The organism is Terriglobia bacterium, assembly GCA_020072845.1.
In the GTDB taxonomy this organism is placed as follows: Bacteria; Acidobacteriota; Terriglobia; order Terriglobales; family Acidobacteriaceae; genus JAIQGF01.
On sequence record JAIQGF010000009.1, the window covers coordinates 288,358 to 346,028 of the forward strand.

50 protein-coding genes and 1 other RNA gene (2 of these 51 only partly in view) are annotated in these 57,671 nt (G+C 62.0%); 23 read left to right on the forward strand and 28 right to left on the reverse strand.

What is annotated here, in order from left to right:
• The 6 genes from LAN70_10380 to LAN70_10405 all read right to left on the reverse strand — a co-directional run.
• Positions 1 to 1,107 carry the 5' portion of a TonB-dependent receptor gene (locus tag LAN70_10380; protein ID MBZ5511562.1) on the reverse strand. The gene continues 885 nt to the left of window position 1, outside the view, so only the first 1,107 of its 1,992 coding nucleotides appear in the window; it begins with the start codon at positions 1,105 to 1,107; the stop codon falls past the left edge of the window.
• Between the two features lie 246 nt (positions 1,108 to 1,353).
• Entirely contained in the window at positions 1,354 to 1,944 is a 591-nt protein-coding gene (locus LAN70_10385) for a hypothetical protein (protein ID MBZ5511563.1), read from the reverse strand.
• A 98-nt stretch (positions 1,945 to 2,042) separates the two neighbouring features.
• The gene (gene polX / locus LAN70_10390) at positions 2,043 to 3,845 is read right to left on the reverse strand and encodes a DNA polymerase/3'-5' exonuclease PolX (protein MBZ5511564.1); all 1,803 of its coding nucleotides are present in this window, start codon (positions 3,843 to 3,845) and stop codon (positions 2,043 to 2,045) included.
• A 38-nt stretch (positions 3,846 to 3,883) separates the two neighbouring features.
• Positions 3,884 to 4,030, reverse strand: coding sequence for a hypothetical protein (locus LAN70_10395; protein ID MBZ5511565.1), 147 nt, complete (start codon positions 4,028 to 4,030; stop codon positions 3,884 to 3,886).
• A 12-nt stretch (positions 4,031 to 4,042) separates the two neighbouring features.
• Positions 4,043 to 4,246 carry a cold shock domain-containing protein gene (locus LAN70_10400; GenBank protein ID MBZ5511566.1) on the reverse strand — a complete coding sequence of 68 codons (204 nt, stop codon included), beginning with the start codon at positions 4,244 to 4,246 and terminating at the stop codon, positions 4,043 to 4,045.
• Between the two features lie 308 nt (positions 4,247 to 4,554).
• Complete coding sequence (locus LAN70_10405; protein MBZ5511567.1) at positions 4,555 to 5,118, reverse strand: NUDIX hydrolase; 564 nt, start codon at positions 5,116 to 5,118, stop codon at positions 4,555 to 4,557.
• Between the two features lie 83 nt (positions 5,119 to 5,201).
• On the opposite strand from LAN70_10405, the gene LAN70_10410 reads away from it, so the two are divergent.
• A complete protein-coding gene (locus LAN70_10410; protein MBZ5511568.1) occupies positions 5,202 to 6,056 on the forward strand; it encodes a DUF2520 domain-containing protein in 855 nt (284 codons plus the stop codon).
• A 390-nt stretch (positions 6,057 to 6,446) separates the two neighbouring features.
• Here LAN70_10410 and LAN70_10415 read toward each other — a convergent pair whose 3' ends face one another.
• The 7 genes from LAN70_10415 to LAN70_10445 form a co-directional block, all read right to left on the reverse strand.
• A complete protein-coding gene (locus LAN70_10415) occupies positions 6,447 to 7,175 on the reverse strand; it encodes an energy transducer TonB (GenBank protein MBZ5511569.1) in 729 nt (242 codons plus the stop codon).
• Between the two features lie 133 nt (positions 7,176 to 7,308).
• Entirely contained in the window at positions 7,309 to 9,135 is a 1,827-nt protein-coding gene (locus LAN70_10420; GenBank protein ID MBZ5511570.1) for a 2-dehydropantoate 2-reductase, read from the reverse strand.
• Positions 9,132 to 10,649: an acyl--CoA ligase gene (locus LAN70_10425; protein ID MBZ5511571.1), complete on the reverse strand. Its 1,518-nt coding sequence runs from the start codon at positions 10,647 to 10,649 to the stop codon at positions 9,132 to 9,134. The genes LAN70_10420 and LAN70_10425 overlap by 4 nt, the downstream gene beginning before the upstream one ends.
• A 152-nt stretch (positions 10,650 to 10,801) precedes the next feature.
• Complete coding sequence (locus LAN70_10430; protein ID MBZ5511572.1) at positions 10,802 to 13,066, reverse strand: carboxypeptidase-like regulatory domain-containing protein; 2,265 nt, start codon at positions 13,064 to 13,066, stop codon at positions 10,802 to 10,804.
• Positions 13,063 to 13,899 carry a hypothetical protein gene (locus LAN70_10435; GenBank protein MBZ5511573.1) on the reverse strand — a complete coding sequence of 279 codons (837 nt, stop codon included), beginning with the start codon at positions 13,897 to 13,899 and terminating at the stop codon, positions 13,063 to 13,065. The genes LAN70_10430 and LAN70_10435 overlap by 4 nt, the downstream gene beginning before the upstream one ends.
• Entirely contained in the window at positions 13,860 to 14,318 is a 459-nt protein-coding gene (locus LAN70_10440; GenBank protein ID MBZ5511574.1) for a hypothetical protein, read from the reverse strand. Before LAN70_10440 ends, LAN70_10435 begins: the two co-directional genes overlap by 40 nt.
• Before the next feature lie 114 nt (positions 14,319 to 14,432).
• The gene (locus tag LAN70_10445) at positions 14,433 to 14,972 is read right to left on the reverse strand and encodes a hypothetical protein (protein ID MBZ5511575.1); all 540 of its coding nucleotides are present in this window, start codon (positions 14,970 to 14,972) and stop codon (positions 14,433 to 14,435) included.
• A gap of 101 nt (positions 14,973 to 15,073) precedes the next feature.
• Here LAN70_10445 and LAN70_10450 point away from each other — a divergent pair, with 101 nt between their 5' ends.
• Positions 15,074 to 15,346 carry a hypothetical protein gene (locus LAN70_10450; GenBank protein ID MBZ5511576.1) on the forward strand — a complete coding sequence of 91 codons (273 nt, stop codon included), beginning with the start codon at positions 15,074 to 15,076 and terminating at the stop codon, positions 15,344 to 15,346.
• A 580-nt stretch (positions 15,347 to 15,926) separates the two neighbouring features.
• On the opposite strand, the gene LAN70_10455 is transcribed toward LAN70_10450, so the two are convergent.
• Positions 15,927 to 17,870: a CocE/NonD family hydrolase gene (locus LAN70_10455; protein ID MBZ5511577.1), complete on the reverse strand. Its 1,944-nt coding sequence runs from the start codon at positions 17,868 to 17,870 to the stop codon at positions 15,927 to 15,929.
• A 176-nt stretch (positions 17,871 to 18,046) separates the two neighbouring features.
• On the opposite strand from LAN70_10455, the gene LAN70_10460 reads away from it, so the two are divergent.
• Positions 18,047 to 18,406, forward strand: coding sequence for a hypothetical protein (locus LAN70_10460; GenBank protein ID MBZ5511578.1), 360 nt, complete (start codon positions 18,047 to 18,049; stop codon positions 18,404 to 18,406).
• Positions 18,407 to 18,456: 50 nt separating this feature from the next.
• Positions 18,457 to 19,458, forward strand: coding sequence for a radical SAM protein (locus LAN70_10465; protein MBZ5511579.1), 1,002 nt, complete (start codon positions 18,457 to 18,459; stop codon positions 19,456 to 19,458).
• A 99-nt stretch (positions 19,459 to 19,557) separates the two neighbouring features.
• Here the strand turns inward: LAN70_10465 and ssrA are convergent.
• Positions 19,558 to 19,923, reverse strand: a transfer-messenger RNA (tmRNA) gene (ssrA, locus tag LAN70_10470).
• Positions 19,924 to 20,149: 226 nt separating this feature from the next.
• On the opposite strand from ssrA, the gene bshC reads away from it, so the two are divergent.
• Complete coding sequence (bshC, locus tag LAN70_10475; protein ID MBZ5511580.1) at positions 20,150 to 21,832, forward strand: bacillithiol biosynthesis cysteine-adding enzyme BshC; 1,683 nt, start codon at positions 20,150 to 20,152, stop codon at positions 21,830 to 21,832.
• A 29-nt stretch (positions 21,833 to 21,861) separates the two neighbouring features.
• On the opposite strand, the gene LAN70_10480 is transcribed toward bshC, so the two are convergent.
• The 3 genes from LAN70_10480 to LAN70_10490 form a co-directional block, all read right to left on the reverse strand.
• Positions 21,862 to 22,644, reverse strand: a complete 783-nt coding sequence (locus tag LAN70_10480) for a response regulator (GenBank protein MBZ5511581.1) — start codon at positions 22,642 to 22,644, stop codon at positions 21,862 to 21,864.
• A gap of 82 nt (positions 22,645 to 22,726) precedes the next feature.
• On the reverse strand, positions 22,727 to 23,755 hold the full coding sequence (gene lpxD, locus LAN70_10485) for a UDP-3-O-(3-hydroxymyristoyl)glucosamine N-acyltransferase (GenBank protein ID MBZ5511582.1): 1,029 nt from the start codon (positions 23,753 to 23,755) through the stop codon (positions 22,727 to 22,729).
• Positions 23,756 to 23,806: 51 nt separating this feature from the next.
• The gene (locus LAN70_10490; protein MBZ5511583.1) at positions 23,807 to 24,283 is read right to left on the reverse strand and encodes a hypothetical protein; all 477 of its coding nucleotides are present in this window, start codon (positions 24,281 to 24,283) and stop codon (positions 23,807 to 23,809) included.
• A gap of 298 nt (positions 24,284 to 24,581) precedes the next feature.
• Here LAN70_10490 and LAN70_10495 point away from each other — a divergent pair, with 298 nt between their 5' ends.
• The 6 genes from LAN70_10495 (at position 24,582) to LAN70_10520 (ending at position 34,293) form a co-directional block, all read left to right on the forward strand.
• Complete coding sequence (locus LAN70_10495) at positions 24,582 to 26,141, forward strand: CCA tRNA nucleotidyltransferase (protein ID MBZ5511584.1); 1,560 nt, start codon at positions 24,582 to 24,584, stop codon at positions 26,139 to 26,141.
• 171 nt (positions 26,142 to 26,312) lie between these two features.
• Positions 26,313 to 29,792, forward strand: coding sequence for a DNA polymerase III subunit alpha (gene dnaE / locus LAN70_10500; GenBank protein ID MBZ5511585.1), 3,480 nt, complete (start codon positions 26,313 to 26,315; stop codon positions 29,790 to 29,792).
• Positions 29,793 to 29,913: 121 nt separating this feature from the next.
• Positions 29,914 to 30,864, forward strand: a complete 951-nt coding sequence (locus tag LAN70_10505) for an acetyl-CoA carboxylase carboxyltransferase subunit alpha (protein MBZ5511586.1) — start codon at positions 29,914 to 29,916, stop codon at positions 30,862 to 30,864.
• Positions 30,865 to 31,022: 158 nt separating this feature from the next.
• Complete coding sequence (locus LAN70_10510) at positions 31,023 to 32,861, forward strand: 2-oxoacid:acceptor oxidoreductase subunit alpha (protein ID MBZ5511587.1); 1,839 nt, start codon at positions 31,023 to 31,025, stop codon at positions 32,859 to 32,861.
• A 1-nt stretch (position 32,862) separates the two neighbouring features.
• Positions 32,863 to 33,909: a 2-oxoacid:ferredoxin oxidoreductase subunit beta gene (locus LAN70_10515; GenBank protein MBZ5511588.1), complete on the forward strand. Its 1,047-nt coding sequence runs from the start codon at positions 32,863 to 32,865 to the stop codon at positions 33,907 to 33,909.
• A 72-nt stretch (positions 33,910 to 33,981) separates the two neighbouring features.
• On the forward strand, positions 33,982 to 34,293 hold the full coding sequence (locus LAN70_10520) for a (2Fe-2S)-binding protein (protein ID MBZ5511589.1): 312 nt from the start codon (positions 33,982 to 33,984) through the stop codon (positions 34,291 to 34,293).
• 83 nt (positions 34,294 to 34,376) lie between these two features.
• On the opposite strand, the gene ybgF is transcribed toward LAN70_10520, so the two are convergent.
• The 6 genes from ybgF to LAN70_10550 all read right to left on the reverse strand — a co-directional run bounded on the left by ybgF (position 34,377) and on the right by LAN70_10550 (position 39,665).
• Positions 34,377 to 35,234 (reverse strand): tol-pal system protein YbgF, encoded by an 858-nt coding sequence (gene ybgF, locus LAN70_10525; GenBank protein MBZ5511590.1) that lies wholly within the window; start codon positions 35,232 to 35,234, stop codon positions 34,377 to 34,379.
• 174 nt (positions 35,235 to 35,408) lie between these two features.
• Positions 35,409 to 36,122, reverse strand: a complete 714-nt coding sequence (pal, locus tag LAN70_10530) for a peptidoglycan-associated lipoprotein Pal (GenBank protein ID MBZ5511591.1) — start codon at positions 36,120 to 36,122, stop codon at positions 35,409 to 35,411.
• A gap of 197 nt (positions 36,123 to 36,319) precedes the next feature.
• Positions 36,320 to 37,651, reverse strand: a complete 1,332-nt coding sequence (tolB, locus tag LAN70_10535; GenBank protein ID MBZ5511592.1) for a Tol-Pal system beta propeller repeat protein TolB — start codon at positions 37,649 to 37,651, stop codon at positions 36,320 to 36,322.
• Positions 37,652 to 37,748: 97 nt separating this feature from the next.
• Entirely contained in the window at positions 37,749 to 38,543 is a 795-nt protein-coding gene (locus LAN70_10540) for a TonB family protein (protein ID MBZ5511593.1), read from the reverse strand.
• Positions 38,527 to 38,955, reverse strand: coding sequence for a biopolymer transporter ExbD (locus LAN70_10545; protein ID MBZ5511594.1), 429 nt, complete (start codon positions 38,953 to 38,955; stop codon positions 38,527 to 38,529). Before LAN70_10545 ends, LAN70_10540 begins: the two co-directional genes overlap by 17 nt.
• Positions 38,955 to 39,665: a MotA/TolQ/ExbB proton channel family protein gene (locus LAN70_10550; GenBank protein MBZ5511595.1), complete on the reverse strand. Its 711-nt coding sequence runs from the start codon at positions 39,663 to 39,665 to the stop codon at positions 38,955 to 38,957. Before LAN70_10550 ends, LAN70_10545 begins: the two co-directional genes overlap by 1 nt.
• 245 nt (positions 39,666 to 39,910) lie before the next feature.
• Here LAN70_10550 and recN point away from each other — a divergent pair, with 245 nt between their 5' ends.
• From recN to hpnE, 12 genes are all read left to right on the forward strand, one after another.
• A complete protein-coding gene (gene recN / locus LAN70_10555; protein ID MBZ5511596.1) occupies positions 39,911 to 41,596 on the forward strand; it encodes a DNA repair protein RecN in 1,686 nt (561 codons plus the stop codon).
• A 195-nt stretch (positions 41,597 to 41,791) separates the two neighbouring features.
• Positions 41,792 to 42,769 carry a 4-hydroxy-3-methylbut-2-enyl diphosphate reductase gene (ispH, locus tag LAN70_10560; GenBank protein MBZ5511597.1) on the forward strand — a complete coding sequence of 326 codons (978 nt, stop codon included), beginning with the start codon at positions 41,792 to 41,794 and terminating at the stop codon, positions 42,767 to 42,769.
• Positions 42,770 to 42,816: 47 nt separating this feature from the next.
• A complete protein-coding gene (gene shc / locus LAN70_10565; GenBank protein ID MBZ5511598.1) occupies positions 42,817 to 44,796 on the forward strand; it encodes a squalene--hopene cyclase in 1,980 nt (659 codons plus the stop codon).
• Positions 44,796 to 45,917 carry an adenosyl-hopene transferase HpnH gene (gene hpnH / locus LAN70_10570; GenBank protein MBZ5511599.1) on the forward strand — a complete coding sequence of 374 codons (1,122 nt, stop codon included), beginning with the start codon at positions 44,796 to 44,798 and terminating at the stop codon, positions 45,915 to 45,917. Before shc ends, hpnH begins: the two co-directional genes overlap by 1 nt.
• Positions 45,918 to 45,970: 53 nt before the next feature.
• Positions 45,971 to 46,354, forward strand: a complete 384-nt coding sequence (locus LAN70_10575; GenBank protein MBZ5511600.1) for a hypothetical protein — start codon at positions 45,971 to 45,973, stop codon at positions 46,352 to 46,354.
• A gap of 13 nt (positions 46,355 to 46,367) precedes the next feature.
• Positions 46,368 to 47,366 carry an NAD-dependent epimerase/dehydratase family protein gene (locus LAN70_10580; protein ID MBZ5511601.1) on the forward strand — a complete coding sequence of 333 codons (999 nt, stop codon included), beginning with the start codon at positions 46,368 to 46,370 and terminating at the stop codon, positions 47,364 to 47,366.
• A complete protein-coding gene (locus LAN70_10585) occupies positions 47,356 to 48,072 on the forward strand; it encodes a hypothetical protein (protein ID MBZ5511602.1) in 717 nt (238 codons plus the stop codon). The genes LAN70_10580 and LAN70_10585 overlap by 11 nt, the downstream gene beginning before the upstream one ends.
• Positions 48,072 to 49,199 carry a zinc-dependent dehydrogenase gene (locus tag LAN70_10590; protein ID MBZ5511603.1) on the forward strand — a complete coding sequence of 376 codons (1,128 nt, stop codon included), beginning with the start codon at positions 48,072 to 48,074 and terminating at the stop codon, positions 49,197 to 49,199. The genes LAN70_10585 and LAN70_10590 overlap by 1 nt, the downstream gene beginning before the upstream one ends.
• Positions 49,200 to 49,250: 51 nt before the next feature.
• Positions 49,251 to 50,288, forward strand: coding sequence for a zinc-binding dehydrogenase (locus LAN70_10595; protein ID MBZ5511604.1), 1,038 nt, complete (start codon positions 49,251 to 49,253; stop codon positions 50,286 to 50,288).
• Between the two features lie 86 nt (positions 50,289 to 50,374).
• Positions 50,375 to 51,373, forward strand: a complete 999-nt coding sequence (gene hpnC / locus LAN70_10600) for a squalene synthase HpnC (GenBank protein ID MBZ5511605.1) — start codon at positions 50,375 to 50,377, stop codon at positions 51,371 to 51,373.
• A gap of 100 nt (positions 51,374 to 51,473) precedes the next feature.
• Complete coding sequence (locus LAN70_10605) at positions 51,474 to 52,418, forward strand: phytoene/squalene synthase family protein (protein MBZ5511606.1); 945 nt, start codon at positions 51,474 to 51,476, stop codon at positions 52,416 to 52,418.
• Positions 52,415 to 53,929 carry a hydroxysqualene dehydroxylase HpnE gene (gene hpnE / locus LAN70_10610; GenBank protein MBZ5511607.1) on the forward strand — a complete coding sequence of 505 codons (1,515 nt, stop codon included), beginning with the start codon at positions 52,415 to 52,417 and terminating at the stop codon, positions 53,927 to 53,929. The genes LAN70_10605 and hpnE overlap by 4 nt, the downstream gene beginning before the upstream one ends.
• 112 nt (positions 53,930 to 54,041) lie before the next feature.
• Here the strand turns inward: hpnE and LAN70_10615 are convergent, their stop codons facing one another.
• The 4 genes from LAN70_10615 to LAN70_10630 all read right to left on the reverse strand — a co-directional run.
• A complete protein-coding gene (locus tag LAN70_10615; GenBank protein MBZ5511608.1) occupies positions 54,042 to 54,425 on the reverse strand; it encodes a hypothetical protein in 384 nt (127 codons plus the stop codon).
• Complete coding sequence (locus LAN70_10620; protein ID MBZ5511609.1) at positions 54,422 to 54,835, reverse strand: EamA family transporter; 414 nt, start codon at positions 54,833 to 54,835, stop codon at positions 54,422 to 54,424. The genes LAN70_10615 and LAN70_10620 overlap by 4 nt, the downstream gene beginning before the upstream one ends.
• Positions 54,836 to 54,856: 21 nt before the next feature.
• Positions 54,857 to 56,377: a hopanoid biosynthesis associated radical SAM protein HpnJ gene (gene hpnJ, locus LAN70_10625; protein MBZ5511610.1), complete on the reverse strand. Its 1,521-nt coding sequence runs from the start codon at positions 56,375 to 56,377 to the stop codon at positions 54,857 to 54,859.
• Between the two features lie 273 nt (positions 56,378 to 56,650).
• On the reverse strand, positions 56,651 to 57,671 hold the 3' portion of the coding sequence (locus LAN70_10630) for a TolC family protein (protein MBZ5511611.1). The gene runs 323 nt beyond the window's last position; the window shows 1,021 of its 1,344 coding nt (coding positions 324–1,344); the start codon falls outside the window, past its right edge; it ends in the stop codon at positions 56,651 to 56,653.

Sequence of the window (57,671 nt, forward strand, 5' to 3'; positions counted from 1 at the left end):
GATTTGCCGCAGGTTGTACCGAAATTCCGTCCCGGCGGTAACGATGTTCCGCTGTCCTAAAGGGCGCGACAGGTTGATTTCGCTGCCGACCAAGTCGTCCCGCATGTTGAAGTCCCCCACGACGGTCACATCGGGAAAATCGAAGGCGTAAGTGCCATGGAAGGCATAGGCGTCGTAATACCACCTCGCCATCAACTGCATTCCGGATGCGAACTGGCGTTTGTAGGCCAGGTCCACGAATCCGCGTGAGTCAATCGTCTGGTCGATGGAATCGTTGAAAGACCCACCGTAGGGGGCCGTCGGCACTTGTTTCCGGCGCGAACCCACCAGCGCCTGCAACTCAAAGTGTTCTTTCAGTTGCACCACAGCGAAAGCGTTGCCATAGCGGTCGCCGTCCCGTCCGGAGACAATTCCATGGTTGGTTGGCGGCGAGTCGAATTCGGGAAAATACAGCGATTCCGCCCCGTCGGATTGGTAAAGCGAGGCCGAAAACAGCGCCCCCTTCAGCAGCTGCGGCAACCCGATCGTCACCCGCCCCCGGCGGGCGTACTGGCTGCCAACATCGCTGGAAACCTCGACCTTGGTGGCAATCGGCGCTTGGCGCGTCAGGATGTTGATCACTCCGAAGAAGGCGTTGGTGCCGTACAGCGATGAACTCGGGCCGCGGACGATCTCGATCCGCTCAATCAGATCCAGATCCAGCGGGAAGTCGGTTCCGATCATCCCTCCATCCACGATATCGTCATTGAGCCGGTGCCCGTTGACCAGCAGTAGGATGCGCGTGTTGTAGTTTCCCGGACGTGAGAAACCGCGCACTCCCAAGTAGCTGTAATTGCGGTCGTAGTTCACCCATAATCCGCGAACCCCATCCAAGACCTCCGCCAGCGTTCGGTAGCCGAAGGTGCGAATGTCGTCGGCGGTCACCACCGTCACCGATGCCGGTGTGTCGCTGGCCTTCTGCGCTCGTTTCGACGCCGTGTAGAACTGCACGTTCATGAGCTGCTCGAGGTTGAGCGTTTTTAAGTCACCGCCCGCATCCTGTTGTCCTGCCGCGACCGGCGCAACCAGCCCGAGCACTACCAGAAAAGCCAAAATGCGCACCGTCATAGTCGCTCCATTCCTCCGCGCTCTGCGCGTTGCCTTCGATTGCTTGGTTGTCCAATTCTCCGTTAGCGGGCAGGGAAGCAAGGTGCAATTCCTGTGCTATCGGCGATGCCGAAGTTTCACTTCGGAGTCATTCCCGATTTGCAGAGGCGTCGACGCGACAGTCTGCCGGTGCTGGCAGACGCGGGATACGTGATCGAGGGCTATGGGCGGGCGAGAGGCAGGCGAGTTGGGCGCGAACGATGGGCGTTATTTCGTCAGCACCACCGCTTTTTGATCGTACGGCTGGATGGTGACGGTCAGCGACTTGCGCTTGTCGAACTGGTCCTTGGTGACCGGAAAACTGAAGACCATAGTGCCCGCTTGCTGGCCGCCGGGAGCAATTTTGGCCTCGGGGAGCAGCGCGGGCAAGGTGTTCTGTTTGAGATCGGGGAAGGCCTGGTAGTAGCGCTCCACGTCCACGGCGGGCGCGGCCTCGTCGGAGAAGTTGCCCTTATCGGTCGCCACTTGCGCCTTGATGTCGTGGATCCAGAGCGGCTTCTTGCCGGTGTTGTTGAGGGTGGCATTGATCGCGACCAGCACGTTGCTGCCGTCCTGCAGTTGGACCACGTTGATGTTGTCGATGGTCGCCTTGCCTTGCGGCTTGACCTTGGTAACCCAGGAAAAAATTGCGACCACAATGCCGACCACGACCAGCGCGATGACGACCGGCTGCCAGGGCGGAAGCGTCCATTTGGCCTTGTCGAACTCTTCTCCCATGGGGACGTGGGCGCGATCGTAGCTGTCGGCGTCCTTCTTGGGCGCCGGCGTTGGTTTCAGTTTCTCGTTATCTTCCGGCATAAAAGGACCTCCCGACTGATATTGGATTCGTTCAGCCGTCCCTACAGGACTGGCGCGATCACGCTATTCTTTCCCGGCACTAAAGTGCCGGGCTATTTTCATTCGCCGCTATGCGGCTGGTGGTCCTGACCACTGACCACCGGCCATTGCTTCTTCATCGCCTTAGCGAATTTTTCTGTAGTCAAGGTGTTGAGCACGTCTTCTTTCGTCAGCCAGGCGCGGCGGGCCTGCACGACGCCGTACTTGATTAGTTCCAGGTGCGTGGTGTGGTGGGAGTCAGTGTTGATGACGATCTTCACACCACGGTCCTTGGCCATGCGCAGATGGCGATCGCAGAGGTCGAGGCGATCGGGATACGCGTTCAACTCCATAGCGACCAGGTTGCGCGCGGCGGCGGCGAGCACGGCTTCCATGTCGAACGGATAGGCATCGCGCCGCAGCAGGATACGTCCCGTGGGATGGCCGATGACGGAGACGTGCTTGTTCGCGATAGCTTTCAGCAGGCGGTCGGTCATCTGCTGCGGTTCCTGGTTGAAGGCCGAGTGGACGCTGGCGATGACGATATCCATTTCTTCCAGCACGGAGTCGGAGAGGTCGAGCGAGCCGTCAGCGAGGATGTCCAATTCAATGCCGGCAAAGATGCGAATGCCGGCGGCCTTCTCGCTCGCCTTGCGGATTTTCTTGACGTGCGCCAGCGCTCGCTTGTCGTCGAGGCCGTTGGCCATCGCCAGATTTTTGGAATGGTCGGTGATGGCCATGTACTTGTAACCGCGAGCGCGGGCGGCGTCGGCCATCTCCTCGATGGTGCACTTGCCGTCGGTTTCCACGGTGTGCATGTGCACGTCGCCCTGGAGGTCGCGCTGCTCGATGAGCTTGGGCAAGCGGTGCTCGATGGCGGCTTCGATTTCGCCGCTGTTTTCGCGCAGCTCAGGAGGAGGGCAATCCATGCCGAGCTTGGCGTAGATTTCCTCTTCCGTCTTGCCGGCGACGCGCTTCTCGCCTTCGAGCTTGACCAAGCCGTATTCGTTGAGCGTGTAGCCGAGCTTGAGCGCGCGCTGGCGCAGGGCGACGTTGTGCGATTTCGAGCCGGTGAAATACTGCATGGCGGCGCCGAAGGATTCCGGCGGGAGCAGGCGCACGTCCACCTGCATGCCGCTGCTCAGCTTGAAGCTGACCTTGTTTTCCCCGCGGGCGATGACCTCGAGAATGCCGGGGAAGCCCACGATCTGCTCGATGACGGCGTTGCGCTGCTCCTCGTGCAGGCAGCACTTGCCGGTAATGAGGATGTCGAGGTCGCCGACGGTTTCGCGTCCGCGGCGCAGCGAGCCGGCAGGCGTGACCTTGTCCACGCCCGGCAAATGCGCCACGTGATCGCTGAGTTTCTGCGCGATCTCGTCGGCGTGGTCGAGGCAGAAGCGGCCGGAGATGCGGCGGTAACTCTCGATTGCCTTGAGGATTTTCTGTTCCTGCTTCTCGCCCATGCGCGGCAGCTCGCGCAGCTTGCCGGCGCGTGCCAGCTTTTCCACGCCTTCCAGATCGCTGACCTGGTGCGCGCTCCACAGCAGAGCGATGGTCTTGGGGCCGAGGCCCTGGATCTTCAGCAGCTCAAGCATGGAAGGGTGGTACTTCTTGAGAAGTTCGGCGTGCGTTGTGACCCGGCCGGTCTCGTAGAGGTCTTTCAGGTGGGCGCTCATGCCTTTGCCGATGCCGGGAATTTCGAGCAGCTTCTTGGGTTCGGGTATCAGCGCCCAGATGGGCTGGTCGAGCGCTTCGATGGCTTCGGCGGCGCGGCGATAAGAACGGATACGGAAGGGATCGTCGCCGTTGATCTCCATCAAGTCGGCCGTTTCATTGAGGATGGAGGCGATGGCTTTGTTGTCGAGCGGGCGTTGTTCGGGCATACGCGTTGAGGATTCTATGCCTGAGAAGCGGCTGTCGGCTATCGGCGGTCGGCCGTGAAGGTTTGAAAGCAGCGGCCGTGATGCAGGATTTCGCGGGTGATTGGAAGACCCGAGAGCCGGGCGCCGAGGGCCGATTCGCCAAAAAGCGCAGCCCAGCCGCGGTAGCCGGGCTCGATGACGGTCAAACCTGGTGCTGCTCAGGCCGTCAGCTTGGTAACATTTCCGGCTTGCGGCCCCTTCTGGCCTTGGACGATCTCGAACTCGACATCGTCGCCTTCCTGCAGGCTCTTATAGCCCTCCGAAGTAATGGCGCTGTAATGGACGAAGACGTCCGGACCATCCTCGCGGCCGATGAAGCCGAATCCCTTTGCGTTGTTGAACCACTTCACTTTGCCTTGAATACGTGCCACCGTTCTCTTCCTCCGTGCTTTGAACGCCACCGCGCCCCCACGACGCGCGCGGCCCTGTCGGCCCTTCGAGATTGCGGCCAATTACGACGGCGAGTCTCGGCTTGCCGGCGCCTCGCCTAGTTTGGCAGAAGGGGACCTTGCGAATGGTTTGATGTCATTCTGATGCGGTTGGGATGTGTGGTCAAGAGCGCATAGAGGTAAAGCTCTCCGTTCATGCGCGTGCGCCTCGTCCCTAAGTGCAGGAAGGTGCTTGAGTAACAGCGCTGGCTGATAGCCGGCGGCTAGGCCCCAGGCCACGATTATTTTTTTCGAGATGTCTCGGAGAGCCAAAGGACGGCCGCAATGGTTTTGCCGTCGCGGATGGCGCCGCTCATGACCATGCGAACCAGTTGCGCAAGCGGGAACATGCGTTTCTGGATGACCTCATCTTCTTCGGGCTGCGCCTTGCCGCGCTTCAACCCGGTAGCGAGATAGACGGCCATGGTTTCGTCGAGGAAGCCGGGGCTGGAATAGAAGAAGAGGGCGCGGCGCCAGTGCGCGGCGGTGTAGCCGGTTTCCTCGATCAGCTCGCGCTTGGCGCCCTCGAGCTCGGATTCGCCGGGGTCAATGCGTCCAGCAGGAAGCTCCCACAGGTAGTCGTTGGCGGCGTGGCGGTACTGGCGCGCGAGCAGGACGCGCGGCTCGGAGCGGGTATCGTCCACCGCCATGATGACGATAGAGCCGCTGTGGCGGACGACGTCGCGGCGGACCACGATACTTCCGGGCTCGTGGACGCGGTCGGTAGTGACAAAGAAAACCGGTCCGCGATAGACGGCGCGGGAGGAGATGATCTTGGCTCGCTTGCGCTTGCGGGTTCGTGGCATGGGTTCAATATACGCGAGTGGAACTGATGGGCGATTTGTGATTGGCGAGTGGCGATTGACAACTGTTATGCTTCGGCGACTTCATGCCACGCAAGCCAGCGATCACGATGGTCGGGCCGGGGAACCTGGGCAGTGCCATGGCACGCGCGCTGCACGCGGCGGGATATCGCGTGCGGGAGATTGTTCATCGCGGCGGCATATCGGCTAAACGCGCCCGCGCCTTGGCACGCGAGATCGGCGCCCGTGACGCGGTTACAGGCGAGGCCAGGTTCGATGCCGAGATCGTTTGGATCTGCGTGGGCGACGGTGCGATCGCTGCCTGTGCGGCGGAGCTGGCCAAGGCCACCAGGTGGGATGGAAAGATCGCGTTCCATTCCAGCGGGGCGCTGAGCAGCCGGGAGCTGCAGCGGCTCAAGAAGCGGGGTGCGGCAGTCGCGTCCGTTCATCCCATGATGACATTCGTACGCAACGTGCGGCCGGACTTGCGAGGGGTCACGTTTGCCATCGAGGGTGATGCCGGGGCGGTGCGCGCGGCGCGGCGGATTGCGCGTGACCTGGGCGGACGCGCGGTGCTGATTGAGGCGCGGCGCAAGCCGATGTATCACGCGTTTGGGGCATTTACGTCGCCGCTGATTGTGGCGACCATTGCGGCGGCGGAGCGGGTGGCACGCAAGGCCGGATTGGACCGGGTTTCAGCCCGGGCGGCGATTGCGCCTATCCTCCGGCAGACGGTGGCGAATTATATCGAGCACGGCCCGGGGGGTGCGTTCAGCGGACCCCTGGTGCGCGGGGACATCGAGACCGTGCGGCGGCACCTGGAGGTGCTGCGGGCGCTGCCCGAGGCGCGAGCGGCGTATGTGGCGCTGGCACGGAGCGCGATGAAAACGCTGCCGGTGAAGAGGAAGAGGGCGATTGCGGAGTTGTTGAAGAATTTGTGATTTGCGATTGGTGACTTGAGGTCGCCTCGGGCGGCTCGGTTACGCCTGGCGAAAACCTAGATCCCTCCCCTTCGACTTCGCTCAGGGTCGGGATGACAAGAACATCAAAATAAATGGGCCCCGTGGCAGTTGTGTTCTCCGCCACGGGGCAGTCCATCCGCGCGGCGCTCGCGAGCACCTTTACGCCGCAGTCACGCGGCACGCGGGCGTCGGGCGGACGGGACCAGCACGCGTGTTGGGCGCGCTGGGGAAGAACTTGTGCTCACCGAGCTTAGGATCAGCCGAGAGGAAGTCAAGAAAATCGGCACGCCAGGAAGCGACGTTGACTAAACGGTCAGTCCCAAATTGGGGCGGAACCAGAAACGGTTTGCCAATGAACTAACTGGCCGGTCATCCGCCGCCAAGGGTGAAGTTCACGGTGATTTGAGTCTCGACCTCGACCGGCTCCCCATTGAGCAGGTACGGCCGGTACCGCCATTGCCGGACCGCTTCGATAGCGGCTTGCACGAGCATGGGATGGCCGCTTACCAGCCGGAGGTTTTCAATCGTACCGCCGCGGCTGATGAGCGCGCTCAGGATGACCGGTCCTTGCACACGGGCCGCGATGGCCAGCGCCGGATACGCCGGGCGCACTTGCTGGATCAGAAGACCCTGCGAAACGCCACCGGAAATCGGAACGGGGCGCGTCGGAGGCGCGGGCGGCGGCGCGCTGGGCCTGGGCGGAGGCGCCAGCAGCGACATGATCTGCGTGCCGGCTTCGCGAGAACCGGTGGCGCCCGGAACCGCAAATCCGTTGTCCACGATGGGTTCGGGGGAGGCCTGGTCGTGAATCTCGGCGACTCCCTTCCGAATCTGCATCGGCTCCCGCACAGTGTTGTCCACTATCTCGGAGGTTGACGCACGCGTCGAGCGCTGCTCATTCGACGCGGCATGAGCAGGCTCACCCGGCGGCGGGCCAATCAGAGGACCGAGCGTGACAATTCCGGGTAGAGCCTGGGTGTAGAACAGCGGCAACAAAACCAGCGCGACAATGGCGACGGTTTGTACGGCGAACGACAGGATCGTGGACAAGCCGCGGCGCGAGTGGGCAGACGTCTCCAGGAGAGATTCGGTGAACACGTCAGTGTCCTATCTCCCCATCGCGCAGCGGCGGGGGATGGGGTCCGCGCCGCGCGCTTGCTGTCACTGGATTGGACAACAACTCTGAACAAATTGTTCCGCGGAACGCGGAAATCAATCGCTGTGCGGATTTCTACGCGAGCCGAAGGGAAAGATTGGGGAGGGGAAGTCCGTGAAGTTCGGCGGTCCAGGTATCGCCTGGGCCGGTCAGATGGCCGGCGGTCAGCGTGCCGGAGCTGATAATCTCGCCCGTGCCCAACGGTGGTTGACCGCGCTTCAGCACGGCTCCCCCCAATTCCGCCAGGCATAACGCGGGACTGCGCAAGGAATTTTTTCCCGAGCCCTCTTCGACGAACGCGCCGTTTTTCGACATGCGGACCTTGAATGACGGGAGCTGCTCGATGAGCGTGGGAATCAGGTCAGGCGTGACCGGCTTGCGTTCGCCGACAATGAGCGCGGCGTGCAAGCCGAGCGATGCGACGAAATCGCCGGGTTGAAATTTCCAGTCGGGAAACGGGCCGTCAATGATCTCGAAGCCGAAGGCAATCCATTCGCAGGCGTCGAGCGCTGCCGCGGCGTCCAGGCCTTCCGCAGTGATCGGCCGCTTCAGGCCGAACATGATTTCCGGCTCGATCTTCAGCGAGCGCGCCTTGGGCAGCGAAATCTCGGCGGAATTGTTTTCGGCGTAGTGGACGGTGTCGTCGTACATGTGGCCCCAGACCAGCGTCGGCAGCTTGAGGATGCGCCACATCGCCTTGTTCGCGAAGCCGACCTTGCGGCCCACCGCCTTGTGCCCGGCCTGCTCGCGCCGGCGCTTGATTTCCCATTCCACGGCGTAGCACGCGTCGAGATCGAAACCGCGGTCCGACGGCGGGACGGCCACCATCGCACCGGTTTCGGACGCGGCGAGGAGTTCGCGCGCGACGGAGTCGATTTCTGCGGTGGTCACTTCTTTAATGGTGATTGCTTTCTCTGGCATCTTGGACACGCTCCCGCTGCGGACTTCCGCAAGGAGTTTGGTACAGGCGTAGATGGTGCGCGTGTGCGGCATCGAAACTTTCAGGCGCTCGCCCAGTTCGACAACCGCGCCGACGATGGCATCGAGTTCGAGCGGGCGCCCGGCCTCCAGGTCCTGGAGCATGGAAGTCTTGTGCTCGCCAACTTTGGCAGCGCCGGCGATGCGCTGATCAATGGTGATGGGCAATTCGAAGCCAAGCTTCTTGCCGACAGCTTCGGTCTCGCGCATCACCTCGCGGACGATGGCCGAAACCTCCGGATGACCCGTCATTTGCGCCAGCGTCGCCCCGCTGAGGGCGCTCACCGGATTGAACACGACGTTGCCGAGAATCTTGACCCAGATTTCCCGCCGGATGTGGGTAGTGATGGGGCAGCGCAGGCCTGAGGCAATCAGCGCCTCCGCTATTTTCCGGGCGCGTTCCGAGCGGGTTCCATCCGGCTCGCCGAGCGAGATGCGGCTGCCCTCGGTGTGGCGGACGACGCCGGGCTCGGCGATATCCGTCGCGAAGTAGATGATCGAGCCGAGTACCTGCTTCGCGGGAATCGCGGCGGAAACCACGCCGCCGGGATCGACGCGTTCCAGACGAAGGCCTTCGAGTTCGCCGCCTGCGCCCTGAAAAAACCACCAGGGAATGCCGTTCTGCGTGCTGACGACCGTGGTTTCCGGACCGATGACGCTGCGCAACTGCGGCGCCAGTTGCGGAAGGCTGTGCGCCTTCACGGTCAGGAACACGACGTCGAAAACGCCTGCCTGCTCCAGGTTGCCGGTGGTCTTGGGCCGAGCTTGGAACTCCTCCTCGGCGCCGGCCACGCGAACGCCGCGTTCCTGGATGACCTGGAGATGCTTGCCGCGCGCGAATAGCGTGACGTCCAATCCGGCGCGCGCCATCTTGGCCCCCATGTAGGCCCCCACGGCGCCCGCGCCGGCGATCAGAAACTTCATGCCATGTGCTCCTTCCCGCTGCACAGGGCGGCAGCCACGGCGCGGCGCAGAATCTTGCCGGTCGCGGTGCGCGGGATGCTTTCGACGACAAAAATCTTCTTGGGACACTCGAAGTGCGCCAGGCGTTCGCGACAGAATTTCAACAGGTCGGCGTCGCTGTGTCCTTCGCGCAAAACCACGGCGGCGGCCACTTCTTCGCCGAGCGTGGGATGCGGCATGCCGAAGGTCACGGCCTCGGCGACCGCAGGATGTTCTCCGAGCACCTCGTCGACGTGGCGCGGCGCGATCTTCTCGCCGGCGCGGTTGATCAGTTCCTTGATCCGTCCGGAGATGTGGACGTACCCGTCCTCGTCTTTCCATCCCTCATCGCCGGTGCGGAACCATCCGTCCGTAAAGGCCTCGGCATTGGCAGCCGGGTTGTTTTCATAACCGTGAAACACGTTGGGACCCTTGATGACGATCTCGCCGCGCTCCCGGCCCGGCAAGTGATGGCCGAGCGAATCCATGATGCTGATTTCCAATCCCGTCGGTAGCCCGACCGATCCCGCCTTGCGCGCGGCGGGCGGCAGGGGATTGGACGCCATCTGGTGCGCCGCTTCCGTCATTCCGTAAGCTTCCAGGACGGGCACGCCGAAGACCTCTTCCATCTTTCGCATGGCGTCGGGCGCCAGGGGCGCGCTGGCGGAGCGCACGAAGCGCAACGATCCGCCCTGCTGGGGGCGATCGCCGCTGCGGGCGCGGGCCGAGACCACGTGGTGGATGGTCGGAACCGCGGTGTACCAGGTGACCCGATATTGCCGCACCAGGCGCCAGAAGATGAGCGGGTTCACGCCGGTAGGCGCCACCACGGTGCCGCCGGAAAGCAGCGGCGCCAAGGTGGAGGCGACGATGCCGTGGACGTGAAACAGGGGCATGAAGCACAGCGACACGTCGTCGGGCGACAAGGCGTAGGTCTTGACGATGTTGGCCGCCGATAGAGCCAGATGGCGATGCTCCAAGGGGACGCGCTTGGGCTGCCCCGTGCTGCCGCTGGTGTGGAGAACCAAGGCGATGTCGTCCTCTGTAGGCGCTGTCGTCCACGGCTTCGGAGCGACTCCCCGAAGGCGAACCGTACCCTGGGCATCAACTACAACCGGCAGGATTGGAACTCCGCTGTCGGCCGCGGCGTTGCCCGCCTCGCCCGCGTCGTCGTGTGCCATGATCAGCACCTTGGCGTTTGTATCCTGCAGGTAAAAGCGGAATTCCTGGTACTTGTACGTCTGGTTCATGGGCGCGGCCGTGCCGGCGATGGTGGCCGCCAGGAAGCTCACGATGGCGGGCAAGCCGTTAGGCAGCGCGATGGCCACCCGGCTGCCGCGACGGACTCCCGCCGCCGCCAGGGTGTCGGCCATTTCGAGCACCTGTTGACGGAGCGCGGCATAGGTCACGCGCGCTCCGGATTCAGGGATGATGATCGCGGTGCGGCCGCCCGGGGCAAGCTGCAACGCTTCCAAAACAGTGGTTACGGACTGCATCGTTTGAATATTAATCCATGCGGCTAGAGGTGCGGCCGGACGCTTGCGGTACTTAGCGCGTGAGCGTTGGATGTCAGACCCAGGGGCGGGGTTTCAAATTCACGTAGCGGGGTGCGAGCGCGGCGGCGAACCAGATGCACCCAAGCGTGACCCTATTTCTTGTTGCGCCGGCCGACGCTGATCTCCTGCTGAAAGAGAACACGGACCGGCTTCTCGGCGACGCGCATGGCGAGCTCGAACGCAACCGGAGTGACAGGCGCATCGAGCCGCACCGACGCTTGCAGCACTGGCGCGGATCGGACGAACGATCCTTCCGGAAGGTTCTTCTCATCGATGGCCAGTTGGTAGTCTCCTTCCGGCAAGTTGAAAAAAGCGAAACTGCCGTCCGGATCCGGAGTTGTGTAGCGCTCGGTGGGAAGCAGGCGAACAATGACGGACTCCGGCGACATACCGGAAGGAACCGTCACTTTTCCGGACAGCGATCCCAGGCGCTTGACGGAGAAGTCGGCGCGCGCCACGGTATGGGGCGCGACCTTCACAACAAGACTGGAGTTGTCAGCGGGTTCAAGGTCGGCGGCAAGCTCACGAACGGCGAGTCTGACCTCGTGAACACCTTCGGGAACATCGATGAACCGGTATCGGCCGCTGCCATCGGTGGTCGCCGTGCGCCCGTTATCGAGCGTCACCGGCACGCCGGCGACATCGCCGCTCGAGTTGCCGATCTGCCGAACGAATCCCTCCACCGCACCGACCAACGGGACTTGCAGTGCCGCCTGACTTAACTGGCTGATGTCGGAACCCCAACGGAATTGCTTTGATATTCGAACGTACAAACTCCACTGGTTGAAACCTGCCAGGGTTGCAGGGATGGCAGCGCCACGATTTTCGAGCACGAATATGCTCTCCGCGTTGAGCACAGAAGTCATCTGGTTCCGGAATGCCTCAATCTGCAGGCGTGAGCCTTTGACCAGGGGAGCACTTAATCCGATTACCGTCGAGCTAAAGGAATTGGTGGCAAAGAGGGTGCGGCTGATGAGATCGGTGCCCTTCTGAAGCTGCGCATAAGCCGACACTTGTTTCAGGTTCAATTGCGCTGAGGTGCGGAAGAACAATGTGTTGCGGGAGCTCTGGTCGAGTGCGCGCTGCATGCGCACCGCTCCGGCGAACGTGAAGTGGCGCCATGCGAGCGTGTCTTCAATTTCATCGGCTTGCTGCCGCTGGACGGTGTTCTTCGACTGCACGTTCAGGTCAAAGAAGGAAAACCTCAGCGTCTGACGGCCCAGTGGCCGGGCGAGACTCAGAGTGACCTGGCGCTCATTCGGTGAGTCGAGGACATCAACATCATTGCCTCCAGCGGCGCGTAGGTGGATGACTGTGACATCTCCGTTGGCGGTGAGTTTCCAGGGCAGAGTCCAAGAGATGCCGCTCGAATAGGTTGAAGACTGTAACGTCGGCACTTGGCTGGAGGCATCGAGGTTGTTCGAATATCGGCTCGCCGAACCATGCAGTTCGATCGAGCGCCGCGGCCGGTACTGCACGTCGATGAAAGGTCCGCGACGGTCCCCCACCAAGTATCCGGGGAGGGGCAGATAAGCGGCGCCCTGATAGACGTAGTTGGCGCGAACTGTGAGCGTGTCGGATTGCCACATTGGCCCCAAGAACACCGACACAGGATGTCGCGGAGGATCTGCCCCTCCTGCGACCATCGAATTCGCCGCTTCCGCATAGAACGTCAGGTGCTTGCGGACCTTGTACAAGCCCTGAATGATGAAGATATTGACCGAATCAAAGGTCCGCGTCGTGATCAACAGTGGCTGCGCCGGTGCGGAATCGGCCGACAGGTGAAGAAAACGAAAGCCAATCTCCAATCGGGTCCCCAGGTTCTGCTGAACTGCACCACCGACAACGTTCTGTGGCACGCGAATTCGGAAAGGGATCCTGGGTCCCTGCAACAAAGTCTCGTTCCCCGCAAAGAAGGTGTAGGTGCGATCACCCCGAGTGGCTTGCACGCGGAATCCTCGCGCACTTATATCGGGGGTATATAAGTTCATAAACGGATTTTGGACTAAGTTGGTGGAAAGACGAAAATCGCCGCCGGTGAAAGTCCAATGCCGGTCGAGAAATGCGACCCCACTTAATTCGAGGAAGTTGTCGCCGGTGCGGAATTCGCCATCATTGCTCCAGCCTTGAAAACTACCCTTCAGCATGCCCAGGTGAGGAATGAAATTGCGGAACGCGACGCTGGTCCCGGCGGTATCTACGACTGGCTGGTTGTTACCTTCCGAGTAGTACGCCTGAATCGCAACGTCGGCTTCACCGGCAGTCTGACCAGCAGCCGGAAGGTTGCACGCCACCGCCATTGAAAGTACGAGCATCGCCAAAGAAGCGACGCGTCCGGTGATGAAATCATAGCTCACGGTTTCTTCGCTGCAACCACCGCGCTGGCTTCCTGAATTTCTCCGGTCCCCAGGTCCACGCGGGCCCGTAGCCTGTAGGCGCCGGTGCGCACGTCTGTGCTAAGAGGGAAAAGAAATCGTTGTTCGCGTTCGGGAAGCACGGGCAAGTTCTGAAAGTCCTTGGTTTCCACGGTGTTGCCGCTGGCGTCCAACACGGTGAGTGTGCCCTTGGGTCGGAAGTGCATATGGCCGCGATTTTCAATCACCACCACGGCCTGCAGGACGGCTCCGTCCGGTTTGGCATTTCTTATTGGTTCGATCTGGATGAGCTTCAGGCCTCCATCCACCGTGGGGTTCCCAACCACGACGTAGAACGCGGTGACCACCCGAACGGCGGTACGGATTCCCGTCGTCTGAACCTGGTCCGCCGGCGGCAAGGTGACGAACCCCGCAGCACAGTGATAGCTGCCTTCCTTCACGCCTTCTGGAACCCTGATCGTGAAGCGAACCGGTAGTTGAATTTCAGCCATGGCTTCCGTCTCCATGGGATTGACCATCAGCCAGGAGCGGCAGGAATAAGCGGCTTCCTGAGTGAGATCGCGTTCAAACTGCGGAGTCGCGGTGCTGTCAACGAAGAAGTCCAACAACTCCGAACGGATACGGACTTTCGTGCCGGAGTCGTTACTGAGGTTCAGCGTGCCGGACTGTTGCTGACCGGGCGCAAGGCGAAACTCCAGGCGCATGGGCGCCAATCCCAGACCAATCTGCGCATGCGCCAGCGTAGCGCTCGCGGCCAGCATGAGGCAGGCGATGGCTAGTTGGCAGTGACGGTGTAGGTTAAGTTTAATGAACATGATCCACCTATATATTTCCAGGAATCCGCCAGGTTGTAGTGCAGGTTGACGGTCAGGTTCCTGCTCGAGCTATTGCCCTCAGTTCCGCTGGCGAAGGTGACACCCGTGGTGTTGAGCGTCGCCGAGCCGGCACACGTGCCAGTCCAGCCGCCTCCTGTATTGGTCGCGGAGACGCTGTCGCAGGTAATCGTCACGGCCGAAATGGGCACCGTCGAACAACCAGGAAAAGAAGCAGGAGCGGTGACCTTCACGTTCCAGGTTCTGTTGATGGTGGCGCCGGCCTGAGTCCACCGCAAGGTCGCCGACGCGCTGGGCGTAGGATTCGTGTCGGGATCGGACGCGGCAATGGATATGGGACTCGGCGTAGCCGTAAAGCTGGTGACGCTCACGGCGAACCAGCCCAGTACGATTCGCGGCAATGCCAAAGCGGGTTGGAGCGGTAGCGGAGATGCCGCACGCGCCAACCCAGCTGGCATTAGCAAGACCCACAGCAACGCAAGTGAGCGTTTCCGCATGGTCTCTCCCGTGGCCGATCAGGCCGCACTCACGGTGAAAGTCACCGTGGCGTTGTACGAGCCGGTCGAATACACCGGATCGTTGGTCAGCGACCATACGACCGAGCCCGGGTCACCAGCGATCGGCGACTTTGCGTCGGCGCCGAAGGTGAGCACGTTGGTGGATGAGGCGGTGGACGCGGTTACCGGGGCCGAGCAAGCCGTGCCCACACTGACAACGGAACAGGTGTAGGTCAGGGCGTCGCCCGCCGTCGGAGGAGTCCCGACCGAGGGACCGCCGGCGCCAGCGAAGTCGGTGGTGACCTTCAGCGTGATCGTGCCGCTGCCGCCGACTTTCGTGGTGCGGACTTTGTAGGTGAAGTTGGTTGTTCCCGAGTATGGGTTGGCAAAATTCGTACCCGAGGCAGTTAATGCGGTGCTGGCGGTATCGATCCGAATAGCTGCTTCGGGCCCCACCGTCACCGCAAGTGTGGTTGTGCCGGTACTGGCAAACTGCGCATAACTCAACGAGCTCATGCACAACACTGCCAGGACGGCTAAGACACTAAGACGTTTCATTCTGGTTGTTCTCCTTACCTTTGGTTGGTTTGTTTCAAATTGCGCTCGCCGTAAACTGCAGGGTGACCTGGTACGTCCCAGTCGAAGACCCAGGACTGTTCGTGAGACTGAATCCAAGCGATACCGAATTGGGATTCGCCGTGCTGCACGGCGCTCCTCCTCCCGTGCAGGCGGATGCTGGCAGGCTGATCACGCTGGTCGCCGAGGTGGTCGAAACCGTCAGCGTGCTAGAGCAAGTGGTGCCGAGCGTGGCTCCCGAACAGGTGTACGTAAGCTGGCCGGAGGAAATCGAGGGTCCGCCGCTGGGCGTGAAATCCGCTGTCGCCTTCGTGGTTATGTTTCCGCTCCCGGAAGAGGTGGTACGAGCCTTGTAATTCATCGTCATGGAGGCAGTAAACGGGCTGAAGAAAGTTCCGGTCGGCGAGAGGGCAAGCCCGGAGGGAACAGATACCTTCGCGAGCGCGCCGATGGCGGCAGTCAGGGTCTGTGTAGTGGTGGCCGTCGCCGCATCGCAACGGGCCAGTGCCAAACCTCCGAACGCGATAAGCAGCACGAGTGCGCGACAACGCATGCCGAAATCCTCAGATTTCTTGTTTGCGCCTTCGCAGATTGCACGCGAGTCGCCGTGAGTCCCGTTTCCGGACCTAATTCTGAAAATGGGGTTTTGTCACGTAACTCTTGACCACGAAAGCGCTTATGGAATCCCGAAACGGGTAAAACTTTTCCCGGAAGGTGGAGTACGGCGTGGTGATTACCACCGTAATCTTGCTTTACGCAATTTTCGCAAGCGCTAGTGGGGTCGCTCCTCCTCGACCGGGCGGTGATACACGTCGCACGGTTTTGAGACGGAGGCAGGCCTTATCTCAAATTCTGGTTTCAAGATGAGAAAGGGTGAACGCCCACGACGGTGTATTCAGCTCTTGATTTTGCGCAACGCAAGCCAGAACGCCAGTCCTATGGCGTGCTCACCATGGGTAGTTCGATGAAACTGGCCTGGCCGGGGGCGTGGTAGACGCGCTGTACGGCTTTCACGTAATTTTCCGGTTTCGCCCAGAACATGTTCGGCACGAAGGTCTGCGGGTTGCGGTCGTACAGCGGAAACCAGCTCGACTGTACCTGCACCATGATGCGGTGGCCGGGAAGGAAAGCGTGGTTGGCAGTCGGCAGTGTGAAGCGATAGACCAGCGGCTTGTCAGGAGCGATCGGCTTCGCTGTTTCCAGGCTTTCGCGATAGCGGCCACGCAAGATATCGGCAGAGACCATGAGCTGATATCCGCCCATCGCGGGCTGCGCGGCAACCTCGTCCGGGTAAACGTCGATCACCTTCACCACCCAGTCCGAGTCGGTCCCGCTGGTGGAGGCAACGAGATTGGCGACCGGTTGACCGCTGATCTTGACCGGCGCGGTCAGGGGGTCGGAGACGAAGGTCAACACGTCGGTGCGGCTGGAGAATTCGCGCTGATCATCGGCAAGCCACTGCGACCACGGCTTCCCGTGGCTAGAGAAATTCGAGTCGATAGGCCGCAAGCGGAACGGGACAGGCCGGGCGGGGTCAGAGACGTATTCATCAAATGCCGCGTCGTCCGCCTTGGGCGCAGTAAAGCTCAGTTTCAGACCGGCGTCGAGGTAGAGCGGCGTCGGACGCACGGTGCAGCCGCTCGTACAACCCGCCGGCCACGCCGGCAAGCGTAGCCACTGGTTCGTCCCCGTTTCGAATACATTGACGGGAGCAATGGCAGCTTCGGGAGCTTCGTCCTTCAGGTAGTGAGCCAGGAATGGCGCCAGGATGTGCTCACGGAAATAGAGCGCAGTATCGCTGTTGAACTTGACGTCGCCGAGACTGCTGCCGTCGCGGATCTCCTGCCCGTGATGCCAGGGGCCAAGGACGAGGAACACTGTGTTATTGTTCGTGTCCTTCGGCTTGATCGCCTTGTAAACGGCGATCGCGCCGTAGATGTCCTCCTGGTCCCACAGGCTGTGCACCAGCATGACCGGCACCTTGAGCGGTTCCCGGGCAAGCAGTTGATCCACTGCCTGGTCTCGCCAGAAGGCGTCGTAGCTCGGGTGCTCGAGTATCTTGCGCCAGAACCCAACCTGCTCCAGCCCGTGGCGGCGGCCGAGTTCGCCGGCGGAGCCGAACTGCAGGAACTCGTCATACATGTCGAAGTGGCTGGTCCACCACTTCACGCGGGAATCGCGGCTCGCCTCCTGGTCGTGGATGTAGCCCATGCCCTGTTCACGGAATGCGCCGTTGTGAAACCAGTCGTCGCCCATCCAGCCATCCACCATGGGGTTCATGGGCACGGAAACTTTGAGTGCGGGATGCGGATTGATGAGCGCCATCAGGGGCAGGAAGCCGTTATACGAGATGCCGAGGATGCCCACTTTGCCGTTGGTTTCGGGAACGTTCTTCACCAGCCAATCGATCGTGTCGTAGGTGTCGGTCGCATGGTCCACCGGCGTAGGGTTCAGCGGGCCACGGAGTGGGCGGTTCATCACGTAGTCGCCCTCGGAACCATGTTTGCCGCGCACATCCTGGACGACCCGGATGTAACCGCCATCCGCGATGACGTCGGTGGCGTTGTCGTAGCCGTCCAAAATCGGCGCGAGATGCGAACTCTGCGCGTGACTGGTCAGCCGGTTGGCATCGTACGGAGTGCGCGTAAGCAGGATCGGGGCGTGGCTGGCGCCCTTGGGAACAAGGATGACCGTGTGCAGCTTGACGCCGTCGCGCATGGGAATCATCGCCTCGCGCCGGACATAGTCGAAGCTGTCAGTAACCGCCTGGAACTTGGAGGGGATTTCGCTGGGCAAGGCAGGATACTGCGCTTGCGGTGGCGCCTGCGCCACGCACGTTGCCACGCACAATGCCAGGCCCGACAGCGCGATCAGCGCCATCGCGGCGCGAACGCGGCCATGAACTTTCATGGAACGCTCCCCTTGCGGCATGGTTCTGTTGAAATGCCGCACAGAAACGTGTACGGCATTCTGCTCCGGAAATGCAAGCGCGAACGCATCAGGAGGGCGAGCGGCGAGCACGACAGGTCTTGCAGTCAAGTGGACGTATAACGGGCTTGCCAGACAGCGGCGAACCGGTAACTGGCGATAACACCCACAGCCGTTCTCACTACTTCTCCTCCGCCTTGGGTCCAGCCAGCGGGCTGGTGCGGCGCGGAGTGGTGGAACCGCAGCGCGAGGTCCTGCGCCGCCTTTGCCCGCAGTTCCGCGAGATGAATCCGTGGGCGGAGTGCGCGCCCTGCGGCAACTGCAAAACGCAGTTGTGCGATCTGCTGGCGGAGCACGCGCCTTGGGAAAAGAACCGGATCCTATGTGGTGGCCTCGCGGAGCTGGTCGCGAATGCGATTACAGCCGTGCAGCCGGGCTTCCTGCAGTGGGAACGGGGTAAGCGGTTTGAGATTGCGCGAGGTCTGTGATCGGGAATAGCATCAGTTTCGCGCACCAATGTACGAGGTGATCACGTCGCATGCGCAAGGTTTCCTTCGTCGATTCGCTGCACATCATCGGGCGAGGCTCGCGGAACTGGCCGGCCGGCCGCCCCATCGTCGTCTCCTTCGAAGTCACCGACTCCTGCACATGCTTTTGCAAGCACTGCGATCACGGCGGCCCCAGGGACGATTCGCGCCAACTGGAGCCCGCCGACTACCGCCGCTACATGAAAGTACTGCGACCATGCGTGGTCCAGGTGTCGGGCGGCGAGCCGCTGCTGCGCCCGGACGTGGTGGAGATCGTGCGCAGCATCAAGGCGGGCGCGGGCGTGCCCTACACCATCCTGGTCTCCAACTGGTCGGAGATGACGGAGGACCTGTACCTGGCGCTTCACCAGGCAGGCGTGGACCAGTTCTCCGTCAGCCTGGATTTTCCCGACGAACGGCACGACACCTTTCGCCGCCATCCTGGGCTCTACGGGCATCTCAGCGACATCGTGCCACGGCTGGCGCGCCACGGCTACGACGACATCGTGCTGAATTCCTGCATCACCAGCGAGAATGTCGGCGAGATCAGCCGGCTGGCGGACAAGGCGCGGGAGTGGGGCGTGAATATCTGCTACAGCTCGTATTCGGCGCGCCGCACCGGCTGCCGTGACTACTCGCTCACCACGCCCGAGCAACTGGCTGCACTCAACCGTGAGCTGGATGCAGTGGAGGCCCGCCGCGACCACACCAACTGGATCGTGAACTCGCCCAGCACCCTGGCCTCCACCCGGCGCTTCTTCGAGCAGGGCGGGATGCCGGGCTGCAAGGCCGGGCACCGCTTCCTGGTGGTGACCAGCGACGGCTGGCTGCAACCCTGCTCCATGGTCTTCCAGCGTTACCGGCTGGAGGAGTATGCGCGCATGGCGGCCGAGTTCACCCCCACCAACGGCTGCGACCAGTGCTACGTCTCCATCCGCTCCTATCTCGACAAGACCTTCCCGCAATTGCTGTGGGAGAACGTGAGTGGGTTCTTTTCGGTGAAGGCGCACTGAGCGCGACGCAGCATAGCCGCATTCGCCGGTCACGTCTCGTGTGCCTGATGGACGGACAAAAGCGTCCGGTCAACTGATTGAAAACAGAGGTAGAAAAGATGGTGGAGGCGGCGGGAGTTGAACCCGCGTCCGAAGCTGTCACTGGCAGAGAGCCTACATACTTATTCGCGTTCATGCTTCCCACTCAAGGGAAACGTTCGCCGCCCGCGGTCAGAACACGACAAGAAACGCGAGCCGCTAGCCCTGCATCTCGCTGCCGCGCTCGGGCCGCACGCGGAAGCCAGCCTACTGTGCGACGCCCGCTCACGGCCCGTAGGCGAAGCCGCGGAGGACGGCTACTTAACTAATTAAGCAGCGTATGCCAGTGTTTGGTTGGCAATTATTGGTTTTGCACGCGATTACGGGTGTGTGCACCCCGGTATGCCTCTCTGCCGCAAGCATCTCCGTCGAAGCCGTGACGCCCCCATTCGGTGATGAGCGGCAGATCCCTCGCTATGCCCTCCACCACGAACGGCCCTGAGGCCGGCGGAGAGCTGTACACAAGGGTTCTGCTGTCAAAGAGCTACTTCCAATTATGGCAGTAACTGATTGGAAGTCAATGTATTGGATGATCTGAAGGGATAAGCCGATTCAGCGCCGTGAAACACAAAACCATTTCTGATTGCCAATTGTCGATTGCCGATTGGCGACAATGCTTTCCGGACCCATGACGCCTTCGGCTACAATCGAATTCACGTATCCGCTGCCCATGCCGGCTCATCCAACCTGCGTGCCGACCGACTGTATCCCGTTCACCGCGATTCCGCATACGTCGCAACTCTTCCGCGACTTCCTCTACGATTTTGAGCGGGTACGGCGCTTTTATTCCTACAACCCACGCCAACGCGACTGGCTGCCGAAGGTCGCCTCGTCGCTGCATTACGACCAGCAGCGCCGTGAGCGAGTCGCCGCAATCCTGGAGCGGCAAAATCGGGCGTTGGGCGCTTCGGAGCAGACGTTGGCCAGCATTAGCCGCCTGCGAGAGGGCGCCGCCGTTGCGGTTACAGGTCAACAGGTCGCCTTGTTCGGCGGACCGCTGTTTTCGTTGCTGAAGGCGCTCTCGGCGGTACGCATTGCGGAACAAGCCCGCGCGCACGGCCTGGATTGCGTTCCCATCTTCTGGCTGGCCACCGAAGACCACGATCTGGCGGAAGTAAACCACAGCGGACTGCTTACCTCAGAAGGGAAGCTGGAGAAGTCGGTCACGAACGCGCACGCTGCGCCCGATGCGCCGATCAGCGATGTCCGCCTGGGAGCCGAGATTGAAGGCGTAGTGGCGCGCGCCGCGGAACTGCTCGGCGACACCGAGATCACCGCCCTGCTCAAGAACGCTTACCGCCCCGGCGAGACCTTGGGAAGCGCATTCGCGCAAGTCTTTGCCCGGCTGTTCGGCGACTCGGGCGTGGTGTTGCTGGATGCCTCCGACCCGGAGCTGCACCAGATCGCACAGCCGGTTTACCGCGCCGCGGTTATCGGGGCGGAGGAGATTGACAATGCGCTGCTCGCCCGCGGCAAGGAATTGCGCGCCGCCGGCTACCACGAGCAGGTGAAGGTCACGCCTTCCTCGACGCTGCTGTTCGAGAAGCGCAAGGGCGCCAGGGAAGTCATCCACCGCCGCGATGGCGGCTTCATCATCGGCCACGATCGCGTCGCGCAGGATGATTTGTTGGCGCAGATTGCGGCCGAGCCGCAGCGCTTCAGCGCCAACGTGCTGTTGCGTCCGGTGGTGCAGGATTTTCTGCTGCCTACCATCGCCTACACCGGCGGGCCGGCGGAGGTGGCGTACTTCGCGCAGGCCGCGGTGGTGTACGAGGAAGTGCTGGGCCGGGTGACGCCCGTCCTGCCGCGCTTCAGCGCGACCCTGGTGGATGCGCGCGCGCAGCGGTTGCTGGCCAAGTACCGCGTCAGTCTGCCCGACCTGTTTCACGGGCCGGAGGCTTTCCGCGAACTGCTCGCGTTGCGCAGCATTCCCGGCGAACTGGACGGCGATTTTCTTTCAGCCGAAGAGGCCGTGCAGGCGTCGGTGGCAAAGGTCCGGGGTTCGCTGGAGAAACTCGACTTCAGCCTGGTGGAAGCCGCGGAGCGCGCCGGGTCGAAGATGCTCTACCAGTTGCGCCGGCTGCGGGCACGCGCCGGCAAGGCGCAACTGCGGCGCAATGAAGAAGTCATCCGCCACGCCGATTGGCTGAGCTCCGTGCTGTTTCCCAACAAGAGTCTGCAGGAGCGCGAGATTGCCGGCGTGTCGTTCCTGGCGCGCCACGGCCGCGAATTGCTTCCCAGGTTATACGAGGCGGCCAAGTCCGACTGTCCCGATCACCAGATCATCCGTTTGTGATTTCCGCTCCGCGGCAGGCCGGGCGGCGTTCACCCGCCTTTTTTCTCAATCAAGCGCGCGCTCATCACCACGCCGTCGTGGTCGTTGTGCAGCTTGATGGGAAAAACCAGCACATTCCACGTCCAGCGCTTGGATTTGCGCGGCAGGTTGGGAAGTCCGCGGAAACCGCGATCAATATAGGTTTCGCGGGTATCGGCTACGGTCCGGATGATCTCGCGCCAATCCTCGCCGACCTCCGGAAATTCTTCGAACTTGTTTTTGCCGGCGAAGTAATGCGGTTTCTTCTCGAAGAGCTTGGCGAAATATTCGTTGACGTAGAGCCAATTGCCGTCGCGGTCGAGAATCTCCATCACCACATCGTCGCCGATCGCTTCCGAAATGCGGCGGTAATAAAAGTCGCGCGCATCCACCACCACCGGTTTGCCGCGGCTCTTGGCCTCAAAGGAGCGCAGCGCGCCGAGCAAGTCATCCACCGAGCTGTGCCCCTTGAGGAGATGGATGTCGGCGATCCCGCCAAACTTTCTCTCCAGCGTCGCGGAAAGAATGATGATGGGGACCTGGGGCCGCTTTTGTCGCAGCGATTCGGCAACGTCGCTGCCGAATTTTCCCGCTCCCAGGTGGTAGTCGAGCACCGCGATGTCGATATCGTCCAGTTTCTGCTCGGCTTCCTCGATCGAGGAGGCGGTGACAACGCGGTAGCCCCTCTGGCGGAGGATGGTGGAGCGCAGAATCAGATTGTCCTCGAGATCGTCGAGCAAAAGGACGCGTATGGGTTTTACGGTTTTGCCGGCGCCTGTGGTCTCATCAGCCATGATGCAGGGCGTCCATCATACGTGATGCGGCGAAAAGGCTCTAGGCTCATGCTCCCGGCGCGCAAGGCAGAATTGAAAGTTCCTACTTCTGATCCTTGCTGCGGACGCCCGCGGATGCAGGACGTGCGGCGGCGCGAACCGCTTTGGATAATTCCGGCAGCTTGTTGAAGACGGCGACACAACGCAGCCACTGCCGATTGTCCAGGGCAGGGTAGCCGCTGACCATCTTGCCCGCCTCGACGTCGTTGGGAATGCCGCTTTGCGCCGTGGCCACCACGCCATCGCCGAGTTTGCAGTGCCCGGCAACCCCCACCTGGCCGGCGAGAATCACCTTGTTGCCGACCACGGTGGACCCGGCCAGGCCTACCTGCGCGCACAGCAGCGAGTCCTCGCCGACCTCGGAGGCGTGACCTACCTGGACGAGGTTGTCGATCTTGGCGCCGCGCCGGATGCGGGTCTCGCCGACGCTGGCGCGGTCCACGCACGCATTGGCCTGGACCTCAACGTCGTCTTCCAGCACGGCGGGGCCGGACTGCACAATCTTTTTCCAGCGCCCTTCGCCGTCCTTGGCGAAACCGAAGCCGTCGGCCCCGATGATCGCGCCATTTTGCAGGATCACGTTGTCGCCAAGCCGGCAGAATTCGCGGACCACCGCATGCGCGTGCGCGAAAAAATTGTCGCCGATACGTGCGCCGCGATAGATCACCACGTGCGGCAGCAGCACGCAGTGGTGGCCGATGACCACATCCTCATCAACCACGGCGTAGGGGCCGATCGAGGCATGCTTGCCGATCTTGGCCGACGGGTGCACGACCGCGGTGGAATGAATGCCGATGGGATGTCGCGGCGGGTGATAGAAGAGCTCGATCGCCTGCGCGAAGGCGAGGTAAGGATTCCCGCAGCGCAGGGTGGCGGCGGCGAGAGCCGGGAAATCGTCGCTGACGATCACCGCCGAGGCGCGCGTGGTGCGGGCGGCGGCGGCGTACTTGGGATTGGCCACGAACGTCAGTTGTCCCGGACCCGCTTCCTCGATGCCCGCTACGCCGGTGATTTCCTGGTCGTCACCGTGGAGACGAGCGCCTACTGCGTCTGCGATCTTGGAGAGTTTCATAGGCGATCCTGCGTAGTGTAACTGGTCGCCGGGCGGCGGTACACAGCTCAGCTATTCGGTGAACAGCGGCACCTGGCGCGCATCGGCGGCAGCGGCACGGCGGCGGCTCCCGGCAGTCCCGATGACAGCCAGAACCGTGAGTTGTGCCAGCGCGGTGCGCGGAACAAAAATGCGCTGCGTGTTGGAGCGCGTATCCGGCGGGTTGATCAGAAATCCGTCCGGCGCCATCAGGGTCAGGTCGTTGGGCATCATGCCTTCCATCACTTCGTTGTCACGGAAGCGGAGGCGAACCCAAAGACCTTCGGTGCGCGGGCGCGTGGTAAAGGTCTTGCGCAGCGAATCGGGTTCGCCGAATTCGCGAACAAAGTAAATACCCTTGATGTCTTTCAGATCGATGCTGACGACATTGCCGGAGGTGTTGAGGACCTCGACCTTCCCGCCGATAATAAAATCCGCCGGCGACACATAACCGCTGAGCGTGTCACGGTTGAGCTTGCGAACTACGACTTTCTTGTGCGTCGAAGGCATGTTCACGGGCGGCGAACCCTGCCGCCAGACTCCGGATGGAAACCTAATTCTCGCACCTTTTCGGCGCGGAAACGGCGGTTAACAGCCATGTGTAGCCAAACGGTCAACCTTTGTGGTATTGTCGGTGGTTCGCGGCGGCGTAGCTGCGCACGTAAGTGCCACGTAAAGAGTCACTTACAGCAGTCCCGGCGTGCTTCCCCCGGAACACGTCCGAGGCTTCAGGTGTCGTCACCCCGTAGTGTGACGCGGCCGGACGCGTGTAGGAGAGTGGCGCGGACCGGGCTGGTCCAAGAGCAAGATGGCCGATTACATCTACACCATGGAGACCCGGCTCACGCCGGAGCAACAACGAGCCGTGAGCCTGGTTCAGGATGTTGCTCGCGCTCAGGAAATGAACCTTTACCTGACCGGCGGGACCATTCGCGACATCATCTCCGGGTTTTCCATCCGCGACCTCGACATGACGGTCCAGGGCAACGCCCTCCGGTTGCAGAAGGACCTGGAGAAGGCCGGCGCCACCATTGAGGGCGTGGACGACGACACGAAGACGCTGTACCTGCTGTTTTCCGGGAACGTGCGCGCCGAACTTGGCATGGCGTATTCGGCGGCCTACGAAAAACCGGGCAAGCCACCGCGCATTGCGCCCGCCACCATCACCGAAGACTTGCGGCGCCGCGATTTCACGGTGAACGCCATGGCGCTGTCGCTGAACCCCGGTTCGCGCGGGCTGCTGCTCGACCCGTTCAATGGCGTCGCCGACATCGAGACCAAGGTCATCCGCGTTCTGCACAACTATGCTTTTCTGGAAGAGCCCTCGCGGCTGATTCGCGCCACCCGCTTTGCCCACCGCTTCCATTGGCCTCTGGAAGAACGTACCCAGGCGCGGTTCGACGCCGCCAAGGAAAACAAATACATCGAGTACATGACCGACCGGGCGATCGGGCAAGAGATCGAAGCCCTTGCCTACGAAGAAGACCCGCTGCACATCATGCGCGCGCTGGAAAAAGAGGAGTGGCTGAAACTGCTGCACCCGCGCTGGTCGGTGGCCAAGGTGGACACCGCCGGATTGTCGCAGTTGCTGAAGACGCGACAGCAGATGATGCAATTCGGCTACAACGTGGACATGGCGCCCGCGGTCATGTACTTCCTCACCCGGCGGCTCCCCGATTCCGATGTCCGCGATATGCAAAAGTTGATCCCGCGGCGGCAGTTTGTGGAATCGTGGCGCAACCTGGAAGAGGACGCGGCCAAGCTGGCGAAAAGGCTCAGCGGGAAGGAAGCGGCCACGCCGTCGCGCACCTGGCTGCTGCTGTCCGAGGCGAAACCGGAGACCATCCTCTTTCTGGACGCCACCGCGCGCCAGCAGGCGGTCGCGCAGAAACTGAAGAACTTCTTCGGCAAGTGGCGCCAGGTCCGGCAAAAGCTGCCGTTGCCGGAAATGACCGAGCTGCACATCACGCCCCAGTTGCCCGACTATCCCAAGATCGAGCAGGAGGCGTTCCTGCTGATGCTCGACGGCAAACTGCATTCGCGCACGGAAACATTGAAGTTCCTCAAACCCTACGCGCCTCCGCCTCCGCCTCCTCCGCCTCCGCCCCGGAAGGGAAAGGGCGCCAAGGCTGAGGCTGCTGCGCCGGCGGCCGCACCCGCAGCTGCGGCGAAGAAGGGCAAGGGCAAGCCCGCGGCCGTGGTCGCGCCGGTGGTTGCCCCCAAAGTGGAAAAGCCATTGGAGAAACCGCCCGCCAAAGCGGCGAAACCCTCCGCGCCGCCAAAGCCACAGGCCAAACCGGCGAAAGCGAAGAGCGCACCAGCAAAGGCGAAAAAAGGGAAGAACAAGAAGAAGAAAAAAAAGAAGTAATCGGTTTTTCAGTATTTCAGTAGGTCAGTTTCTCCGTTCCTTCCTCGCGGCCGAAACTTGTACTGAGCGCGGAGTCTGGATCGGCGGCGATATCCACAATCGCATGGTTTTCCACACCCCGGAATTCCTTCCCATCATCAGTTCAGCGCCCATAGAATTGAAGCGAGCCCCATGCCTGACTTCGTCCACCTGCATCTCCATACCGATTACTCCCTGCTCGACGGGGCCTGCGACATCGACAAGCTGGTCGGGCGGGTGAAGGAACTCGGCATGCCCGCCGTCGCCATGACGGACCACGGGAACATCTTTGGCGCATTCCATTTTTTCCATGCGGCGAAAAGCGCCGGCGTGAAGCCGATCATCGGCTGCGAACTGTATGTGTGCAAGAAGGACGACCACAATACCGACCGCATGGCCCCCGACGGCGACTCCTACAATCACCTGGTAGTGCTCGCCGAGAACGAAGAGGGCTACCGCAACCTGGCGCGGATCACCAGCGAAGCGTCGCTGCACGGGTTCTATTACAAGCCGCGCATCTCGAAGCGCTTCCTCGCCGAACACGCCCGCGGCCTGATCGGGCTCTCCGGATGTTTGAAGGGCGAGGTTGCCGAGCGCCTGACGGAAGGCAAGTACGACGCCGCCAAGCAGGCCGCCGGGCAGTTCGCCGACATCTTCGGCAAACCGAACTTTTACGTCGAAATCCAGAACCAGGGCCTGGAGCAGGAGCAGACCATCAACCCCGCGCTGCACAAGCTGGCGCGTGAGCTCGATCTGCCGCTGGTCGCCACCAACGACAGCCATTATCTCTGCGAGGATGACTGGCACGCGCAGGACGTGATGGTCTGCATTCAGACCGGCAAGTACGTCCAGGACACCAACCGGATGAAATTCCAGACGCGGCATTTCTACGTCAAGAGCTACCAGGAAATGCTGCAGATGTTCCCGGACACACCGGAAGTCTTGCGCCGCACGTTGGACATTGCCGAGCGCTGCACCCTGAAGCTGGAGAAAATCCGCAACCCCTTCCCGCACTTCGAGGTCCCGGCTGGTTTTTCCCTCGACAGCTATTTCGAGCACATTGCGCGGGAAGGCTTTGCGCGCCGGCTGAACACCATCCGCGAGGTGGAGCGGCAAGGACGGCTCAAGCACACCATCAGCGACTACGAACAGCGCCTGGTGCGCGAGATTGACATCATCCGCCAGATGCAGTTCTCCGGGTACTTCCTCATCGTGTGGGATTTCATCCGGTGGGCGAAGGAGCGCGGCATCCCGGTCGGCCCGGGGCGCGGTTCTGCAGCCGGCTCGCTGGTTTCCTACTCGATGGAGATCACCGACCTGGATCCGCTGCAGCACGAATTGCTGTTCGAGCGCTTTCTCAATCCTGAGCGCGTCTCCATGCCCGACATCGACGTGGACTTCTGCATGAACCGCCGTGCCGAAGTCATCAATTACGTCACCCAGAAATACGGCCGGGATAATGTGGCGCAGATCATCACCTTCGGCACCATGATGGCGAAGGCGGCGATCAAGGACGTGGGACGCGCCATGCAGATCCCCTACAGCGACGTGGACCGCATCGCCAAGATGGTTCCGGCAACGCTGAACATCACGCTGGAAAAAGCTCTCAAAGACTCGCCGCCCCTGCAGCAGGCGTACGACAGCGAGGCGCAGGTCAAGGAACTCATCGACACCGCCCGCCGCCTCGAAGGCATGGTGCGCAATGCCGGCGTGCATGCCGCCGGGGTTGTCATTTCGCCGCAGCCGCTGCTCGAATTGGTCCCGCTGCACAAGACGAAAAATGACGAAATCGTCACCGCCTTCGACATGAAGGCGATCGAGAAAATGGGCCTGCTGAAGATGGACTTCCTCGGGCTCACCACGCTGACCATTCTCGACGATGCCCTCAAACTGGTGAAGCAAGTGCACGGCCAGGACCTGCACTGGAACACGATTGCGCTTGACGACAAGGAAACCTACGAAAAGGTCTTCCACAGCGGGCTGACCAGCGGCGTCTTCCAGTTTGAATCGCACGGCATGCGCGACGTGTTGCGGCGCTACAAGCCCAACACCGTCGAAGACCTCACCGCCCTCAACGCGCTCTACCGCCCGGGTCCGATTCAGGGCGGCATGATCGACGATTTCATCGAGCGCAAGGGGGGGCGGCGCAAAGTCGAATACGAACTGCCGGAACTGGAGCCCATCCTGCGCGAGACCCTGGGCGTGATCGTGTACCAGGAGCAGGTGATGCAGATCGCCAACCGTCTCGCCGGCTACTCGCTCGGCGAAGCCGATCTGCTGCGGCGCGCCATGGGCAAGAAGAAGGCGGAGGAGATGGCGGCGCAGCGCGAGCGCTTCATGCAAGGCGCCGCCGAACGCGGTATTCCGGCGCGCAAGGCGGAAAAGATTTTCGACCTGATGGAGCAGTTCGCCGGCTATGGCTTCAACAAGTCACACTCCGCGGCGTACGCCCTGCTCGCCTATCAGACGGCGTACTTGAAGACGCATTATCCGGTCGAGTTCATGGCCGCGTTGCTGACCTCCGTTACCGGCAGCACCGATGACGTGGTGAAGTACATCAACGAGTGCCGCGAGATGGGGATTGCGGTCGAGCCGCCCGACATCAACGTCAGCGACGCCAATTTCACGCCCCACGGCAAGGCCATCCGCTTCGGGCTGGCCGCCATCAAGAACGTCGGGCAGAACGCCATCGAGTCCATCGTGGCCGCGCGCAAGAAGCTCGAACAATTCCGCTCGTTCTATGACTTTTGCGAGAACGTGGACCTTCGCCTGCTCAACAAGCGGGTGGTCGAGTCACTGATCAAGAGCGGCGCCATGGACTCCCTCGGCCGGCGCAAGCAACTGTTCGACGCCGTGGACAAAGCGATGGACCGCGGCCAGAAAACCCAGCGCGACATCGAAGCCGGGCAGCACGGCCTGTTCGGTGTGTTTGACGAGCCGCAGTTGCCGTCGTCCCAAGCCGAGTATCTCGATGGCGCCGAATGGGACGAACACCAGCGCCTCGCCGCCGAAAAGGAAATCCTCGGCTTCTTCATCACCGGCCATCCACTGCAGAAGTACCAGTCTAAGCTGGAGGAATTCGGCGCGCTCTCCACGGAAGAAATCGGCGCCATGAAGCAGAGCACGGGCAAGGACGAGATCTTCACCGCCGGCATCATCACCAACTTGCGCGTCGCCAGGTCGCGCAAGGGGGACCTCTACGCCCAGGGAGTGCTGGAAGACATGCTCGGCACGGTGGACCTGATCGTTTTTCCCGAGGCGTACCGGCGTTTGCAGGAAAAAGTGAAGCTGGAAGTGCCGGTGCTGATCAAAGGCGGCGTGCGAGTTGAGGAAGGCGCCAATCCCAAGCTGCTGGTCGGCGATATCGAACCGCTGGAGCAGGCCAAGCCGCGGTTGCCGCGCGCCATCCGTATCCGCGTGCCGCTGGAGACCGCGACGGTGGAGACGATCGATGGACTGCACGCCCACTGCACCTCTCATCCCGGCGAAGCGAAGGTGTTGTTCGACGTGGAGCGTGCCGGCGACTTCATGGTTATCATGGAGCCGGAGGGCTATAATGTTCAGCCGGACCGGGCATTCATTGCGCGTGTAGAGGAACTGTGCGGGCGCGGCAGCGTCCGCATCGTTGACTGACCACGATTCTGACGTCACCCGCAAAGGATTCGATTTGGCTCACCCTGGCCTGTCGCTGGTGTTCGAGCTGGTGAGCCGGGAACTGGAGTCGGTCCGGCGCAGCGCGGGAAACGGAAACCTGATGGATTCTTCCGAACAGGCTAAGCAGGAACTCGAGCACATCGAGCAGCAAGTCCGGCGTCTGGAAAGCGCCGCAGGAGAGAACCAGGAAGCCCGCAAGCAGCTCAAAGTTCTCCAAGGCCAGATTGAGGCCCTGCGCCGGCAGATGACCCATGCCGGTCCCTGGCAGAAGACCGAACTCGCCCGTCATCCGCAGCGCCCCTACACGCTGGACTACATCGAGCGCATCTTCACCGACTGGAGCGAGATCCACGGCGACCGCGGATTTTCCGATGACCCTGCCATTGTCTGCGGCATGGCGCGTTTTCACGGCGAGGACGTCGCCGTCATCGGTACCCAGAAGGGTCGCGACGCCAAACAGCGCGTCTACCGCAACTTCGGCATGCCGAATCCCGAGGGCTACCGCAAGGCGCTGCGCGTCATGCGGATGGCGGAGAAATTCCACCGTCCCATCTTCACCTTGGTGGACACACCGGGCGCCTATCCCGGGCTCGGCGCGGAGGAGCGCGGGCAGGCGGAGGCGATCGCCCACAACCTGCGCGAAATGGCGCGGCTGCGCGTCCCCATCATTACCACGATTACGGGTGAGGGCGGCAGCGGCGGCGCGCTGGCCATCGCCATCGGAGATCGCGTGCTGATGATGGAGGACGCCATCTATTCCGTCATTTCGCCGGAGGGCTGCGCGTCCATCATGTGGCGCGACGCCGGCAAGAGGGAACTGGCGGCCGAGGCCATGCGGATCACCGCCGGCGATTTGAGCGAGTTTCGTTGCGTGGACGACATCGTGCCGGAACCCCCCGGCGGCGCGCAAACCGACTGGGACGCCGCCGCCCGCATGCTCGACCAGGCCCTGCAGAAGCACCTGTCGGAGCTGCGGGCAAAATCCATCGAGGAATTGTTGGCGCAGCGCTACGACAAGTTCCGCAAGATCGCCCAGTTTTTCACCGAGTGAAAGAAGTCCATCGTGATACGATACTGTTTTGTGGGGAGCTGCCCCTAGGGCCGGCTGTGCATCCGAGTCTCGGGCGTTTTGGGATTTCGCGTTGCCGTATAATTCTTACAAAATCTCTCCAGCAGCAATGATAGATGTGCGGATAAGGATGGCTAGGTATGGCTACCACTGAAATTGGCCCCCAGGAACTTGCCGGCCGCCTGGATCGGAAGCAGGTCGTCAACGACTTCTCCCTCCAGGTGGCGACGGTGAACGGTTCCGGGTCGCAATCGGCCAACTCGGTCCTGTTGCGGACTATTTTCCAGATGGGGGTGCCGGTCTCCGGCAAGAACCTTTTTCCGTCGAACATTGCCGGCTTGCCGACGTGGTACACCATCCGCGCCAGCAAGGACGGCTACATTGCCCGCCGAAAAGAGTGCGAATTCCTGGTGGCGATGAATCCGGAGACGGCCCAGGAGGACGTGAAGTCGCTGACCCCGGGCGCCGCCGTGCTCTATGACGAACCGCTCAACCTGAGCTCGCTCCGCCAGGACCTGATCTTCTACTCGGTACCATTCGACAAGCTGGTGACGACCGTGTGTGCCGAGGCCAAGCTGCGCAAGCTGGTCAAGAACATGGTGTACGTCGGGGTGGTCGCGCAGTTGCTGAAGCTGGATCCAGCGGAGATGGAGAAAGCCATCCGCCGGCAGTTTGGGCGCAAGCTGAAGGCCGCCGATCTCAACGTCAACGCCGCCAAAGCCGGATACGACTACGCCGCTGCCTCGCTCACCAAGTCTGACCCGTGCTCCATCGAGCGCATGGACAAGACGCGCGGCAAAATCATCATTGACGGCAACTCGGCGGGCGCGCTGGGTTCCATGTTCGCCGGCGTGACGGTCGTGACCTGGTACCCGATCACGCCTTCGTCCTCGCTCGTCGAAACCCTCATCGAATACATGAAGGAATACCGCATCGGCAAAGACGGCAAAGCTACTTTCGCAATCGTACAAGCGGAAGACGAACTCGCTGCCGTCGGCATGGTGCTGGGCGCGGCCTGGGCCGGCGCCCGGTCCATGACCTCCACTTCGGGCCCCGGCATCTCGCTGATGGCGGAATTTACCGGGCTGGGCTATTACGTCGAAGTGCCGGCGGTGATCTGGGACATCCAGCGCGTCGGACCCTCCACCGGCCTGCCGACGCGCACCGCGCAGGGCGACGTCCTCTCCACCGCGTTCCTCTCGCACGGCGATACCAAGCACATCGTGCTCTTCCCGTGTTCGGTGGCCGAGTGCTTCACCATGGCCGGCGAAGCTTTTGATTTGGCCGAACACTTCCAGACACCGGTGTTCGTCCTCTCCGACCTCGATCTGGGCATGAACAACTGGATGTCGGAGCCGTTTCAGTATCCCGAAAAGCCCATCCGCCGTGGCAAGGTGCTGAGCAAGGAAGATCTCGACCGGTTGGGGAGTTTCGCCCGCTACAAGGACGTGGACGGCGACGGCATCGGCTATCGCACCTTGCCGGGCACTGAGCATCCCGCGGCGGCGTACTTCGCGCGCGGCAGCGGGCACAATGAAGCCGCGCAGTACAGCGAGCGTCCCGACGATTATGTCAACAACATGGAGCGCCTGAATCACAAATTCGAGACCGCGCGCTCGCACGTGCCCAAGCCGGAGATGGCGCAAAACGGCAAGTCCAAGGTCGGCATCATCGCCTACGGCACTTCGCACTGGGCACTGGTGGAAAGCCGCGACCAGATGCGCAAGGAATACGGCGTCGAAACCGACTACCTGCGCATCCGGGCGTTCCCCTTCAACCGCGACGTGCACGAGTTCGTCGCCTCGCACGACCGCATTTACGTGGTGGACCAGAACCGCGACGCGCAAATGATGGCGCTGCTCAAGCTCGATCTCGACGCCGCCCAGCTTACCAAGCTGCGCAGCGTGCGCCACTACAACGGGCTGCCGATTGACGCCCGTTCTGTCACCGACGAGATTATTTCGCAGGAGGGCCGATAATATGGCGACCGCACCGACTTCCACGCCCCAGCCCAAGACCAACCGCATCGGCCTGACGGTGATCGAATACAAAGGCGGCAAGACTACGCTGTGCGCCGGTTGCGGCCACAATGCCATCTCGGAACGCATTATTGACGCGATGTACGAAATGGGCATTCCGCCGGAGCACGTGATCAAGCCCTCCGGCATCGGCTGCTCCTCGAAAAGCCCGGCCTATTTCATGAACCGCTCGCACAGCTTCAACGCGGTGCACGGCCGCATGCCCTCGGTGGCCACCGGGGCGCTGCTGGCCAACCGCAAGCTGATCGCGCTCGGCGTCAGCGGCGACGGCGACACCGCGTCCATCGGCATCGGGCAGTTCGTGCACATGATGCGGCGCAACCTGCCCATGATCTACATCATCGAGGACAACGGCGTGTACGGCCTGACCAAGGGCCAGTTCTCGGCCACGGCGGATATTGGTTCCAAGCTGAAAAGCGGCGTCATTAACGACCTGCCGCCCATCGATACCTGCTCGCTCGCCATCATGCTGGGCGCAACCTACGTTGGGCGCTCTTTTTCAGGCGACAAGAAGCAGTTGCTGGCCATGCTGAAGGCCGCCATCGCGCACAACGGCACGGCCATGCTGGACGTCATTTCGCCGTGTGTCACGTTCAACGACCACGAGGGTTCGACTAAGTCGTACAAGTTCACCAAGGATCACGATGAACCCTTGCAGGAAGTGAGCTTCGTGCCCGCGTTTGAAGACATTGACGTGGAGTACGAGGCGGGAGCGACGGTTGATGTCAGCATGCACGACGGCTCTCGCCTGCGCTTGCGCAAGATCGAAGAGGGGTACGATCCGACCAACAAGGCGGAATCGCTGAAGCGATTGGCCGAAGCCCATGACAAAGGCGAAATCCTGACCGGCGTTTTTTATGTTAACCCCACTGCGCCGACGTTCATGGAGCTGCTCAACGTCACCGACGAATCCCTCGCGACTTTGCCGGAGTCGGTGGTGCGTCCTTCACGGCAGGTGCTGGAAGAGTGCATGGAGGAACTGCGGTAAAGCGTTCACTTCTGAGTACGTGGCCGACTTTCTTCTGTTGAAGGCCGCAGCAAGGTTCGTACAATGCGGCCCATGAGCAGCCCCGGGCCTCTGTACCGTCCGTACGAAAAACTCATCAAGATCACCATCATGGGCCGGGAGTTTGAAGTGCCCGAAGGCAACATGATGCTGCGGGCGATGCAGTTCCTGGCGCCGGAGGAAATCTCCTACGGCCGCTTCTGCTGGAACGAGGACTGCCAGTATTGTCGCGTGGTGTACGACATGGGCGAGGGCACGCAGGCGCACGCGGCCATCTCCTGCAAGCTGATGGTCAAGGAAGGTATGCGCGTCATCGAAATGGCGCAGGAGATTCGGTACTGCTTGCGCAGTTTAAATCTGAAGTGAGTTGCGTGTTGTGACGCATCTGGTGATCGGGTGATCTAAAACCTTCCCGCTTTAGATCGCCAGATCATCCGATCACCCGATATTCAGTCCCCCGGCCTGCGCGCGGGACGTGCGGCGCTGGGCTTGGTGCCCAGCGAAGCCAGCCGCTTGCGTGCCTGGTCGGCTTCCAGCGACCGCGGGTAGCGCTTGACGAGGGCGTTCAACTCCCGGACCCCATCATTGCGGCGTCCCAGTTCCAGCAACGCAAATCCCTTTTTCAGTTGCGCCGCCGGAGCCTTATTGCCGCTGGGATACTGTTCCAGGACCTTGTCGTATTCCTGCACCGCCTGCTCGTAGTTGCCCTGCCGATAAGCGAGGTCGGCGATGTAGAACTGCGCGTTCCCCGCGAGGTCGGTGTTGGGATAGAACTTCAGGTAATCGGCAAACTCCTGCAGCGCCAGGTCGTACTTGGCGGCGTTGTAGTCGCGCAACGCGTTGTTGTAGAGCACGTCGGGCGGAGGCGCCTGCTGCTGCGCCGGCTGCGCGGGGGGCTGGCCGGCCGCAGCGCCGGGGGGCAATGTGGTCTGCGCGTTTTGCATGGCCTCGAGCTGGTTGCCGATCTTGCCCATGCGCGCCTTGAGTTCATCCACCGAGTCGTTCAGCGCCTGGATTTGCCCGGAAAGCTGGTCGGTGCGCGTGCCGCCCTCCGCCTGCTGCTGCTTGAGAGTGCGTTGCAGATCGGCGAGGCCGGCATTGATCTGGTTCATCTTGTCGGTGCTGGATTCGATCAGGTTTCGCATCACGCCCATGCGCTCGTCGAAAGCCTGCTGCATGCGCGCCATCTGGTCCTGCAGCGCCTGCACCTGTGTCTGGAGCTGAACGATTTCCTTGCTGACCGGAAACGCGGGCAAGGCGGCGGCGACCAGCAATGCCAGGGGAACAAAGAACTTCAAAGTTTTCATAGACAGCTGCTCAGTTGTGCTGCTCTGTTGGATGCAGAAATACTGCTGTTGGTGCTGGGTAGCCGGCCGTTGGCCGGTGAATCGCCCGGTGGACAGGGAGATGCGGACACAGAAGATGGCTCCGGTGTCCGCGCACTGTTCTCTACCACGGTCCCCAGCAACCCGTGCCCCAGGCTACCTCTGGTACACGAAGTGCCCGCGGCGGTTTTGTTGCCAGCACTGCTCGCTGGACTCGGTGCAGAACGGCTTTTCCTTGCCGTAGCTGATGGCGTGGATACGATCCGCTCCGACACCGGCCTGGATGAGCGCGTTCTTCACCGCATTCGCGCGATTGTCGCCGAGCGCCAGGTTGTACTCCGTCGAGCCGCGCTCGTCGCAATGTCCCTCGAGGGTGAAGTGCATCGCGGGATGCTGCGCGAGGAACTGTGCGTCGGCCTGCAGCGCCGCCTGCTGGTCCGCCCGGATATCGTACTTGTCGTAGTCGAAGAAGATGTCCCTGACGTTCCGGCTGAACAACTCCTCGTCGGTAGCGCTGGGTTGGAACGGCGGCGGCGGCGGTGGCGTGACCGTCACCCGCGCCGTGGCTTCCTGGGTGCCGCCGGCGCCCTTGGCGACCAGCCGGTAGGTGGTGGACTGTGTCGGTGACACGCGCTGCGAGCCGTTGGGATTCACATTGCTGCCGTCGAGCGTGACAGCGGTGGCGTTCTGCGTTTGCCATGTCAGCGTGCTCGATTGCCCCAGCTGAATGGTGTCGGGGCTGGCGCTCAGTGAAGCCGTCGGCGCTGCCGGCGGTGGTGGCGGTGGCGGTGGCGCCGGAGCGACTTTCTTCTTGCAACCGCCCAGAGTCAGCACACTGCCCAAAAGCACGATGAGAAAAATCCACTTCAACCTGTCGTGATTCACCTCTCTCCTCCCGTACAACGCAAGTGAACCCAAATCATCCAGCGGCCGGTGTCTGTTAAGAATCGTCCGGCGTTCTGCCTGCAATCCAACAATGTACACCCGGAAAGCCTAAAACGTTTCCACTACATTTGCGCACACACACGTTCGTGTGATGCAAGATGCGCCTGGCCCGTTGTGCAACGCTATTTCCAACTCCAGTTGGGCTGCGTATTGTGACCGGCGCTGGTCAAGCGGTGCTGCTCGGTACCGTCGGCCAGCATGGTCCAAATCTGTTCGCCGCCGGCGCGGTTGGACTGAAACACAAGGTGCCGCCCGTCCGGAGACCATGACGGAAAATCGTTGCGGCCGGCCTCGTGCGTCAGCTGGACGATCTGCTTGCTGGCGATATCCATGACGTAGATGTCCTGCGCTCCCGGCATGCCGGGCCCGTAGTGCCGGATCCAGGCGAAGGCGAGGTACTGGCCGTTGGGCGACCACGATGGCGACACGGCATAGCCCTGGTCGGTGATGCGCTGCGGGTTCGTGCCATCGGCCTCCATGAGGTAGATCTGCGGCAGGCCGCTGCGTCCGCTGACCCACGCAATCTGCGCCCCGGTCTTCGGGTTCCACACCGGCGCCACGTCCGGTCCGCGGTAGGCGGTGACGCGCCGCAGGTGCGAGCCGTCAGAGTCGGCGACGAAAATCTCCGGATCGCCGCTGCGCGACGATGAGAACGCAATCTGCTTCCCGTCGGGCGCCCAGGCCGGCGAGAGGTTGGTGCCGCCAAAACGCGGAAACGACACGGTGCGGCCGAGGTCCAGGGAGTACATTCCAATGTTCCACCCGCCGCCGGTGATAGCGCTGAAGGCGACCCGCGAACCGTCGGGCGAAATGCGCGGCGACAGCGCGATCGAGCCCAGGTGCGTCAACGGGCGCTGATTCGCGCCGTCATAATCCATGAGCCAGATTTCCTTGTGCCCGTCCCGGCTGCTGACGAAAGCAATTTTGCTCTCCGCGATGCCCGGGATGCCGCCGCCCAGGCGAAAGATGATCTCATCGGCGAAGCGGTGCGCGATGATGCGCGCGTTCTCTTCCGTCGCCTTTTCGCGGTACTGCTTGCCCAGCACCTGCGGCGACTGCGAGTTCTTCACGTCGTACAGCCAGCCCTGCACGACCACATCGCCGGCGGAGGCGTTGAGGTTGCCGAACGCCAGCATGCCGGCATTGGTCGGAGGATTGGCCCACGCGTCGAGTTTCACTTCGTCGGGCGAACCCGGCACCTGGAGCGGGTAGAAGCTCTTGGAGACGACGTCGAAAATGCCGGCCTGGCTGAGGTCGTTCCACAGGGTTTCGTTGAACGCCTTCAGCAGCAGGCCACTGGCGGAATCGGCGGTCACCTGCTTGAAGTCGGGCACCGCAAGGCGGACTTTTTCGACCCCAAGCCCCGTGCCGGTACGGATCCAGTCGTTCTGGGCGAAAGACACTGACGTCAGCAACAGGATCGCGAGAAATGCCAGAACAATTCGTTTCATCATTGATGTGTAATTTGCAATTTGTAATTTGTAATTTTCCACTGCGTCGCGCAATTCCGCCGCAGAAATTGCCAATTACAAATTACCAATTGCAAATTTCCTACCTCCGGAAATCAAACCAGAATTCCACCGAGACGCGGTTGCCGGCGTACTCATTGGGCAAGGGCCCGAAAGAGTCGATGCGCTGCAGCGCGCGCAGCGCCGACTGGTCCAGCGACGGCACGCCGCTGGATTGCTCGATCTGCACGTTGGCCGGCTGCCCGCTCCGCGTGATTTCGAAGGTGATGTAAACCCGGCGCGCATCGTGGATATTCGGGTCGATCTCGTATTTCAGCCAGTTCTCCGAAACCTTCTGCTGCACCACGCGGACGTACCACCCGAAGCGCGAACCGAAATCCCCGCTGCCGCCGTTGAACCCGAACCCGCCTTTCGCATTCGGGGTGCTGAACACGCCATACGGCCCGCTCACCGGACCGCCCTGTCCGAAGGGCACCACATTGCTGGGCTCTTCCTCCGGCGGGCGGGGTTTCGTCTGGGTCGAGGTGCGGGGCTTCGGCTCGGGACGCCGCTTGGTGTCCTTCTCCGGGATCGGGATCGCCTCCGGGGTTGGTTCTTCTTTCACCTGGGGCAACGATTGCGTCAACCCCTTCGATTCGTTGGCCAGGATGTTCTGCGTCTGTGTCGCGGCATGGGGCAACGGGATGGTGCTGACCAGGGTGGCGCTCATGGCGCTTCCGCCTGAGCCGGCGCCGCCCCAGGATTCGCCGGCGAAGCGCCCGAAAATGGCCCCGTAAATGAGCATGGACGCAAAGAACAGCCCATGCAGCGCAACCGACCAGGCCAGCGGCTGCTGCCAGTTCTCCCGTTCGGTATAGATATCAGCGCGTGCCGGCATTCGGGTTCAGGGGCTGTGTGACGATGCTGACGTTGGTGATACCCGCCTGCTTGACAGCGTCCATCACCGTGGCAAAAGCGCCGAACGGAACATTTTCGTCGGCGCGAAGAAAAATGGATTGCCGTTGCGGATCGCGGACCCTCCGGCGCAACGTGGCCGGAATCAGGTTCACGTTGATGGGATCGTTGCCGAGAAACACGCGCTGCTGCTTGTCGATGCTGATGACCAGGCGCTCTTCCGTGATTTCCTTCACCGTCTTGGTTTTTGGAACGTCCACTTCGATGCCGGACTGCAGAATGGGCGCGGTCAGCATAAAAATGATCAGCAGCACCAGCACCACGTCCACCAGCGGCGTGATGTTGATGTCGGCCAGCGCCGAGCGGGTGCGGCCGTTGGAATCGGTGAATGCCATTACCGTAACTCCGGTTCCGTGGCGGCGACGCGGCGCGGCGTCTCGGCGCCGGCGCGCTCCACGGCGTTGAGCATTTCCAGCGAGAAGTCATCCATGCGCTTGCCGAACTCCCGCAGGTCGTTGCCAAACAGGTTGTAGGCGATCAACGCCGGGATGGCGGCGAACAGGCCGGCGGCGGTGGTGATCAGCGCCTCGGAAATCCCGGGCGCCACCGCGCGCAAGGTCGCCGCTCCCGCCGTGCCCAGGCCATGGAAGGCATCAATGATGCCCCACACGGTACCGAACAATCCGATGAACGGGGTAGTGGCGGCGGTGATCGCGAGCCAGGGCAGGCGGCGCTCCAGCCGCGTCAATTCCTCGGAGGCGCCGATCTGCATGGCGCGCTGGATGGGGGCGGAGCTGCCGCGCGAGCGCTTGTACTCGTCATATCCGCTCGTGAAGACGGCCACCAGCGGGCTGGGCCTGAACTGCTCCGACACCGCGGCAATGTCCTGGAAGCGCTGCGCCCGCCGGAAAGCACGCAAGAACCGCCCGCTTTGCACGCGCGCCCGCCGCAGCAGGTTCCATCGCGAAAGAATGATGGACCAGGAGAGGAGGCTGAAGAACAGCAGAATGATGAGAACCACCTTGGCAACCGGACCGGACTGCCAAACCAGGTTGGCGATCTCACCGCCGATGACAAACGAAAGGAAGGGGGAAATAAGCATCATCCTTCAGGAAAATTTGTCCCACAACTGGACTCAATTATAGACCAGCGCTGCGGGAGTAAGTTGTTGCCGTATGTGGTCCGAGTTGAATGCTCACCATCGGTGAACGCAATCTTTCACGTCCCACCACGCTGGGCGCTCCGGGCTTCACCTGAGCTTTGATGCCTTCCACTCGGAAAGCGGAACCGGCAACTTGAAAACGGCAGTCGTGCTATTCTGCGCACGAATTTCTCCCACAGGAATCTCCGGTGCTCCTCGAACTGCGCGTCGAAAACTATGCCGTCATCGATCACGTGGTGGTGGAATTCGCCCCGGGATTAAACCTCCTGACCGGCGAAACCGGCGCGGGCAAGTCCATCCTGATCGACGCGCTGGCGTTGCTGCTCGGCGAAAAGGCTACCAGCGACATCATCCGCCACGGGGCGGACAAGGCGGTGGTGTCGGCGGTCTTCGACGTGGACGACCGGCGCGCGGCCGAGGTCCTGGAACAGAACGGCATCGACTCCGACAATTGCGAAATTATTCTTCGGCGCGAAATCGCCGGCGGCGGCCGCGGGCGCGTATTCGTCAACAACCAGCCGGCCACGGTCGCCGTGCTCAAGCAACTCGCGCCCATGTTGGCGTCGGTGCACGCGCAGACCGAGTCCATCCTGGGTTTCGACGCCGCCGCGCGGCTGAAGCTGCTGGACCTGTTCGGCGGATGCGATGCCGGCGCAGCGGCCGCCGTGTTCAGCACCTGGCATGGAATCCGCGGCCGCATCGCCGAGTTGGAACGCGGCGAACAAGACAAATTGCGCCTGATCGATCTGTGGAGCTTCCAGAAGAAGGAGATTGAGAGCGCGCGGCTGCAGGCGGGCGAAGATGAGCGGCTCGAGGCGGAGAAGCGCGTCCTCGCCAATGCCGAGAAAATCTACCTCGCCGCCATGACGGCCTACGACCTGCTGTACGAAGGCGACGCATCGGCCGCCAGCTCATTGCGGGCGGCTTCGCGGCAGGTCGAGGAACTCGCGCGTTACGACCCGACCTTCCAGGATTCGCTGGCAGCGCTGGAATCGGCGCGCATCGCCGCCGAAGACCTTGGTGCCACGTTGCGCGAGTATGCCGGGGCCATCAACGCCTCCCCGGAACGGCTGGCCGAGATCGAAAACCGGCTGGCTACGCTCGATCGCATGAAGCGCAAGTACGGAGAGTCGCTGGATGCCGTCATCGCGTTCGGCGAAGAAGTCGCGCGCAAGCTCAACGAGATCGAAAACAAGGACGAGGTGCTGCGCAATCTGCGCGCGGAATTGGCGGCAGCGGCCGCACAGTATCTTTCAGCCGCGCGCGCCCTCTCGCGCCAGAGAACCGACGCCGCGCGCCGCCTGGAAAAATTGGTCGAGCAGGAAGTAAACGAGCTGGCGATGAAGGCCCGCTTCCGCGTGCAGGTGGATGGTTCCGACGAGGAGCAGAACTGGAGCAGTTCCGGGTTCGACCAGGTGCAATACCTGATCGCGACCAACCCCGGCGAACCGCTGAAGCCGGTGGAGCAGATCGCTTCCGGCGGCGAATTGTCGCGCGTCATGCTGGCGCTGAAGGCGACCATTGAAGCGCGGACGCGGCGGCGGAGTAACGAGACACAGCGCACAATGGTTTTCGATGAGATTGATATCGGCATCGGCGGGCGCGCGGCGGAGGCCGTTGGCAAGAAGCTGAAAGAGCTCGCAGCCACCTCGCAAGTGCTCTGCATTACGCACCTGCCGCAGATCGCCTGCTTTGCCGATCAGCATTACGTCATCGAAAAGAAGGCAGTGGCCGGACGCACCCGCACCATCCTCCGTCGTCTCGACGACCGCGAACGCCGCGAGGAACTGGCGCGCATGTTGAGCGGCGCCAAGGTCACGGAAACCTCGCTTAAGCACGCCGAGCAAATGCTGAAGGCAGGAACTCCGAGGTAGGGCTGCGCCCGTCCAAGCCGCATTTTCCGCCCGCGAGTTCTGGGCGCTGTTCACTGCGGAATAGCGCCGACCGATGTTAATCCCCGCATTGTCTGTTATTTACATTGACGGTACGCGTTGGGGTGAGCTAGGTTGGCATCGTTTATACTACCAAGGGTGAGGGGTGCACCGGCTCCGGGTAGCCGGTCAGGATTGATGACCGACAAGCACGAGAAATCGCTGTTGTTATTGAAGCCGCGTGGCTTTTGCGCCGGAGTGGTGCGCGCCATTGACATTGTCCGCATCGCACTCGAGACCTTCGGCCCGCCGATCTACGTCCGCAAGGAAATCGTCCATAACCGCTATGTGGTCGAGGAGCTTTCGGCCAAGGGCGCGATTTTTGTGGACAACGTGGACGAGGTCCCGGCCGGGGAGCGCGTCATCTACAGCGCCCACGGCGTCGCCCCCAAGGTCCGCGACGCCAGCAAAGACAGGAATTTGCGGGTGATCGACGCCACCTGCCCGCTGGTGACCAAGGTGCACGTCGAGGCCATCCGTTTCGCCAAGGAAGGGTATTCGTTGATCCTGATCGGTCACCGCGACCACGATGAGGTGATCGGCACCCTCGGCGAAGCTCCGGCAGCGACCCAGGTGGTGGGTTCGGCGAAAGACGTGGAAAAGCTCCACGTTCCCGATCCCGATCGGGTGGCGTACCTGACGCAGACCACCCTCAGCCTTGACGAAACCCGCGACATTGTCGAGGCGCTGAAAAACAAGTTTCCCAACATCACCGGCCCGGCCGCCCAGGACATCTGCTATGCCACCGAAAACCGGCAGACGGCGGTGAAGCACATTGCCAGCGAGGTTGACCTGCTGCTGGTGGTCGGTTCCGATAATAGTTCCAACTCCAAGCGCCTGGTGGAAGTAGCCGGGAGCCTGCGCACGCCGTCGTACCTGATCGAAAACTATCGCGCCATCCGGCCGGAGTGGCTGCAATCGGTGCGCAATGTTGCCGTCACTGCGGGAGCGAGTGCGCCGGAGTGTCTGGTCGAAGAAGTGGTTGAGTTCCTGCGCGGAAAGGGTTTTACCGGTCTCAGGGAAGTGGAAGTGATGCCGGAAAACGTCCGGTTCGGGCTGCCGCCGGAAATTGTCGAGGCGATTGGCAGCGCTCCGGCCGCAGCCACGGCGGAGTGATCCCGTCAGAAGGAGAGTTCGGGCGGGTTTTGTCCCCCAGAAACCTGATGAAGTTTGGCAAGATCGACGACATCGTGAGCCGCGTCGCCGCGGCGCTGGACGCGGCGCGCAAGCATTTGTTCTCTGTCCAGCACGAGGACGGGTACTGGTGTGGCGAACTCGAGGCGGACACCACGCTCGAGTCCGACTACATTGCCATGCACACCCTGCTCGGCACTGGTGATCCCAACAAATTCCAGAAAGCGGCGCGCTGCATCCTCGACCACCAGAACGAAGACGGCGGCTGGCCCATTTTTCCCGACGGTCCTTCCGATGTCAGCGCCTCGGTGAAGGCATATTTTGCCCTCAAGCTGGCCGGCTACAGCGCGCAGCACCCGGCGATGGCGCGTGCGCGCGGCAAAATCCGTGAACTCGGCGGACCCAGTTGCGCCAATACCTACACCAAGATCTATCTCTGCTTTTTCGGGCAGTATGACTGGTTCGCCGTGCCCGCGATTCCCCCGGAGATCGTGCTGTTTCCCAACTGGTTCTGGTTCAACATCTACGAGATTTCCTCCTGGTCGCGCGCCATTTTCATCCCGCTGGCGATCGTGTACGCGAAGAAGCCGTACAAGAAGATTCCGCCGGAAATGGGCATCGAGGAACTTTTTCCGGGAGGGCGCGACAACTGCAATCTCTACTTGCACTGGGACTCGCGCTTCTTCAGTTGGCGGAATTTCTTCCTCTTCCTCGATCGCGTGACGCACTGGCTGGAGCGCATCCACATCCGGCCGCTGCGCTCCATCGCGCTGCGCGCCGCCGAAGAGTGGATGCTGGAGCGCTTCGAGATGAGCGACGGCCTGGGCGCGATTTATCCGGCCATGATGAACTCCATCATCGCGCTGCGCTGTCTCGGCTACTCGGTGGACGATCCGCGATTCATCCGCGCCCTGGACGAGTTCGAAGCCCTCGGCATCGAGGAAGAGAGCACCTTCCGCATGCAGCCGTGCAAGTCGCCGGTCTGGGACACCGTGTACGCGCTCTACGCACTCGGTCAGAGCGGCGTCAGCCCGAAAGACCCGCGCATGCTCGCCGCCGCCGATTGGGTGCTCAAGAAACAGGTCACGCACAAGGGGGACTGGTCGGTCAAGAATCCCAAGGGCCAGCCCTCCGGCTGGTACTTCGAATTCAACAACGAGTTTTACCCTGACGTGGACGACACCGCGCAGGTGTGCCTGGCGCTGGACCATGTGGATCATCCCAATGAGCGCTACCAGCACGAGTCGGTGACCCGCGCCCTCGATTGGGTCTTCTCCATGCAGTGCAAGGACGGCGGCTGGGCATCCTTCGACAAGGACAACGACAAGCTCGTCTTCCAGTACATCCCGTTCGCCGACCACAACGCCATGCTCGATCCGGCGACCGCGGACATCACCGGCCGCGTGCTGGAGATGCTGGCCGCGCACGGCTATACCCAGGCCGACAAGCGAGTGCAGCGCGCCATCAAGTTCATCCTCAACGAGCAGGAACCGGACGGGTCATGGTTCGGCCGCTGGGGCTGCAATTACATCTACGGTACGCACCTCGTGCTGCGCGGGCTGGAAGCCATCGGGGTTGACCGAAACGAGCCCTACATCCAGCAGGCCGCCGAATGGCTCCGCATGGTGCAGAACCCGGACGGCGGGTGGGGCGAGAGCATCTGGTCGTATCACGATCCGGCGGCGCGCGGCGTGGGTCCGAGCACGGCCTCGCAGACGGCGTGGGCCATCCTGGGCCTGCTCGCCGCCGGCGACACGCGCAGCGATTGCGTGCACAAGGGAATCGCCTACCTGCTCAAGACGCAGCGGCGCGACGGCTCGTGGCAGGAAAAATGGAACACCGGCACCGGGTTCCCGAAAGTTTTTTATCTCAAGTACCACATGTACGCCGAGTACTTCCCGTTGCTGGCGATGGCGACGTATCAGAAAGTCATGATGGCGGCGGAAAACGCCGCCGACGTTCCGGGTTCGCAAAATAGCGCGCCGCAAACCGAATTGGGAGAAGCGTAATGCCAGTACCGGTCTCGCAGATGTGGACGGTCGCCAGCTACGTCCTGAAGCAGAAGCTGCTCGGACGCAAGCGTTACCCGCTCGTCCTCATGCTGGAGCCGTTGTTCCGCTGCAACCTGGCATGCGCCGGCTGCGGCAAGATCCAGTATCCCGGCCACGTGCTGAAAATGCAGCTCACGCCGGAAGAGTGCTTTCGCGCGGCGGAAGAATGCGGCGCTCCCACCATTGCCATCCCGGGTGGCGAGCCTTTGCTGCATCCGCAAATCGGCGAAATCGTCGCCGGCCTGGTCGCGCGCAAGAAATACATTTACCTCTGCACCAACGCGCTCCTGCTCAAGCAGAAGATCGACCTGTTCCAGCCGAGCAAGTTTCTGACCTTCTCCGTCCACGTGGACGGGCAGCGCCAACATCACGATTTTTCCGTCTGCCTGGAAGGCGGCTACGACAAGGCAGTCGAGGGTGTCCGGGAGGCGCTGCGCCGCGGCTTCCGCGTCACCACCAACACCACGTTGTTCGACGGCGCCGACCCCAGCAGCGTGCGCGAGTTCTTCGACGAGATGATGGAGCTCGGCGTCGAGGGCATGATGCTCTCACCGGGATACTCCTACGACAAGGCGCCCGACCAGAGCCACTTTCTCGGGCGCGCCCGCACCCGCCGGCTGTTCCGCGCCATTCTCTCCAACCGCAAGCAGAACTGGCGGTTCAACATGTCGCCGCTCTTCCTGGAATTCCTGATGGGCAAGCGCGATTATCCGTGCACGCCCTGGGGCATGCCGACGTTTAATGTCTTCGGCTGGCAAAAGCCCTGTTACCTGCTCCAGGACGGCTATGCGGATACGTTTGCCGAGTTGATGCAAACCACCGAGTGGGCCGGCTACGGCACCGAATCCGGCAATCCCAAGTGCGCCAACTGCATGGTGCACAGCGGCTACGAAGCCTCGGCGGTGAACGACACATTCAGTTCGCTGCGCGGCTTCTGGGACACGGTTCGTGCCACGATGTCGAGCCGCTACCCGGATCCCAAGGCGCTGGAACTGCTTCACGAACCTGTCCGCCCGGTGCACACCTTCAATCCGCTGGTGCAGATAGAGAGCGATGCGCCGCAGGAGACACGGGTGTGACCGGCCGCGAAGCAGGACATCGCGCCGGGACACCAGAGCCCGATCCAGACGCCTTGGAAGTCATCGAGCGCGGCGCCCGCGAGCAACTCGAAGGCTGGGTACCCGAACTGGCCGACGAAAACGAGCTGCGCCAGGCCCTGGAGCGCGCCTTCGATTACCGCGGCGACGTGCTCATCACCCGCAAAGACGGCACCCAGATCGAAGGCTATATATTCGACCGCCGCCCCGGCCGCACGCTCGCCGATTCCATGGTTCGTCTCGTGCCGAAAAACGGAGCAGGAAAGACCTCGGTTTCCTACGCCGACATTGCCGCCCTCGCCTTCACCGGCCGCGACATGGCAGCCGGACACAGCTGGGACGCTTGGGTGCGGCAATACTGGGAGCGAAAGGCCGCTGGGGAGAAGGGCATTTCGCTGCAGCCTGAAAAGCTCGAATAGCACGCCAGATTCGATGAAAGCGTTTGTGACAGGAGCGACCGGCTTTGTCGGAAGCCACGTGGCGCGCGCATTGGCCAACCACGGCGCCGATCTGCGCCTGCTGGTGCGAGCCTCGAGTCCGACCAGAAACATTGACGGCCTGCATGCCGAACGTGTGGTCGGCGATCTGCGAGAGCCCGATTCGCTGCGCACCGCGATCGCGGGCTGCGAAGTGGTGTTTCACGTTGCCGCCGATTACCGGCTGTGGACGCGCGATGCTGCCGACATGCAGTCCATGTATCGCTCCAACGTCGAGGGCACGCGGGCGCTGATTGATGCTGCCAGGCAGGCCGGCGTGCGGCGAATCGTGTATTGCTCCAGCGTCGCGACCATGGGTTTCACCGGCAACGGCCGCCCCGCCGACGAGAATTCGCCGGTGCGCCTGGAAGACATGATCGGCCACTACAAGCGCTCCAAGTTCATTGCCGAGCAGGTGGCGATCGAGGCCGGAAGGTCCGGCGGCGATGTCGTGGTGGTGAATCCGACCACGCCGGTCGGCGAGGGCGATGTCAAACCCACTCCGACCGGACGGATCATCCTCGACTTCCTGAAGCGAAAATTTCCCGCCTACGTGGATACCGGCTTGAACCTGGTGGATGTACGCGAGGTTGCCCGCGGGCACATCGCGGCGCTGGAGAAGGGAACCCCGGGCGAACGCTATATCCTGGGCGGCGAGAATCTGACGCTGAAACAGATTCTGGACAAACTCGCGGCCATCACCGGATTGCCGGCGCCCAAGATTCGACTGCCCTACGTGTTCGCGCTGGCGGCAGGCGCCGGCGATACCGTCATCAGCGGGCGATTGCTGCACCGCGAACCCCGCGTCACGCTGGACGCGGTTCGCATGGGCCGAAAAAAAATGTGGGTGTCGTCCGAGAAAGCGCAGCGCGAGTTGGGTTGGAACATAGTAGCGGTGGACGATGCCCTGCGCCGGGCCGCCGAGTGGTTTCAAGCGAATGGCTATGTCGGTTGACATTGCCATTATCGCCGCCCTGGAACGTGAAGTCCGGCCGCTGGTGCGCCGCTGGCCTCGCCGGCAACTCGTTTCCGGCGAGGCAACGTTTTCGGCCTTTGCGAGCAACCGGGTTCTGGTGGTTTGTTCCGGGATTGGGGCACGGCTGGCGCGTCAGGCTGCGGTCGCCGTCTTTGATTCCGAGCGGCCCCGCATCATCGTCTCGGCGGGTTTGGCGGGAGCACTGGATTCGCAATTGAAGGTGGGACAAATTCTTCATCCGGCAACGGTCGTGGATCTCGGCACCGGCGCGCGCTTCGATGCCGGCGGTACCGATGGTGTCCTGGTCAGCGTTTCTTCGGTGCTCGATCGCGACGCCAAGCGGCGGATCACCGGCGCTTTCGGCGGCCAGGCGGTTGACATGGAAGCCGCTGCCGTAGCCCTGGTCGCGGGCCAGCATGACTGTCAATTCATGGCGCTCAAGGCTGTATCCGAACCGGCGGACTTTCCCATGCCCTCATTCGATCGGTTCATCGACTCTCGTGGACGCATTCGCACCGCGCGCCTGGTGGCTGCCTGTGCGCTGCGGCCGGCCAGCTGGGGCACGCTGGCGCGGCTTGCCCGCAATACTGCCCAGGCATCTCAGAAACTTTGCCAGGCTCTGGCTCATCTCATTGAGAAGCAAGGCGCAGCGCCTCAACCGGCGCTGTCGGGAAAAACATCGTAATGCCGACTGCCACACAGACCGGGGCACACCGGGATGCAACGCTCATCCCCACCAAAATGCGCGCCGCCGTGTATCACGGCAGGGACGACGTGCGCCTGGAAATCGTTCCGGTTCCCAGGATCGGCGCCGGCGAGCTTCTGGTAAAGGTTCACACCTGCGGCATCTGCGGCACCGACTTGAAAAAGATCAGCACCGGTTCCCATTCCGCGCCCCGCATCTTCGGTCACGAGACGGCCGGCGTGGTGGCGCAAGTCGGCGCCGGAGTAAGCGGCTATGCCCTGGGTGATCGGGTCAGCGTCTTTCATCACATCCCCTGCGGCGACTGCTTCTACTGCCGGCACAAGGTGTTCGCCCAATGCCCGGTTTACAAGCAAGTCGGCTGTACCGCAGGCTACGAGCCCAGCGGTGGCGGCTTTTCGGAGTATGTCCGGGTCATGGACTGGATCGTCGCCCGGGGCGGTGTCGTCAAGCTGCCGCCGGACGTTTCTTTCGAGCAGGCCTCGTTCATTGAGCCCATCAACACCTGCCTGAAAGGAATTCAGACCCTGTCACTGGCGCGGGGTGAGACGGTGCTCGTTATGGGACAAGGACCCATCGGTATCCTGTTGGGAGTATTGGCCCAACGAGCAGGTGCAAAGGTATTCACTTCCGATTTATTCCCCCAGAGGCTTACAATAGCTGCTGGCTTTGGACTCAACAGGTCCATGGATGCTTCGCGCTGCGATGCTGTCCAGACGGTGCGCCAATGGACCGAGGGGCGTGGGGCTGATGCCGTCGTTCTGGCGGTTGCCGGGACGTCTTTGATACCTGCGGCTGTGGAGGCTGCGCGGCCGGGTGGCAGGATATTGCTTTTCGCGCAGACGGTTCGAGGAGAGGCCGTTATCGATCCTGCCGCAATCTGTGTTGACGAGAAAACTTTATTGGGCTCTTACAGCGCTTCCGTTGATCTTCAGGACGAAGCTGTGAGTTTTGTATGCCGCCATGAAATGGATTTGGAGCGGCTCATTACTCACCGTTTTCCCCTGTCCAGCGCCTTGGAAGCACTGAACTTAGCGGCTCATCCCCGGCCGGATTCGATGAAAGTCGTCATCCAGCCGGCACTGGAACCCAAGGTTCCCACTGCGTAGCTAATCGTTCCAAGGAGTCGCACCAGGGAAGGAATGCTAGTGAACGGACATATGACAGCAGCTGTCCTCTACGGTAAAGAGGACGTGAAGATTGAGAGAGTGCCCATCCCCCGTGTCGGTCACGGCGAGGTTCTGATCAAGGTCCAAGTCGCGCTGACCTGCGGTACCGATCTCAAGGTTTACCAGCGCGGATATCATGCCCGCATGATCGTCCCGCCGGCCCTTTTCGGCCACGAATTGGCCGGAGTCATCGAGGAGGTCGGACCCGGCGTTAAGAGCTTCCGCAACGGCATGCGCGTGGTGGCGCTCAACTCGGCGCCCTGCCAGATGTGTTTCTACTGCTCCAAGCACCAGGAAAATCTTTGTGAAGACCTGCTCTTCAACAATGGCGCCTATGCCGAGTACATCAAGATTCCCCGCCGGATCGTAGAAAGCAATATGCTGGCAGTGCCCAGCAATGTGAGCTACGAAGAAGCGGCCATGGTTGAGCCGCTGGCCTGCGTCCTGCGCGGGCTCCACGAGACCAGCCTGGAAATCGGCGATACCGTGGTCGTCATCGGCGGCGGCCCCATCGGCCTGATGTTCGTACAAGTCGCCAAGCTCAAGGGATGCAACGTGATCTCCGTCGCCAAGCGCGATTCCCAAGTTTCAGCCGCCAAGCGCTTGGGCGCCGACGACGTCGTCCAGATCACCCAGGTGCAGGACCCCGTGGATGCCGTGCGCGCCCTGACTCCCGATCGCCGCGGCGCCGACGTGGTCATCGAAGCGGTCGGGCGCCCCGAAGCCTGGGAGTGGGCCATTGACATGGCCCGCAAGGGCGGCACCGTAAATTTCTTCGGCGGTTGTGCCAGCGGCACCAAAGTCGCGCTCGACACCAATCGCCTGCACTATTCCGAGATCACTCTGAAGGCCACGTTCCATCACACGCCGGAAACGGTTCGCAAGGCCTTCGCGCTGATCGCCGAACGCAAGATCCGCGGCGCCGACTACATTACCGGCGAGGCGCCGCTGTCGCGCTTGCAGCAAGTGTTGCGTCACATGCTCAACCGGAATGGCGACATCAAGACCGCCATTATCCCGGGGCACTGAACAAGCCGAAACCACAGAGGACGCGGAGGGCCACCGAGGTCCTCCGTTATTTTTTTGCCTCTGTGTCCTCTGTGGTTAAATTGACCATGTTGACGGCAACCCCCAATTCCGTCCCCTTTGCCGGACTCCCGCCGGAATACGCCATTCCGGAGCAGGCGCCGTCGTTGCCGGAGGCGCGTGCCTACTGTGAGCGCCTGGCGCGCAGCCATTACGAGAATTTTTCCGTCGCCACCTGGTTTCTTCCGGAACGCGTTCGCCCTCATTTCTACAGCGTTTACGCCTACTGCCGAATTTCGGATGATCTGGGCGACGAAGTCGGCGATCCGCAGCAGTCCTTGCGCCTGCTGCAGGATTGGGAAGGGGAGCTGAATGCAACCTACTTGAGCCTGGTGCAGGCGCCGCCCCCCGATGTGCGGAGAAATGTAGAAAAGCTTGAGCCGGGACCCTCATCGCGCAACCCGGCGCGTCCCACCCACCCCGTTTTTATCGCACTGCGGGAGACCATCCGCGAGTGCAACATCCCGCGTGAGCCCTTTGCGGACCTGCTGAAGGCCTTTCGCCAGGATCAGACCGTCGGCCGCTATCCGGCCTTTGACGATGTGCTGGCATATTGCCGCTACTCGGCCAATCCCGTCGGCCGGCTTGTGCTCTACGTCTGCGGCTATTGCGACGACGAACGCCAGCAGCTTTCCGACTTCACTTGTACCGCGCTGCAATTGGCGAATTTCTGGCAGGACGTCTGGAGCGACTACGGCAAGGGCCGCATTTATCTTCCGCTGGAAGACATGGGGCACTTCGGCGTCAGCGAGCAGGACATCGCCAGCCGCCGCTGTACCCCACAATTCCGCGAGCTGATGAAATTCGAGGTCGCGCGCGCGCGCGAGTGGTTCCACCGCGGCTTGCCGCTGGCGCGCAAAGTGGACAAAGACTTGGCGCCCGATATCGAACTGTTTACCCGCGGCGGCCAGGAAATTTTGCTTGCCATCGAGCGCCAGAACTTCGATGTTTTAACCAGACGCCCGGCTATTTCCAAGGCAAGGAAACTCGCCCTGGTCGCGAAAGCCGCACTGGGAAAAATCCTTTGAACATGAACTCACCACGGAGACACGGAGACACAGAAAAATCATCAGGTCTTTCTCCGTGTCTCCGTGCCTCTGTGGTGAATTCGAGCTCTCCACGTAACCCATGACCGTCCTCGCCCAAACCGGCCAGGCCCCAAGCGCGCCCCGCGCTGCGCCCGTGCAACTGCGCACTGCGTACGGCGTGTGCCGGCACATTACGCGCAAGGCGGCGCGCAATTTCTACTATGCATTTCTCGTGCTGCCGCGGCGCAAGCGCGATGCCCTCAGCGCCGTGTACGCGTTCATGCGCCACGCCGACGACATCAGCGATGACCCGCAGCTCACGCCGGAAGACAAGCGCCTCCGGCTCAATGCCTGGCTCGACTCTTTGCATGGCGTAGTGGCCGGCGAACCCACCGACGACCCCGTCCTCATGGCGGTTGGCGACAGCCAGCGCCGCTTCAAGATACCCATTGAACTGCTGGAAACGCTGGTCTACGGCACCGCCATGGACGTCCCCTGGCCCAATAGCCGGCAGCCGGTGGCCGACAGTCCAGGCGTGCTCTACACGACCTTCGACGATCTCTACAACTACTGCTACCACGTTGCTTCGGTTGTGGGCCTGGTCTGCATCCGCGTCTTCGGCTATCGCGATCCCGCGGCGGAAGCTCTTGCCGAGCGCTGCGGCATCGCCTTTCAGCTCACCAACATCATTCGCGACGTCAAGGAAGACGCCGCCATGGGCCGCATCTATCTGCCGCAGGAGGACCTCGACCGTTGCGGCATCGGCGCCAGTATGTTTCGTGCACCGAAGCCGGCGGCATTTCGTGCGCTGCTGGAGATGGAAGCCGATCGCGCCCGCCAGTATTACGACTCGGGGCGGCAGTTGATCGCGTACATGGACGAGGACAGCCAAGCGGCCCTTTGGACCCTGGTCGAAATCTACAGCCGGTTACTGGAAAAAATTGCTGCCAGGGACTACGACGTCTTTACCGAACGCGTGCGGCTCACCACCGGCGAAAAGCTCCGCATCCTCTGCAAGGGCCTGTGGCGGCGGATCACGGAATGACCCCGGCAACCCAGAAACCTCCGACCGTAGCCGTCATCGGCGGAGGCCTCGCCGGACTGGCCGCCGGTTGCGCGCTGGCCGACACCGGCTTCCGCGTCTCGCTGTTCGAGCGCCGTCCCTACCTCGGGGGCCGCGCCTCGTCCTACCAGCACCCCGGCACCGGCGAGGTGGTGGACAATTGCCAGCACGTGCTGCTGGGCTGCTGTACGAACCTGATTGATTTCTACCAGCGCATCGGCGCGCAGGACAAAATCCGCTGGTACCGGCGCTTGACGTTCATTGAGCCCGGAGGCCGGCGCTCCGTCATTGAGCCGGGAATACTGCCGGCTCCACTCCACAGCGCGACCTCGTTCTTGCGTGCCGCCTGCCTTTCGCCGGCGGACAAGCTGGCCATCGCCCGCGGCATGCTGGCGCTGACGGCTCGCTTACCCGCTGACGACGGTCCGCCGTTCCTCGATTGGCTCCGCGATCATGGTCAGACGCAGCGCGCGATTGACCGCTTCTGGCGCGTGGTGCTGGTCAGCGCGCTCAATGAGGATTTGGAACGTGTCTCGTCGCGCTACGCGGCCCAGGTTTTTCGCGAGTCGTTCCTCAAGTCGGCGCAAGCAGGCGCCCTCGGCTTGCCCGCGCTGCCCTTGTCCGATCTCTACGGGATCGCCGGCGATCACATCCAGCGCCACGGCGGTGGCGTGCAATTGCGTGCTGCCGCCGATGCCTTCCGCCCTGAGCGGGGCAACGTGCGCATCTGCGCCGGCGGCCAGGAAACCGCATTTGATTATGCCGTCCTCGCGGTCCCGTTTAACGTACTGGCCGGGATGCTGCCCGAAGACGATCCGGCAACACCGCTGCGCGCCATGCTCGACCGCTTCCAGACCTCTCCCATCACCGGCATTCACCTCTGGTTTGATCGCCAGATCACCGACCTGCCGCACGCCGTGCTCCTCGACCGGACCATTCAGTGGATGTTTCACAAATCGGAAATCCTCGACTGCACTGCGGGCACGCCTCCACCGGCTGCGGACGACAGCCCCGCAGGGGCGGCAGATGCTAGCCCGGGGCGTGAGCCCCGGGTAGGCGACCTAAACGAAACGGAGTCCCGAAGGGACGGCACAAAGGGAAGTTACGTCGAGCTTGTCGTGAGCTCCTCGAAGACTCTCGCGGACAGGCCCAAGCAGGACATCCTCGATCTCGCCCTGCGGGAGCTCACAGATTTCTTCCCTGAAGTCAGCCATGCAAAGCTGCTGAAATCCACGGTCATTAAGGAAGTGAACGCCACTTACTCTCCGCTGCCCGGCGCCGACTCGCATCGTCCATCGCAAACCTCGCCCTGGCCGCGGGTTTTCCTGGCCGGCGACTGGACCGCCACCGGGTGGCCCGCCACCATGGAGGGTGCGGTGCGCAGCGGCTATCTCGCCGCCGAGGCGCTGACCCGCGCGGCAGGGCAGCCGCAGCGGTATCTTGCACCCGATCTGCCACCGCGCGGCTTCATGCGAATGTTTAGCAGGTCTTAGGTTTTGGGTTTTAGGTGTTAGGCGAGGACGTTTAGTAGGTCTTATTTTCTAGGTTCTAAGCGGAGGACATATAGCCTAACGCCCAACGCCTAAAACCTAAAACCTGTCTCTCCTACCTTGCCACCAAGGCCACTCCAGCAGCAACCAGGATCGCGGCCAGCCACCGTTGCCGGTCCACCTGCTCGCGAAGAAAAACCTTGGCGACGATCGCATTGCCGATAAAGGTCAGCGACGCCGAGGCCGGCGCCACCAGGCTCACATCCGCCCACGACAATGCAAACAACAGCGAGAAGAACGCCAGCGCCATGAACGCCACCCCGATCCACAGCGTCGCATTTCCAAGCACAACTTTAACTGTTGTCCATAACCCATTGCTGTGAAACAGATGTCCAACGTCGCCCGACTGCTTCATGGCGAGCGATGTCAGCACGTCACCGGCGGTTGAAAAGACCACCACCGCCAAAATGCTGCCCCAGGTGTAGTGCCAGTTGGTCATGCGCTGCCGACCGGCGGCGGTGGATGGCCCTGGACCCCTCGCGCGGTTGCCGTCTTCGCGGGCCCAGCAGTGACGAACCCGACTCCCATCGCGATCAGCGCAATCCCTGCCCAGCGCCACGGCGAAATGTTCTCGTGCAGGAAAAACTTGGCGAGCACGGCCATCAGGATGTATCCCACTGCGGTGGCGGGCAGCACGTAGGTGAGGTCGGCAAAGGAAAGCGCGCTCAGGTAGCTGACGAAGAAGGCCAGCAGCAGAATGATTCCCGCCCCCACCCAAGGCGTAAAGATGGCGTGGATGACTTGGGTCCATTGGCCGAGGGAAAGCGCGCCCACGGACTTCATGCCGCGCGACAGCGCGACATCGCCACTCGCACCAAACAGCACCACCCCGGCCAGGGTAGCTTGCATGCGGAAGTTCAATGATTTATCTCAGGCGTTGGCGGGTTCCGCCACCGACGGCTCCGTCTCCGAAGCCGGTGCGCCACCCACCGGTGGCGCCGGCGGCGCAATCGGTTTTTGCCGCTGCTGCTTGACCCAGCGGTTGCGGTTGGCGCGGACTTTCATGAAGCCCTTGGCTTCATGGTACAAGCGCTTGCGCTCGTCGGAATTGAAAATCGCCTTTCTCACAATTCGGAACACCGCCTTGGGACGGAAATAGTACTCGTCATAAAAGCGGTGCACCGCCTCCATAATGTCGTCGGCCGGCAATCCGGGATATTCGATATGCGCCATCTGGTGGCCGCCGATGTCCACCATCTCCTTGTTGGCCATGAACCCGTTGCTCACCGCGAAGTCGAACAACTCCGTCCCCGGGTAGGCATGCGCCACCGAGACCTGGATGGTCTCGACGTCCAGTTCCTTGGCGAAATCAATGGTGCGGCGAATCGTTTCCCGGGTCTCACCGGGCAGGCCCATGATGAAATCGCCATGGATCACCAGCCCCAGCTTGTGACAGTCCTTGGTGAACTGGCGTGCCCGCTCCAGCGTCGCGCCCTTCTTGATGTTCTTCAGAATCTGCTGGTCGCCGGACTCATAACCCACGATCAGCAGCCGGCATCCGGCATCGCGCATCGCCTTTAGCGTTTCGTAATCGGTGGTCACGCGCGAGGTGCACGACCACGTCAGCTTCAGCGGCCTCAGCTTGGCGCACAGCTCAATCGTCCGCGCCTTCTGGATGTTGAAGGTGTCGTCGTCGAAGAAGAATTCTTTCACGTACGGCCAGTATTCCTTCGCCTGCGCCATCTCCCGCGCCACCGCATCGGTGGACCGCTTCCGCCACGCATGCCCGCTCAACGTTTGCGGCCACAGGCAGAAGGTGCACTGCGCCGGGCACCCGCGCGTCGTGTACAGCGAAACGAAGGGATGCAGCAGGAACGGCACGTTATAGCGGCGGACATCCAGGTCGCGCTTGTAAACCTCGGTCACGTTGGGCAGGGAATCGAGGTCGGAAATCTGCGGCCCTTCCGGGTTGTGGATGACGTTGCCGTTCTTGCGGTACGAAACTCCGGCGATCTGTTCCACCGGCTTGCCTTTGGCAAAATCCGTTACCGCGTAGTCAAATTCCTTGCGCACCACGAAATCAACCGCGGCCGCTTGCTGGAGGCTCTTTTCCGGCAGCACCGTCACGTGCGGCCCGACAAAGGCGATCTTGATGTTCGGGTTGGCCGCCTTGATCGCTTCACTCAGCCGTACGTCGCCGGGAAAACCCGGTGTGCTGGTGAACAGCACCAGGAATTCATACTCCTTGGCGATGCGGATGGTATCTTCCGCCGAGACATGGTGGGGAGGCGCATCCAGCAGCCGAGATCCTTCCAGCATCCCCGCCGGATAGGCCAGCCATACCGGATACCAGTAGGACTCAATCTCGCGTGTCGCCGGCCACCGGGATCCGGCGCCACCGTCAAAATTTTCGAACGAAGGGGGATTCAGGAATAACGTTTTCAGTGGCATGCGATTGAGTTAGCTATAGTAACAAACCCTCTCAAAGGATGCGAACCTGCCGGGTAACGCGAAGAACTCTTCCTCGGCGCCGGGAAGCGAAAGTCCTTGGGCCCGCATACGATAGAGAGTATCAAGTGACCGGTACCGGCCCGAAGGTAATCAGGCCTAATGGTAACTTAGATGCGCTGAAAGGCGTGAATATTCAGCTTATCAGCGACGCTGCATAGTTAACATTTAGTGCTCTTCAGCGCTCCCGCGTAGCACTTTGATCAACCCTGCCGGCTAGTGCTTTCCCAGCGCCCAGTCGTCCAGCTTGCCTGCCGCGCGCAGAAGCTGCAGACGCGCCTTCTGCAGCTCGAAAGCGGTATCCAGGTAGGTCGAGTACTTGTCATTCATCTGGATTCGCGCCGACTCCAGTTCGCGCGGTCCCGGCGGCGGGACGGCCGGTTGACCGGGAACACCGGGCATGCCCGGGGCGGCGGTCTGGATGCGTGCTTGCACGGCATCGACTTGCGCCTGGGCCAATTGATAGTCGAGTTGCGCCACCTGCTCGGCGGCGTCCAATTGCTTGATCGCCCGCGTCAGTTTCAGGGTATCGGTGGAAACCTGCCGTTTCGTAACCTCCGTCTGGCGCTGCGCCTTCACGGCCTCGGCGTCGGCGGCTTCGGCGCGGGCCCGCTGCGCGAAGTTGAGGAATGGAAACCGGATCGCAACTCCCAGCGTCGCGTTATTGCGCTGGAAGCGGTTGAAGTAAAGATCGTAGTTGTTGTATTTCGAAAACAGTCCGTACTGCGCCACCAGGTCAATGGCCGGCCACATCAACTTGTGCTCGCCTTTGGCGCGCAGTTGCTTCGCCGTCGCTGATTCCTGCGCCGCCTTTAATCCTGGACTGCTTGTTACCGCCGCGCCCACAATGTCCGGCTGCTGGCTGAGGTCGGGAATCGTGGGAATGGATTCGGTGACCGTCTCAATCGATGTCGGCGCCACCCCGGTTAACTGCCCCAACCGTTCGCGCAGCACATCGGCTGCTCCTTCCGCATCCGCCAGGCGCATCCGTACTTGCGCCGCTGCCAGCTTGGCGCGCGTCAGGTCCATCTGGCTGTCAACTCCGGCCTGCACCCGATCGCTGACCACCGAGACCAGCCGATTCGCCTCTTCCTGTTGCTGGTTCAAGAGCCGCATCCGTGAGGCCACGGTATCGAGCTGGATATAGGTAATGGCCGCTTCCAGCAGCGTGACCGCGCTCTGGTCCTGCGTCCCCGTCTCCGACGCTTGCCATTCCTGCCTGGCCGCCTTGATGAAA

Excerpts from the sequence above, each read along its gene's own strand:
- LAN70_10385 (MBZ5511563.1), bottom strand. The coding sequence starts at position 1,944 with ATGCCGGAAGATAACGAGAAACTGAAACCAACGCCGGCGCCCAAGAAG.
- polX (MBZ5511564.1), bottom strand. The coding sequence starts at position 3,845 with ATGCCCGAACAACGCCCGCTCGACAACAAAGCCATCGCCTCCATCCTC.
- LAN70_10405 (MBZ5511567.1), bottom strand. The coding sequence starts at position 5,118 with ATGCCACGAACCCGCAAGCGCAAGCGAGCCAAGATCATCTCCTCCCGC.
- LAN70_10410 (MBZ5511568.1), top strand. The coding sequence starts at position 5,202 with ATGCCACGCAAGCCAGCGATCACGATGGTCGGGCCGGGGAACCTGGGC.
- LAN70_10420 (MBZ5511570.1), bottom strand. The coding sequence starts at position 9,135 with ATGAAGTTTCTGATCGCCGGCGCGGGCGCCGTGGGGGCCTACATGGGG.
- LAN70_10425 (MBZ5511571.1), bottom strand. The coding sequence starts at position 10,649 with ATGCAGTCCGTAACCACTGTTTTGGAAGCGTTGCAGCTTGCCCCGGGC.
- LAN70_10435 (MBZ5511573.1), bottom strand. The coding sequence starts at position 13,899 with ATGTTCATTAAACTTAACCTACACCGTCACTGCCAACTAGCCATCGCC.
- LAN70_10445 (MBZ5511575.1), bottom strand. The coding sequence starts at position 14,972 with ATGAAACGTCTTAGTGTCTTAGCCGTCCTGGCAGTGTTGTGCATGAGC.
- LAN70_10455 (MBZ5511577.1), bottom strand. The coding sequence starts at position 17,870 with ATGGCGCTGATCGCGCTGTCGGGCCTGGCATTGTGCGTGGCAACGTGC.
- LAN70_10465 (MBZ5511579.1), top strand. The coding sequence starts at position 18,457 with ATGCGCAAGGTTTCCTTCGTCGATTCGCTGCACATCATCGGGCGAGGC.
- bshC (MBZ5511580.1), top strand. The coding sequence starts at position 20,150 with ATGCTTTCCGGACCCATGACGCCTTCGGCTACAATCGAATTCACGTAT.
- LAN70_10480 (MBZ5511581.1), bottom strand. The coding sequence starts at position 22,644 with ATGGCTGATGAGACCACAGGCGCCGGCAAAACCGTAAAACCCATACGC.
- lpxD (MBZ5511582.1), bottom strand. The coding sequence starts at position 23,755 with ATGAAACTCTCCAAGATCGCAGACGCAGTAGGCGCTCGTCTCCACGGT.
- LAN70_10490 (MBZ5511583.1), bottom strand. The coding sequence starts at position 24,283 with ATGCCTTCGACGCACAAGAAAGTCGTAGTTCGCAAGCTCAACCGTGAC.
- LAN70_10495 (MBZ5511584.1), top strand. The coding sequence starts at position 24,582 with ATGGCCGATTACATCTACACCATGGAGACCCGGCTCACGCCGGAGCAA.
- dnaE (MBZ5511585.1), top strand. The coding sequence starts at position 26,313 with ATGCCTGACTTCGTCCACCTGCATCTCCATACCGATTACTCCCTGCTC.
- LAN70_10505 (MBZ5511586.1), top strand. The coding sequence starts at position 29,914 with ATGGATTCTTCCGAACAGGCTAAGCAGGAACTCGAGCACATCGAGCAG.
- LAN70_10510 (MBZ5511587.1), top strand. The coding sequence starts at position 31,023 with ATGGCTACCACTGAAATTGGCCCCCAGGAACTTGCCGGCCGCCTGGAT.
- LAN70_10515 (MBZ5511588.1), top strand. The coding sequence starts at position 32,863 with ATGGCGACCGCACCGACTTCCACGCCCCAGCCCAAGACCAACCGCATC.
- LAN70_10520 (MBZ5511589.1), top strand. The coding sequence starts at position 33,982 with ATGAGCAGCCCCGGGCCTCTGTACCGTCCGTACGAAAAACTCATCAAG.
- ybgF (MBZ5511590.1), bottom strand. The coding sequence starts at position 35,234 with ATGAAAACTTTGAAGTTCTTTGTTCCCCTGGCATTGCTGGTCGCCGCC.
- tolB (MBZ5511592.1), bottom strand. The coding sequence starts at position 37,651 with ATGATGAAACGAATTGTTCTGGCATTTCTCGCGATCCTGTTGCTGACG.
- LAN70_10540 (MBZ5511593.1), bottom strand. The coding sequence starts at position 38,543 with ATGCCGGCACGCGCTGATATCTATACCGAACGGGAGAACTGGCAGCAG.
- LAN70_10545 (MBZ5511594.1), bottom strand. The coding sequence starts at position 38,955 with ATGGCATTCACCGATTCCAACGGCCGCACCCGCTCGGCGCTGGCCGAC.
- LAN70_10550 (MBZ5511595.1), bottom strand. The coding sequence starts at position 39,665 with ATGATGCTTATTTCCCCCTTCCTTTCGTTTGTCATCGGCGGTGAGATC.
- ispH (MBZ5511597.1), top strand. The coding sequence starts at position 41,792 with ATGACCGACAAGCACGAGAAATCGCTGTTGTTATTGAAGCCGCGTGGC.
- shc (MBZ5511598.1), top strand. The coding sequence starts at position 42,817 with ATGAAGTTTGGCAAGATCGACGACATCGTGAGCCGCGTCGCCGCGGCG.
- hpnH (MBZ5511599.1), top strand. The coding sequence starts at position 44,796 with ATGCCAGTACCGGTCTCGCAGATGTGGACGGTCGCCAGCTACGTCCTG.
- LAN70_10580 (MBZ5511601.1), top strand. The coding sequence starts at position 46,368 with ATGAAAGCGTTTGTGACAGGAGCGACCGGCTTTGTCGGAAGCCACGTG.
- LAN70_10585 (MBZ5511602.1), top strand. The coding sequence starts at position 47,356 with ATGTCGGTTGACATTGCCATTATCGCCGCCCTGGAACGTGAAGTCCGG.
- LAN70_10590 (MBZ5511603.1), top strand. The coding sequence starts at position 48,072 with ATGCCGACTGCCACACAGACCGGGGCACACCGGGATGCAACGCTCATC.
- LAN70_10595 (MBZ5511604.1), top strand. The coding sequence starts at position 49,251 with ATGACAGCAGCTGTCCTCTACGGTAAAGAGGACGTGAAGATTGAGAGA.
- hpnC (MBZ5511605.1), top strand. The coding sequence starts at position 50,375 with ATGTTGACGGCAACCCCCAATTCCGTCCCCTTTGCCGGACTCCCGCCG.
- LAN70_10605 (MBZ5511606.1), top strand. The coding sequence starts at position 51,474 with ATGACCGTCCTCGCCCAAACCGGCCAGGCCCCAAGCGCGCCCCGCGCT.
- hpnE (MBZ5511607.1), top strand. The coding sequence starts at position 52,415 with ATGACCCCGGCAACCCAGAAACCTCCGACCGTAGCCGTCATCGGCGGA.
- LAN70_10615 (MBZ5511608.1), bottom strand. The coding sequence starts at position 54,425 with ATGACCAACTGGCACTACACCTGGGGCAGCATTTTGGCGGTGGTGGTC.
- LAN70_10620 (MBZ5511609.1), bottom strand. The coding sequence starts at position 54,835 with ATGCAAGCTACCCTGGCCGGGGTGGTGCTGTTTGGTGCGAGTGGCGAT.
- hpnJ (MBZ5511610.1), bottom strand. The coding sequence starts at position 56,377 with ATGCCACTGAAAACGTTATTCCTGAATCCCCCTTCGTTCGAAAATTTT.